Origin of the sequence: Kitasatospora sp. NPDC057500 (assembly GCF_042802195.1) — a bacterium.
GTDB lineage: Bacteria > Actinomycetota > Actinomycetes > Streptomycetales > Streptomycetaceae > Kitasatospora.
On the sequence record NZ_JBHVER010000054.1, the window covers coordinates 1 to 41,520 of the forward strand.

Here is a 41,520-nt window from a genome sequence, read left to right on the forward strand (position 1 = left end):
CGCTGACGCCGAGCGGCCCGGTGCCGACGCCGGACGACGAGGGCGAGGTGTTCGTGCTGCCGGGCGGCCGGCCGGACGCGGTGGCACTGGACCTCGACGGCCGGTTGGTGTGCGACTGGCGCGACGGCGACCTCTGGTAGTCCGGCCCGCCGTCAGATCCGGGCGAGGTAGCCGTTGTCGACGAGCCAGAGCACGTTCAGCCGGTCCGGGCCGTTCGGTACGAGCGCGGCGTCGAGCTGGTACTGCAGGCCGTAGCCGGGCTGGCCGAACCAGGGCGCGATCGGACCCGCGTGCACCTTGAACGGCTTGAGCACCTTGTAGTCGTGGTAGTTGCAGCCCGCGGCCGGGTTGCTGTCGAGGCTCTGCGGCGGGATGGAGCGGCTGGCGTAGGGCAGGCCCTCGGGGGCGAGGAACGCGCCGTACTCGCTGCCGTAGCGGTCGATCCGCTGGTTCGGGTAGAGGGTGATCTCGAACTCGACCGGGGTGCCGTCGGGCAGGGTGACGTAGCCGTTGGCAGGCGGGTAGATCCAGCCCGGGGAGCCGTTGTTGGCGGTCGGGCTGTAGTAGGTGGCGAGGAACTTCTCCTCGCTGAGGCCGCCGGTGCGCCGGTAGCCGATCAGCTCGCGGCCCACCGGGCCGTTGGTCGGCAGGTCGGCGGGGCCGAGGCGGGGGTCGGCGTGGTGGTCCGCCGTGGAGCACTGGTCGGACGGGGTGGCGCCCGCCTCGGCGGCGAGGGCCGGGGTGCTCGGGGCGAGCAGGGCGACTACCGCGGCGAGCGGCACGGCGAGCAGGCGAAGGCGCACGTTGTCTCCGTCATGAGGTGGTGAGATGGCGGGGCGGACGGGCCGGAGCGCACTCCGTCACCCTCCGTGTCCGATTCGGCACCAAGGAAAACGGATCATCTGACTCCTCGTCAACCACCTGCGCCCACAACCGGTCCGGAACCCCCGGTTTCGACCAAACCGCGCGCGCCAGGCGCCGGGGGCGCGCAGACTGGAGGGTCACGCCCCCAGCCTGGGCGCCGGGACAACCGCCGCAACCAGCGGCGGACCGCGATGGAGCCACCCAGGAACGCATCAGTTCCATTGACAGCTCGTCGGACCGGCCCGATCCTCGCCGGTACGGCCCGGCCACCGCCACGGCCGCTCGACGACCGGGGGTGGTCAGCGATGACGGACCAGTGCGCCGCGCGGCGGATGCCGACGACGGTCCGGCGGGCGGTCGTGTGCGTGTGGATCCACGCCGCGCTCAGCGGCTGCTCGGGCCTGCTGCTGCTCGGGGCCCTCGGCCGGGACCAGGGCGACGAGATGGCGCTGGTGCGCTTCGTCGCGATGGCCTCGGTGCTGGTCGGCCTGCTGCTCGGCACCTGCGCCGGCCTCGCCTCCCGCCGGGCGGGCTGGACCAGGACGACGGTGGCCGTCATCGAGGCGCTGTCCGTCGCCGCCGCCGTGCTCCTGGTGGCGACCGGCTCCTTCGCCGCCCTGACCGGCATCGCCCTCGGCGGCTTCGTCCTGTGGGCGTTCCTCTCCGCCGACGGGCGCGCCTGGTTCAGCGACTAGCCTCGGCTCAGGCGCCCTTGCGGAAGAGGCGGTTGAGTGCCCGGCCGACCTCGCGGTCCACAATGAAGCCGGGCGTGGAGCCAGGCTCGGGGTCCTGCTCGGGGCCCGGGCCGGCGAGGCCGAACTCGGCCGCCAGGGTCTTCAGGTGCAGGTCGGCGGCCGATTCGACGAGGTCCGCGTGCAGCACTGCGGCGCGGCGGCCCCGGCTCCACGCGAGCAGGCCGACCACGAGCCCGATGACCGCGGCGGGCCACCAGTACAGTCCGAGGACGACGTAGCAGCCCGCCCAGGTCGTCCCCTCGACGGCCGCGCCGAAGCCGGCCCGTGAGGCGCGCAGCTCCGCCTGCACGGTGTCCGGCAGGACCAGCCACAGGCGGGTCCAGGCAGCTGCGAGGTCGATGCCGTACTGGTTGCGCAGCCGGGTGCCGGTGCCGGCGAAGCGGTCGCCGGTCATGGTCGGCCGCTGCGGCTCCGCCGACGCGATGCGGTCGCGGAGCGCCGTGAGCCGGTCGATCTCCGCCTGGTTCGCCTCGTACGCGGGGTGGCCCGGTGCGGGGATCGGCATCTCCGACCGCAGCGCGGTGATCTCCGCATGGACTCCTTGCCAGCGCGTCTTCCGCCGGTCGGTCAGCCGGGCGGCCACCCGGCCGGCCGGGGCAGGCCAGTCGCCCGTCCAGATCCGTTCGGCCACCCCGGCGCAGGCCCGTACCAGGGCTCCCACGGCGACGGAGCCCAGCACGACGGCGCCGAGCGCGGTGAGCTGGGCGACGGTGGACCACTCCCCGGCCCGCGCCGCCTCCTGTCCGGCCCGAGCGCGCAGCGCGGCGAGGTCGAGGGCGTCGGCCTGGCCGAGCACCGCACCGGCGGCCGACGCCGCCATCAGCAGCAGGCCGGGGACGGCCAGGGCGGAGATCCACTTGTCGGCGAGCTTCTCGCCGAGGCCGCCGAGCAGCGATGACACCGGGTCACGCCCTGGTCAGCACGAGGGCGCGGTCGCGCAGCCAGCAGTGGCCTCCACCGGGGACCGGCCCACCGGGCTCGCGCACCTCGCGGCGTCCGCACCAGCCGTCGGGGCAGGAGTACCGCTCCCCTTCGGCGCGGGGCACCGCGCCGGGGAGGATGTCGCCCGGGCCCGGCTCCTCGCCGCGCGCCGTCACGCCGTCCTCCAGCACGTAGTGGGGAAGGCCGAGTCCGGCCACCGCCTCCCGGACGGGCGTGTCGGCCAGGACCGCCGTCACGGCGTCCTGCAGCTCCACCGCCCGCCCCTGGGCGGTCAGGTACTCGGTCAGGTACGGCAGGGCCGAGCAGAACGCCGCCCGCTGTCTCCGGTCGCCGTCCCCGTTCCCGTTCCCGTTCCCGTTCCCGTTCCCGTTCATCGTCCTCCGTTCCGGGCCCTCACGGCCCGCTGTGGATCATCGAGGCCCAGTAGAAGGGCTCGTCGAAATCGGGGTCCGTCCGCAGCGCGTCCACCGCCCGGTGCAGGACCGTCGCCGGGTCGGGGGCACCGGGCTCGGCGAGCAGCCGGTACACCTCGCGGGCGAGCAGCGGCGCCACCGCGTCGTCGACGATCCACAGGCTCCCGATCACCTGCCGGTAGCCGCACAGCTGGAAGGCCGAGGCCACCGAGACGGCCTCGTTGACGAGCTGCGCGCCGGGCGCGGCGCTGTGGCAGGCGGAGAGGTAGGCGAACTCCGCGCCGGCCAGCCGCTCCGCGGCGAGCTGGCGCAGCGCCAGGGCGCCCCCGTGCAGCAGGAGTCTGCTGTTCGACGGGTCCGCGCCGTCCCAGGCCCCGTGGCAGGCCAGGTGGACGTGGGTGTGCGTGCGCAGCGCCGCCAGCACGTTCCGGGGGGTGGCCGCGGCGTCCCGCAGTTCACGGCGGGGGCCCGGCAGCCGCCGGGTCGCGGCCAGTTCCTCGTCGAGGCCGACGAGCGGCCGGTCGCCGCTGCCCGCGTCGACGGCGACGGCGGCCAGCGATCCGTGCCCGGCGGCCGGCGCGGGCCGCTCGCGGGCGTGGAGCAGCGAGCCCAGCGTCGGCACGTAGGAGGAGACGACCAGGTCGTGCGCGTACACCGGGGGGCTCTGGGGCCCGTCCCCGGTGCGGGGCAGGACGGCCGCGTGCAGGGGCAGCCTGGCCAGGGATCCGGTCGGGCACCACCAGATTCGTGGCAGCGGCCCGCCGCCGTCCGGGCGGTCGATGCCGAGCTTCGCGAGGACCGGCCCGACCACCGAGGTGCCCAGCCAGTGGAGCGTCTGCTTCAGGTCGAGGTGCCACTGGAGCTTGTCGGCCAGGCCGGCGCCCCGCGTGCCGAGCCCGGTGACCGCCGCCTGGAAGACGTCCGCCCGGCGGTCGATCTCCTCGGCCGTGACGTCCCGCAACGGGAGCACCTCGATCACCGTGCGGCCCCGCTGGGAGCGCAGCAGGAGGACGTCGCAGCGCAGCACCGAGACGTTGACGACGGCGACGGGGCCCTGTGCGGCGGCCTCGCTCAGTCGGCTCCAGTTCGGCGGGCGGTGGAAGCCGCTCATGCCGGGCAGGCGGTGGATCAGTTCCACCAGGCGGTCGAAGGCCTCGGCCGCGGCCCTGCGCCGCTCGGGGTCGAGCCGGGGTTCGACCAGTTCCCGGCACAGCTCCTCGTACCGGTCGGCGAGTCCGGGCGCGACGGCGCGCAGCGCGTCCTCGCGGCCGCGCAGCTGGAGGGCCTGCGCGAGCAGCACGCCCCGGCCCTGTTCGAGCCGGACCAGCGCCTGCCGGGGGCGGCCGGCCCGGATCTCGGTGGCCGCGGCGGCATTGGCCATCGTGTAGGTGAGGCGCAGCCGCGCCTCCTGGGAGTCGCGGCCCAGCGCCCGGGTGGTGAGCTTGGGCAGCAGGTCGTCCAGCGCCACGCCGAAGGCGGTGCGGGACTGGTCCAGGTCGTCGAGGTGGACGCAGGCCATCGCCCAGCGGATCGCGCCGTACAGGCGGGAGCGGACGTCCTGGGTCGGCGCGAGAGCCAGCGCCCGCCAGTGCGCGACCGCCTCGGCGAGGTCGGCACCGGCCCGCAGGCGCTGCCCCCGTTCCGCGAGCAGTCCGCCCAGCTCCAGGCGAGCGGCCTGGGCGTGCGGCCCGGGGTCCGTGGCCTGATCCGCCACCTGCCGCAGAATCGTCTCCGCCGTCGCCAGGTCGCCTTCCCGTCCGGGACGGCCGGCGCGGTGGCGCAGGGCGACCGCGAGCTTGATCAGCATGACCGGTCGGTCCTGCTGGGACGACGGGGTGACGGCCACTGCCTGTCTGAGATGCTCGATGGCCTCGTCGAGCGCGTCCGGGTCGTCGTCCGCCTGTGACCGCGCGGTCAGCACTGCCGCCAGGTTGGTGAGCCGCTGCCCGTGGGCCGGCGAGGCGGCGGTGGCGGCGCTGCACGCCAAGCGGGCGAGGGCGGTGGCCTCGTCCAGGTCGGCCCGGTCCTCCTCCGTGACGTACCTGTCGAGGTGGGACAGGGCCAGGAAGGAGCGGACACTGGCGCGGATCTCCTGGCCGAGCGGGCCGGCCAGGGCCGTGCCGAGCTGGTCGATCGACTCGTTCAGGTCGTCGAGGTCGCCCTTGACCTCGAACCGCATCCGCAGGATCTGGCCGAGCTCGAAGCGGCGGTGGCTGCGGTCCGGTTCGGCCGCGCGCGCGACGACGCCGCGCAGCCGGTCGATGAGCCGGTCGAGTCGCGCCGGGTCGCCGTCGCGGTTGAAGCGGTCGAACTCGGCAGGGACGCTGTCGTCCGGCACGACCGCCGCCGGTACCTTCGCCTGGACCCGGATGATCTCGGCCATCATCGAGTCGCGCTCGGGAGCCTGGTCCGGAGGGATCGCGCCGAGGCCCCCGCGCATCAGGTGCAGCGCCTTGACCCGCCTCCGGCCCGCGGACTCCGGGTCCTCGTCCAGGTCGGCCACAGCGGCCAGGAACGTTCCCGCCTTGAAGCTCAGGACCGGCTCGGATTCGGTCCCGCGCGACCAGCTGTGGGCGGTGGTCATGAGCGCCGTGGCGCACAGGACCCCGTCCACGTCGCCGTTCTCCTCGCCGGGGAGGAACAGCGCGGTCCCGACCGCGTGCAGGACCTCGTACGCGGGGACCAGTTGCGGCGGTCGCTCCTCGAACGCCGGCCGCCAGTGGGCGGGCACCGCTTCGGGGCGCAGCGCGCGGACCACCGCCAGGAGGAACTCGAACGCGTAGGAGGCCCACCGCGCATCCTCCCCGGACACGAGCAGCATCCGGGCGCCGTAGTAGCAGCCGACCAGGAAGACCAGTTCCAGGTCGACTCCCCCGGGCCCGCCGGCCTGGTCGGGGGTCAGCCGGTCGCGTGCGTCGAGGATCAGCGTGGCCATGGTGCGGTGGAGGTCCGCGTCCAGCACCTGCTCCGCTGGGTGCACCTGGTAGGGCACTCCGGCGTCCGGTGCCGCCATGGTCCGTCGGACGGTGGCACGGATGGTCTCGTCCAACTCAGGCATCAGCGGTTCCCCCCACTGTTCCCGCCGTCAACCGGCTGGCGCAGACCCTACCGCGTGGAGTGCCGACCGTGACCACTGTTCGCGCGGACGGACGGCGGGCGGTGCCGTCCGTCGGCGGCGGGTGACGGTGGGTCAGCCCCGGCTGCTGGGGGCCAGCCGGCCGAGGAGGTGCAGCAGGCGGTCCAGCGCGTCGCGGGAGTTGGGTTCCGTCAGGTTGACCATCAGCCGGAACGTGGCCCGCAGCAGGGCCGGGCTGCCCAGCCCGGCCGCCCCGGCGGCGCCCACCAGGCGCGGGCGGCTCAGCGCCGCGGCGGCGAGGCGGCCGAGCGCGAAGTAGCCGTCGTACGCGGCGCGCAGCGCCTGCGGGTAGGCGCGCAGGGCCAGGTCGCGGCCGCGGTCGGTGCGCCGGGCGAGGGCCTGGACGATCGCCTCGGCGGCGTAGCGGCCGGACTCCATGGCGTAGGCGATGCCCTCGCCGGTGGCCGGGCTGACCGTGCCGCCGGCGTCTCCGATCAGCAACAGGCCGTCGGCGTAGTGGGGTTGGCGGTTGAGGCCCATCGGGAGGGCGGAGCCGCGGATGGGCTCGGTGACGGCGTCGGGGTGGTACCCGTACTCGGCGGGCAGGTCGTCGCACCAGCGGCGGAGCAGCTGGCGCCAGTCCACCTCGCGGGGCACCGCGCCGGTGTCGACGACGCCGAGGCCGACGTTGGCGGTGCCGTCGCCCATGCCGAACACCCAGGCGTAGCCGGGCAGCAGTCGGTGGGCCGGGTCGGTGGGGTCGCGCAGGTCGAGCCAGGCCTCCAGGTAGCGGTCCTCGTGGCGCGGGGTGGTGAAGTAGGTGCGGTAGGCGACGCCCATCGCGCGGTCGGTCCGGCGGTAGCGCCGCATCGCCAGGGAGAGCCGGGTGGAGTTGCCGTCGGCGGCGACCACCAGGGGGGCGCGGTAGGTGACGGGCCTGCGGTCCTCGCCGAGCCGGGCGGTGACCCCGGTGATCCGGCCGGTCCGCTCGTCGAGCACCGGGCCCGCGACGTTGGCGCGCTCCACCAGGCGGGCGCCGGCCGCGGCGGCGCGGCGGGCGAGCAGTTCGTCGAAATCGGCGCGGCGGCGGACCAGGCCGAAGCCGGGGAAGGCGGACAGTTCCGGCCAGTCGAGTTCCACCCGGCGCCCGCCCGCGACGATCCGCAGGCCCCGGTTGTGCAGCCAGCCGGCGGACTCCGAGACGTCGATGCCGAGGTCGATCAGCTGCCGGACGGCGCGGGGGGTCAGACCGTCGCCGCAGACCTTCTCGCGGGGGAAGGCGGACTTCTCCAGCAGCAGGACGTCCAGTCCGGTGCGGGCCAGGTGGTAGGCGGCGGTGGAGCCGGCCGGGCCCGCGCCGACCACGATCACATCGGCCGTCTCCGCGCCGTTCCCGGAGGCGTCGGCGGCGTCGGCGGCGGTGGACGGCGCCGGGCCGGCGCTGCCGGAGGCCCGGGCGGGGTCCGGCTGGGCGGGGCGGGTGGACGGCTGCTGTGCTGGGCCGGGCATGCGGCGCTCCCACGGGTGTCGGTCCTGCGGCGGACCGGGCGGATTCGGCGGACACAGACGATATGGACCGCGAACGCCCCGCCGAACCCGACACGCGGGTACCGGGCGCCACGCCCGGCTCCGTCGGCCCGATCCGGCACACGGGTCCCTCACATCGAAGTGACCGAATCGTTGCGGTGGATTTCTCGGACAATCGGATCCGCTCCGTCGTAATTCGGCCAAACCATCCTTGCGGGGCCGGACCCGCTGCGGGACCTTGATGCGTCTCATCCGCCGACCGCCGTCGGCCGAGGGCTCCCACCTCCCCGTGCGGTCCCACCAGGACCGTCGATCCCCGTTGGACACAGCCATGCGCATTCACCCCACCGCGGCGAGATCCCTCGTCGCCGTTCCCACCATCGCCGCCCTGCTGCTCGCCGCACCCGCCGCCGAGGCCGCGAAGGGCAACAACGGCACCGTCAAGATCCACGACTCCGCGACGGGCGAGGAGCCCAGGGAGAACCAGCCGAAGGTCTGCACCTTCTACCTGGACTCGTTCGGCTTCGACGCGGGCCAGGACATCGTCTGGACGATCGCCCGGATGCACGGCGACAAGGAGACCGCCGTCGCGTACGGCGACCTCCCGGTGGACGGCAAGGGCCACGTCCGGACCGAGGACATCAACCTCCCGGACGGCCAGTACAAGCTGTACTGGGACGCGATCGAGCTGAAGGACGGCAAGCTGCCGACCCCGCCGCCGAAGCCCAAGCACCCGAAGCAGAAGGTGTTCAAGGTGGACTGCGGGGGCACTCCCACGCCGACGCCGACGCCGACCGGCAAGCCCACCACCACGCCGTCCGCCACCCCGACGGCGACGCCGACGCCCACGCCCACGCCCACGCCCACCAGGACGACGCCGGCCCCGCCGCCCCCGACCCCCAGCGCGACGCCGACCACCACGCCGTCGACGACGCCCAGCACGACGCCCACGGTGACTCCGAGCGCGACCCCCAGCGCGACGCCGACGCCGACCCAGGCGCCGACCGTGACGCCGTCCACGACCCCGACCGTGACGCCGACCGTGACGCCGCCGAACCCGACGGTCCCGCCCACCGTCGTGCCGACCGTGGTGCCGACCGTCTCGCCGAGCGAGGTCCCCTCGGCCACGCCGAGCAGCACCCCGTCCACGGCCCCCTCGGGCACCCCGACCCCGGCCGCCACCGGTTCGGCGAGCCCGTCGCCCGCCGCCACGCCGAGCGGCCAGGCCCCGGCGCCGGCCCCGACCGGCCAGGCCCCCAAGCCGACCGCGACCGTCCCGGTGCACACCGCGCCGGCCGGAACCGTGATCGACCCGGCGAACCCGCTGATCATGCCGACCCAGGTCAGCGTGCCCACTCCGATCGCCGGCGCCGCCCCGGTCGGCAAGGACCTCGCGAACACCGGTAGCAGCGACGGCACCCTGCTGATGGCCGGCGCGGGCACCGTGCTGCTGCTCGGCGGCGCCGGCGCGGTCGTCTACACCCGCCGCACCCGCCGCTCCTCCTGATCCGGAGCCGGACACGCGGACGGGCCGGTGACCTCCGAGGTCACCGGCCCGTCCGCGCGGGGCGTTCAGGGCGTGATCGCCAGTTCCACGTAGGCGGCCAGGATGGCCAGGTGCACCGCGCCCTGGAGCGGGGTCGCCCGGCGCGGGATGACCGTGAGCGTGCCGACCACGATGGTCAGCGTCAGCAGCACCAGGTGGGAGGCGTCCAGGCCGAGCACCAGCGGCCCCGAGAGCCAGTACGAGGCGACGGCCACGGCCGGGATGGTCAGGCCGATGCTCGCCAGCGCCGAGCCGAGCGCCAGGTTGAGGCTGGTCTGCACCCGGTTGCGCTTGGCCGCGCGCAGGGCCGCGATGGTCTCCGGCAGCAGGACCAGCAGGGCGATCACCACACCGACCACCGAGTTCGGCAGCCCGGCCGACTGGACGGCCGACTCGATGGTCGGCGACACGCCCTTGGCCAGGCCGACCACCGACACCAGCGCCACGCCGAGCAGGACCAGGCTGACGACGGTGGCCCGGGAGGTCGGCGGCGCGGCGTGGTCCTCCTCCTCGACCACCTTGCCTTCCGCGGTGACCGGCAGGAAGTACTCCCGGTGGCGGACCGCCAGGGTGGCCACGAACAGCCCGTACAGCACGAGCGAGGCCGCCGCCGCGAAGGCCAGCTGGGCGGGCGAGAACTGCGGGCCGGGCGAGGACGTGGTGAAGGTCGGCAGGACCAGGCTCAGGGTGGCGAGAGTGCCGATGCAGGCCAGCGCCGCACCCGTGCCCTCGGCGTTGAAGACCGCGACCCGGTGCTTGCTGGCCGCCACCACGATGGACAGGCCGAGGATGCCGTTGCAGGTGATCATCACGGCGGCGAACACGGTGTCCCGGGCGAGCGTCGCCGCCTTGTCGCCGCCGTCCAGCATCAGGGTCACGATCAGTGCGACCTCGATCACCGTCACCGCGACCGCGAGCACCAGGGAACCGAACGGCTCCCCCACCTTGTGGGCGATCACCTCCGCGTGGTGCACGGCGGCGAGCACGGCTCCCGCCAGGAACAGTGACACCACGCCCACCACCCAGCCGGGGAGTTCGCGGTGCCAGGTCAGGGCCAGGACGGCGAAGGCCAGCAGGGGCACGACGATGGTCCACTGCGAGACGGCTGGTCTGAGCTTGGTGAACATGCCGCCGAGCATCCCATCCGGAAGCACAGGTTCCGCGGAGACGCCACCGGAGAGGCGGTGGATGTGGCGGACCTCATGGCCCGGCCACCGTACTCCCGCCGTACTCCGCGAGGTGGGCGAGGACCTCGGCGACGTGCGGTTTCACCCGATCGGGTACCCCGCCGGCGTCGGCGACGGTCTTGTCGCTCGTCCGGTAGCCGGCCGCCACCAGGCCGGGCAGCTCGCCGGCGGGGTAGCCGCGCTGCTTGAAGCGCTGGGTGAGCCAGCAGACGTAACCGCCCATCGCGGCGATCGCGTCGTCGGGGTCCATGTAGTCCTTGGTGCCGTCGTGGTCGGCGTCCTGCGCCCAGGCGTTGAAGACGGTGGGCGTCCACATCGCCACGCCGTACTCCCCCGTGGCGGGGCGGACGGCGGCCGGGTCGAAGCCGGACTCCGCCTTGATCATCGCGGCCAGCAGCGCCGGGGTGACCTCCGCCTCGGGGCAGCGGCGGGACGCGTCCTCGATCGGCCCGCGCAGCTCGACGGGGACGTCCGCCCCGGGCGGGAGCGCACCGGGCAGCACCGCTGCGGCCGGTCGCGGCCCGCCGAGGGCGACGCCCGGCGCGGAGGGCTCCGGTGCGCCGGTGAGCGCCAGCAGGGTCGCGACCCCGGTGAGCAGCGCCGTCGCGGCGAGGGCGCTGCGGCGACGGGTGCGCCGCCCCGGCCCCGAAGCACCCGCGCCCCGGGCCGTTCCCCCGGTCGCGCCCTCCTCGCCGAGCGCTCCGGCGAGCAGCGCCGCGAGGTCCACCTCCGCGCGCCGGCGCCGGTCGGCGGCCAGGCAGGCGGTGACCAGGGGGCGCCACCGCTCGGGCAGCGCGGCGTCCAGGCGCAGCGGCGCGCTGCCGCGCGCGTACGCCAGCGCGGCGAGCGAGCGGGCGCGGGCGGTGGCGCCGAGGAAGGGGTGCAGGCCGCCGGTCAGCAGCTGGTGGGCGAGCACGCCGAAGGCCCACAGGTCCGCGCTCGGGCGCAGGGCCACGCCGTGCGTGCCGGTCCGCTGGGACCACCACTCGGGCGGCACGTGATCGGGCGAGCCGAGCGGCGGGGCGTAGGCGTGGGTGCCGTCCAGTTCGGCGGTCAGGCCGAAGTCGGCGAGCTTGGCGGTGCCGTCGGCCATCAGCAGGACGTTGGCCGGTTTGAGGTCGCCGTGCACCCAGCCGGCGGTGTGCATGTGGCGGAGTCCGGCGGCGACCTCGGTGAGGATCCGGCCGGCCTCCGGGACGGGCTCCGGGGGCCGGGTGCCGGCCAGCACGTCCTGGAGGCTGCGCCGGGCACGTTCCATCACCAGGGCGAGCGCGCCGTCCAGCGCGGGGTGGTCCGGGTCGGCGAGGGTGACCACGGCGAGGGTGCGGATCAGGTGGGGGTGGTCGGCGCGGCGGCTGAAGCTCAGCTCGCGGCGGGCCAGTTGGAGCATGGTGTCGCGCTGGCCGGGGCTGAGCCGGCCGGGGTGGAGGAACTTGACGGCCGCCTCGCACGGGCCCGCGTCGGACACGTCGGCGCCGGCCGCACCCGCACCGGGGGGCGGCGGGTCGCGGCGGGCGGCGTGGACGCTGCCCCAGGCGCCCGCCCCGATCCGCTCGCCCACCCGGTACCCCGCGACCGGGTAGCCGGGCGGCACCTCGAACGCCGGCTCGCCGTCCGGCGGTCCGCCCCGGTGCGACCGCGCCGCGTTCGGTGCCACGGGCCGGGTCACCCCCCGGACCTGGGCGGGAGCAGCGCCAGGTGCTCCTCCCGCACGAGGTCGAACCGCAGGGCCAGTGCGACGAGTTCCTCGCGTTTGCCGCCCGGGTCGGCCGGTTCCACCGGGTCGCGCAGCCGCAGCTTGCTGCCGACCAGGTAGTCGATGTGGTAGTTGACCGCCGAGCGGCTGAGGTCCCGGCAGGAAGGCAGGCCGCGCAGCCTCGTCACCACGTCGGTGGCGCCGGGGACGACCGCCGCGGAGGGCGAGCGCAGTCGCGGCTCGCAGAGCGCGAGCAGGACCAGGAAGTACTTGGCGGTCGGGTCCAGGGCGAACGGGCTGACCGTGCGCTCGCCCTCCGCTTCGGCCGACTCGCCCGTCAGGTAGGCGTGTTGGGGGGCGAAGACCTTGAACGCCGCCGGTTCGCCGTGGGCGGGCAGCAGCACCCGGGAGATCTCGAACGGGACGGGCGCGCCGAGCCGGCCGGGGGCGACCTTGACGTGCTCGCCGGCGCCTTCGAGGTTCTCGACGACATAGGTGGCGGTGGCGCTGAAGTTGGAGAGCCGCCAGTAGTCCTCGGCGGCGGTGATCTCGCCGGCCCGGCGTGAGACGCCGGGGTCGGGGATCGGCACGGCGGGCGGGCGGCCGGGCTCGCCGCGCCCGAACGCGGCCGTGTCGCCCGGTCCGAGGTGCAGCAGGGACGGACGGGTGGGCGGGGCGCCGCGCGGCGGCCGGGGGAACCGGGCGAAGCGGCGTTCGGGCGGGCCCGGCGGGCGCGGATCGGGCAACTGCACGATGACCGTGGTCATCCGGGTCACCTCCGTGGGTCGGCCCGATCGTAGCCGCCCGAACCACCCGGCAACGCCAAGCCACCCGGACGAGTGAACGGCGCGTCCGGGTCGGCCAGTTGTGTCCTGATGTCGCGCCGGGCGCACCGCGACCCGTCCGCACCCGCACGCCGACCGGCCGACATCCGAGGGTAACCGTGATGTCACCGGCGGGATCGCAGTACGTAGCTGAACGGTCACCATGAGTGTGATGCAGCACACACATGACATGTTCGCGATATATGCAAGACTCGTCCCACAGAGTGAGATTCCCTTTCATTCCAAGGAGGTTGACATCATGCGCGCTCGCATCGCAGCCCTGATGGCGGCAGCGGCAGGGATCACGGCGGCCATGGTCCTTCCGGCCGCGGCGACGACGACCCCGGCCGGGAGCAATGCCGTCGCGTGCACGGCGGTGCTGAACCACCCGTGCGTCTGGCAGCAGCGGGACGGCGCGGGCATCGTCGGCATGGCCCAGGTCTCGGCCGAACCCGGCCAGTTGACGGTCGTCCAGGTCGAGGTGCGCACCCAGCGCGCCTGGGGCGGCCCGTGGGTGACGGCCGCCTCCGCGACCACCCTCACCTCGGGCTCCGCCCGGGCCGTGACGCCCCGCGTGGTCACCGCGGACCTCAGGATGGTCTGCGCCACCGCGGGCCCCGCCCTGGAGGCGGCACAGCAGGTGACCACCTGTACCAACCCGTTCTGACGGCCGGCCCGACAGCGGGAACCTGACGGGCCGGTGCCTCGCGCGCCCCGGCCCGGCCGGCCACCGGGTCCGCATCCGGTGGCCGGCTCCGCTCCCGCGCACCGCACCCGTGCCCGCCCTCACCAGCAATCACTCAGGATGCTCACAGGGGTCGCTCAGGTCACCGTCCCGTCGGCAAATGCGCCAACCTCCCGTCGAAACCCGTTCTCCGCGCCCAACCCGGTTCGGAGCATGGGATTTTGCACTATCTTGGGAATTCGTGGAGCGGGGCGGGCCGCCCACCCAGCAGGCGTGCGCCGAGCGGCCGGGCCTGCCGGTGAAGCGTGCTCCATCCCCGCCGGCGCACCATCGCACGGGGAAGAAGGGGGAGCGCGTCCATGCCCGAAGGAACCGCGCATTCGACCGGGGCCGCCACCGACGGCCCGAGCACCGGGACGGCCACCAGAGCCGCGACCACACCCACGGCCGACGGAACGACCGGTACCACCGCCGCTGCGCCGCGCGCGCGGCTCGCCGGACGGCGGGCCACCGTCGACGCCGTCCTGCGCAACTCGCCGCTCCAGCCGCTCTTCCGGCTCGCGGCCACCCGCCGGCTGGCCGTCCTCGCCTACCACGGGGTGGACGACCCCCGGGTGTTCGCGCTGCAGATGGAGCGCCTGGTCCGGCACGCCCGCCCGGTCCCGCTCGCCGCCGTCGAGCAGGCCGTGCAGACCGGCCGGCCGCTGCCGCGCCGCAGCGTGCTGGTCACCTTCGACGACGGCGACCGCACGGTGCTCACCGAGGGCCTGCCCGTGCTGACCCGGCTCGGCATCCCCGCCGCCGCCTTCGTGGTCACCGACCTCATCGGCGGCGACCAGCCGTTCTGGTGGAGCGAGGCGGCCTTCCTCGCCGCGCACGGCGGCACCGCCCGCACCCTGGCCGACTGCCCGCCGGTCGGCGTGGTCCGCCGGCTGAAGACCCTCGCCGACCGGGACCGCCGCACCGCGCTGGCCGAACTCCGGGAGAGCGCCCGGGTCCGCGCGCCGCGCCAGGAGCAGCTCACCCCGGACGACCTGCGGGCGCTCGCCGGTGCCGGCGTCGCGGTCGGCAACCACACCTCCGGCCACCCCTGCCTCGACCACTGCGAGGACGACACCGTCCGGGCCGAGATCACCGGCGCGCACCAGGCGCTCACCGGCTGGCTCGGCGAGGCGCCCACCGCCTTCGCCTACCCCAACGGCAACCTCGACCCGCGCGCCGAGGCCGAACTGCGCCGCCTCGGCTACCGGGTCGGCTTCCTCTTCGACCACCGCCACGACCGGCTGCTGCCGGCGCACCCGCTGCGGATCAGCCGGCTGCGGGTCAACTCGACCACCGGCCGGGACCGCTTCGACACCATCCTCTCCGGGCTCCACCCGGCCGTGCACCACCTGCGCGGCGGAGCCTGACGGCACGGAACGGAACGGCACGGGACGGCACGGGACCGGTTGCCCCGAACCCCGCCTCCCGCGGGCCGGAATCCGGGAGAATACGGACCGGCCCGCGACCGGCCGCCGACCGGCGGTGCACCGGGAGCGGGAGACGCCTGGGGGGCAGCAGAGGTGGCAACGGCGCATCCGAAGTCGGCGGGTCCGGGGGCCGCCGCCCCGGCACCGGCCGGTTCCCGCACGCTACCGGTCCGCTACCGGACGGCCGCGCTGCCGCCGGACGTGGTCGGCGGCTGGCGCGAGCTGGCAGCGGGCGAACCGGGCGGCTCGTGGTTCACCACGCCCGAGTGGGCGCTCGCCTGGTGGGAGACGCTGGGCGCCGCCCCTGCGTCCGGTGGCGGCGGGGGCGACGGCGAGATCGTGGTGTGGCGGGACGGCGACGGCCGGGTCGACGCCGTCGTCCCGCTGTTGCGCACCGTCCAGCGCCTCCACCCGCGCGCACCGCTGCCGGTCCCCTGCCTGACCGTGCTCGGCTCCGGCCCGGGCGCCGCCGACCACTGCGGCTTCGCCGTCGCCCCGCACCGCCGCGCCGAGGTCGCCGACTGGCTGGCCCGGCGCGGGCGGCGGGCCACCCTGCTGCTCGCCGACCTCGACCCGGACCAGGCCGGCCTGCTGCCGGCCGGCGCGGTGGAGATCGGCCGCACCCCGTGCCCGCGCGCCGACCTGACGGCCGGGCCCGACGCGCTGGGCTCCCGGCAGTTCCGGGCCGACCTGCGCCGCTACGGCCGCAAACTGGCCGCCGCGGGCATCACCTTCCGCTGGGTGCCGCCCGCCCTGGCGCTGTCCGAACTCCCGGAGCGCTTCGAACTGCTGCACACCGCCGTCCGGCTGCACCGGCTGCGCCGGGCGGCGCTCGGCCGGCCGACCAGCTTCGACGAGGCGCGTGCGGCGCTGCACCTGCGGGTGATCGAGCGGGCCGCCGACACCGGGCGCGGCGAGGGCCCGGCGTTCCTGGTCGCGGAGCGGGCCGGCGAGGTCGTCGGCGTGCTCTACGGCTTCCGGTGGCGGGACTCCTTCGCCTACTACCAGATCGGCTGGGACATGACCTGGGCCCCGCTGCGGCTCGGCACGGCGGTGATCGCCGAGGCGGTCCGGGCGGCCGCCGGGCAGGGGCTCGCCACCTTCGACTTCCTGCGCGGCACCGAGCCGTACAAGTACCGCTTCGACGCGGTCGACCGCGAGGACGTCTCCTGGCTGGTGCCGCACGGTGTGCCGGGGGCCCTGCTCGGGCTCAAGTACCGGGCGAAGGCGGCCCGCCGGGTAGCGCCGGCGGGAGACCGGGCGGCGGGAGGCTGACCGGCGGGAGCCTGGCCGGCGGACCGGGTCAGCGGCGGCCCGCCAGCCAGGAGTCGAAGGCCTCCAGGGCGGGTGCCGGGTCGCGGCGGCCGACTCCGATCCGGAACCGGTCGGCGGGCGTCGGGGTCAGCTCCGAGCGGAACACGGAGGCCGGCAGCAGCAGGACGCCGGCCTCCTCGACCAGCCCCGTGCAGAACGCCTCGACGCCGTCCGCACCGAGGTAGCGCGGGAAGGCGACGCAGCCGCCGTCCGGGGCCCGCCACTCGAAGAGGTCGGCGTGACGGGCGAAGAACTCCTCGAACAGCGGCAGGTTCTCCGCGATGAGCGCCCGGTTGCGGGCCAGGATCGGCTCGCGGGCCTTGATCGCGATCCGGGCCAGGATCTCGCTGGGCGCGGCGTTGCAGATCGTGGTGTAGTGCTTGGCGCGCTCCAGCCGTCCCCGCAACTCCCGGTCGCGGCAGACGATCCAGCCGATCCGCAGGCCGGGCAGGCCGAGCGACTTGGAGGTGACGTCCAGTGAGAGGGCGCGCCCGGAGAGGTCCGCGGCGCGCGGCAGTGCGCGCTCCGGGTCGCGCTCCAGTCCGCGGTAGACCTCGTCGCTGAACAGGTGGATGCCGCGCTCGTCGCAGAGTTCGGCCAGCCGGCGGAAGTCGGCAGCGTCGATCACCTTCCCGGTGGGGTTGTTGGGGAAGTTGACCGACACCACCCGGGTGTTCGGGCGCAGCGCGGCGGTGAGCCGGTCGAGGTCGAGCGCCCAGTCGCGGGCCGGGTCGAGGGCGACGCCGGTGACCTCGCAGAGCGAGAGCGGAAGGGTCTCGGCGGACTGGTAGCCGGGGGTGAGGACCACCGCGTGGTCGTCCGGGCCGAGCAGGACCTGCATGGCGAGGTTGAGCCCCTCCTGGGCGCCGCCGAAGCAGATCACGTCCTCGGGGCCGGCCAGGTCGTACATGCCGGCGACCGCCTCCCGCAGCCCCGGGTCGCCGAAGGTCTCGGTGTACCCGAGGGCGAGGGTCTCCCAGGCCTCCCGGTCCTCGGCGTCCGCCAGCGCGAGCAGCTCGGACATCGCCGTGGTCTGCGCGTCGGAGGCGGTGAGGTGGTGGCGGGCGGTGAACTCCCAGCGGGAGAAGTACGTTTCCAGCCGGAAGTCGGGGAGCCTGGTCATGGCGGTTCTCGTTTCTGCGGGTTCGGGTGCCACGGCTGCACGGGTCCGGTGCTACGGCTGGGCGGGTCCGGGCGGCTCGCGCAGTTCGGCGAGCAGGGTGTAGACGGTGGAGCGGGACACCTTGAGCGCCGTCGCGACGGCCGGGACGGCGCGGCGGACGGCGAGCACCCCGGCCCGGTCGAGTTCGCGGAGCACGGCGAGCCGGTCCTCGCGGCCGAGCCGCTCCAGGGGGCGTCCGTGGGCGCGGACGTAGCCGCCGATCACGTCGTTCATCCGCTCGGTCCAGTCCTGCTCGAAGAGCGGCTCCGGGCGCGGGGCGGTCGGCGCGGCGAAGGCGGCGAGCAGCGCGGAGGCGTGTTCCAACGGCCCTCGGTCGAGGTTGACGCAGAGTACGGCGGCGGCCCGGCCGTCCTCGTCGCGGAGCACGGCGCTGACCGCGGAGAGCCGGCGGCCGTCCGGCAGCAGCTTCGGGTACGGGCCGTAGACGTCGGGCGCGGCCTGGTCGAGCCCGTCGAGTTCGCCGAGCAGCGAGGGGTCGCCCGGCCCCCGGCCGCCCATCGGGTTCCAGATGGCGAGCACTTCGTCGCGGACGGCGTCGTGCAGCACCACCTCGGCGTAGGGGCCGAGCAGCAGGGCGACGGCCTGGCAGGTGGGTGCCCAGGCGCGCAGGCGCGGGTCGGGGGTCTCGGCGGTCATATCTGGACTGTACGTCCAGCCTGGACGTTTCGTCCAGCGCCCGGCGTGCGGCGGGCCCGCCCCCGGCTTCGCTCGTTCCGGGGGCGGGCCCTGGGGCCGGGCGGCTCAGTCGCAGGTGATCGCCAGCAGCGCGACCTTGCAGGTGCGGGACGCCGCGTCGTTGGCGGCCACCGGGTCGACCGGGGCGCCGGCCGTGCGGGCGGCGGTGACGGTGAAGGTCCGGCCGAGGTTGAGCAGCAGGCCCACCTGCACGGTGAGGTGGCGGGTGGCGCTCGCGCCGGCGGCCAGCGGGGCGGTGAGCGCGCAGGTCAGCCGGCCGGCGGCGACGGCGCAGTCGGTGCTGGTCGCGACCAGCCCGGTCGGCAGGGCGGCCGTGACGGTGGCGGCGGTCACCTCGCCGGGGCCCTGGTTGGTGACGGTGAGCGTGTAGTCGACCCGTCCGCCGAGCAGGCCGGACACCGGGGAGGCGGCGAGCGCCACGGCGAGGTCGGCGGAGGGCGCCTGGTAGTCGAAGCGGCCGGAGGTCGTGGCGGCGCTGGTGCCGCCGGGCGTGGTGACCCGCACGTCGACCGTCCCGGCGGTGGGCGAGGCCGGGGCGGTCGCGGTGCACGAGGTCGCCGTGCAGGAGAAGGACGTGGCGGCGCCGGCGGCGCCGAAGCTCACGGCGGTCGCGCCGGCCAGGTCGGTGCCGGTGACGGTGACGACCGTGCCGCCGGACTGCGGGCCGCTCGCCGGGCTGAGGCCGGTGACCGCCGGCACCGGCAGCGGGAAGGCCAGGGCGTTCACCGCGGCGCCGTCGAACGCGGCCAGGTAGCCGCGCCGGCCGTCGGGGGCGAGGGCCAGGGTGAACGGGCTCGCCCCGACCGGGACGGTGGCGGTGACGGTGCCGCTCGCGGCGTCGATGACGCTGAGGGTGTTGTCGGCGTAGTCGCTCGCGTAGACGGAGCGGCCGTCGGGGGCGGCGGTGACCGCGTACGGGTTGCCGCCGACCTGGACGGTGGCCGTCACGACGCGGGCCGCGGTGTCGACCACGCTGACGGTGGAGTCACCGCCGTTGCCGGTCCAGAGCCGGGAGCCGTCGGGGGCCAGGGCGAGGCCGAAGACGCCGTGGCCGACCGGTATCGAGGCGCTCACGGCGGCGGTGGCGGTGTCGATGACGTCGACCCGCTGCGCGCCGGAGGCCGCCACGTAGACGTGCCCGCCGTCCGGGGCGACGGCCACCCCGTGCGGCTCGGCACCGACCGGGACGGTGGCGGTGACCGTGTTGGCCGCGGTGTCGAGCACGCTGACCGTGCCGGCGCCCGGGTTGGTCACGTACGCGCGGGCGCCGTCGGGGGCGACGGCCACGCCGAAGGCGCCGGGGCCGGCCGGGACGGTGGCGGTGACGGTGTTGGTCGCGGTGTCCACCACGCTGACCGTGCCGGTGAGGTGGTGGGTGAGGTAGGCGTGCCCGCCGTCGGGCGCGAGGGCGACCGCGTACGAGCCGCTGCCGGCCGTGAAGCCGCCGGCGACCGCGCCGGTGGCGGTGGACAGCACGGTCACGGTGCCGCTGTTCTGGCTGGTCACATAGGCCAGGCCGCCGTCCGGCGTGATCGCGACGCCCGCCGGGAAGGGCGCGACGGCGACGGTGGCCGTCACGGTGGGCGGTGGCGTGGCGGCGGCGGCTCCGGCGGGTTGGGCGAGCAGGGCGGCGGTGGCCGCGCCGACGGCGGCCAGGGCCGTCCAGGATCGGCGCGGGGAGGGGCGTGTGGTCAACGGGGCCTCCAGACTCGTCGGTTCACCGGGCCCGGCGCACGGTGGCTTCGGGCGGCCCGGGGGGACCGCCCGGCGCGCCCGGATCGCCCGAAGCGTAGAAGCCGGACTGACTGAGCGTCAGGAGATGACCAGGATTGTCGCCAACCGTTCAAGTCCGGTCAATTGGTCACTATTCGAACAGTCGTCGGCCGCCACACCCGGAACTCTCGTCGCGCTCCCGATCGTTTCCGGCCATTACACTCCCGGTTCGGAGAGCTGAGGACGGCACGGCGGGAGGAACGACGGCGATGGCCGAGGAGACACGGGCCGAGGTGCCCACCCGGACCCTGGTCGAGGGCATGGTCCGGGCGGACGGCACCATCGACGCCGGCGAGCTGTACGGCGTCGCGGGCGAACTGGGCATGACCGACCAGCAGGTGCGGCTGTGCATCAAGCGAATGGCCGCCGACGGCCTCCTCGTCCAGGAGGGACGCGGCCGCCGCGCCGTGCTGCGCGAGACCGAGCACGCCCGGCGCGCCGCCGAACCCGAGGTCGGCTTCGTGCGCCACATGTACGCCCAGGACGCCGGACTCGCCCCGTGGGACGGCCGCTGGCACCTCGTCGCCTTCGCCGTCCCCGAATCCGCCCGCGCCGACCGGGACGCCCTGCGGGAGGCCCTGGTCCGGCTCGGCGGCGCGGCCGTCCAGGGCGGGGTCTACGTCAGCGCGAACGACTGGGAGCCCTACGTCGAGGCCGAGGTCGACCGGCTCGGCGTCCGGGACCGCGTCACCCTGCTCACCACCACCGACCTGCGCATCGCCGGTGACGACGACCCGCTCGCGCTGGCGCGGCGCCTCTGGCCGCTCGACGACCTCGCCGAGGGCCACCGCCGACTGGCCGCCCTGGCCGCCGACCGGCTCGCCCGGCTGACCGCCCTCGCCTCGAACGGCGCGCCCGGCCGGGTCGAGCACCTCGCGATCGCCCTCGAACTGGCCGACGGGTTCACCCGCGCCACCGCGCCCGACCCGCTGCTCCCGCCCGAACTCCTCCCCCGGCCCTGGCCCGGTGCCGAGGCCCGCGCGCTCACCGCCGACTGCTGGCGGCTGCTGCACCGCGCCGAGCGGGCCGCCCCGGAACCGGGCCCCCGGTTCTTCCAGCGCTACGACGAGGTGATGGCCGCGGTCACCGGCGAGGCGCCGACCGCCTGAACCCGGGCCCGGACGGCTTCCGGGCCCGCGGGCCCGGCGCTCGGCGGTTCAGCGCTCGCCAGTTCAGCGCTCGCCAGTTCAGCGCTCGGCGGTTCAGCGCTTGACGGCCACGCCGCCGTACATCGCGATGTCCTGGTCGCGGACCGGCGCGGCGCCCGGCTCCGGGTGCCAGCGGTGCACCAGGGTCACGCCCGGGTCCAGCAGCTCGTAGCCGTCGAAGAAGGCGAGCGTCTCGGCCCGGTCGCGGATCTGCAGCGGGATGCCCCGGGCGTTGTACTCGCGGCCCACCCCGCCGACGCCGACCGGGTCGGTGTCGCCGGTGAAGACGGTCAGCGCGAGGAAGCTGCCCGGCGCCAGCCGGTCCATCAGCCGGCGGACGACGCCCTGCGGGTCGTCCTCGTCGAGGACGAAGTGCACGATCGCGATCAGCGAGAGCGCCACCGGCCTGGAGAGGTCCAGCACCTCGCGCAGCTGCGGCGCGTCCAGGATCGCGTCGACGTCCCGCAGGTCGGCGTCCAGGTAGGCGGTGCGGCCCTCGGGCCGGCTGGACATCAGCGCCCTGGCGTGGGTCAGCACGATCGGGTCGTTGTCGACGTACACCACCCGGGACTCCGGCGCCACCTCCTGGGCGATCTCGTGCACGTTCGGCGAGGCGGGGATGCCCGCGCCGATGTCCAGGAACTGCCGTACGCCGTGCCGTTCGGCGAGGTGGCGGACCACCCGCTCCATGAACCCGCGGGTGGTCCGCATCGAGGTCGGCAGGGCCGGCCAGGCCTTGACGGCGGCGTGCGCGGCGGCGCGGTCCGGCTCGAAGTTGGTCTTGCCGCCGATCAGGTAGTCGTACACCCGTGCCGAGTGCGGGACGTCCATCCGCAGGTCCACCCCCGACCAGCCGTCCCCGCCCCGCCCGCCCGTCCGCTCTCCCGAAACCCAGTCAGCGCGCGCCATTGCCGCCCCTCCCGTACATCCCCGTTGATGATCGCTCCGTGCCCCGTCCGCATCCGCCCGCGTCAACTCCGCAGGCGCGACGCCTTGGTGCGCATGGTAACCGTAACCGGGTGGACGGCGGCCCGCCGGGGACTCAGATCTGCCCGAACAGCGCCGTGAAGGCTGCCTCCAGGCCGCTCACGGCCACCGCGAGCACCGCGACCGTGCGCAGCGCGTCGGAGACCGTACGGACCCGGCGGCGCACCGGTCCCTCGCGGGGCTGGTCGAGGGCGGCCTCGTCGAGGATCCCGGCGAGCGCGGCGTCGGCGTCGGCGGCGTCCTCCTCCGGTACGGCGTCCGGCTGTTCGGCGCGCAGCCTGGCGAGCGCGGCGCGCAGCGCCTCGGCCGCCGTCCGCAGACCGTCCGGGCCGGTGGGGCCGGCGGGCGGTGCGGCCCCGGCGCCGATCGACACGGTGGCACCCGCGCCGCCGGCGACGTGGCCGTGCACGGTGGAGCCGACCACCTGGACGCCGCCGGCGTTGTGGTTGCCGCCGGGCGGCGGGCCTGCGGTTGCGCACTCGCAGGGAGCCTGGTGTTCCATCGTGTCCCCTCTCACTTTCCGGTGTTGACGTTCGCTCCGGCGCCGCCCGCGACCGGGCCGTGCACGGTGGAGTTGACCACCTGGACACCGCCGTTGTTGACGTTGGTGATGCCCTGGGCCTGCTCCTCGAAGGCCGCGCTGTCGTAGCCGCGCGCCCGCAGTTCCTCGCCGACCGCGCTGAACACCCGCTGGGTGACGGTGTTGAGGAAGCGCTGCACGTCGTGCGCCTGGAAGATGTTCTGGTACTCGCCGCCGGCGCCGAGCTCGCGCACGCTGAGCCGGGGCGCGTAGTCGACGGCGTAGCCGGACCGGATGAGGTGCCGGTAGCGGCGCCGCAGCCGGGCGGCGCGGCCGCGCGAGGCCCGGACCGCCTGCAGTTGGCCGACGGCGATCCCGAGGTCGCCGCCGAACCTGCGGGCGGCCCAGCCGAGCGCGTTCGCCGCGTGGGCGGGGCCGGAGCGCTGTCCGAGCAGGTCGACCACGTGGTAGGCCTGCGCGACCGGCTCCAGCACGTAGGGCAGCCACTCCAGGTAGAGCAGTCCGCCGCGGGTGGTGGCGCGGACCAGCACGGTGATCACCACCTCCTCCTGCCAGGAGCCGACCCGGACCGCCAGGTAGTGGCGCAGCCGCTCGTGTCCGGTACGGCTCAGCAGGTCCGCCCAGGCGGGTTCGAGCAGGACCTGGCCGCCGACCCGTCCGGACATCGCGCCGAGCCAGCCCGCCGGGTCGTCGCCGCGCAGACTGGGCCGGAACACCCGGTCGGTGACGGAGAGTCCGCGCAGCGGGTCCTCGGGGTAGCGCGGGTCCTGGGCCAGCGCGCGGACCCGCTGGGCGATCGTGCGGTAGAGCACGGTGGCGTCGATCGGCTCGGGCGCGCGCCCCTGCGCGGCCCGTTCGACGGAGGGGCGCAGCTCGAAGGTCATCCGCCAGGTGCGCCCGGCCCGGCCGAGGCCGACCAGCGGCGCCTGCCGGCGGTAGAGCAGTTCGGGCCCGCTCTGCTGCTCGCGCAGCCGCTCGTACAGCCGGGCGGCCCGCGCGCCGCGCGGCTCCGGGGGCGGCACGGGGGTGGCGCCGGCGTCGCCGAAGGCGGTCAGCCGGCGCCGGATCCGGTACCGCAGGACGGCGGCGGCCAGCCAGAGCAGCAGCAGTTCGACGAGCGCGTACCAGGCACCGGTGAACAGCTCCGGGTCGAGGTCGTCCAGCTGCTCCTGCAGTCCGTAGCCGAGAACGACCACCAACAGGACGAGGACGGCGACGACTTGGCCGAGCGCGGCGACGAGGCCCGCGCCGCGGCCGGTGCGGCGCGGGGAGCGCGGGGCGATCACCAGCCGCTCGACCTCCAGGCCGAGCCGGTGGTCCATCCGGTCCACGCCCAGGCTGCCGGCCACGCTCAGCAGCAGGACCACCAGCAGGGTGGCCGTGCCGGCGGCGACGCCGAACACCGGGAAGCCGAGGGCGAGGACGAGCAGGCAGAAGGCTCCCGTCCAGGCCTCCCAGCGGCGGGCGGTGAGGGCCTCGTGCAGCACCCGGACCAGGTCGGTGCCGGGTGAGGGGGCGGGGATGCGGAAGGACTGCTCGACGAGTTCCTCGATCAGCTCCGCGCGGAAGCGGCGGTCCAGCCAGGCGGCGGCGCACAGGTAGCGGGTGGCGTCGCCGGGGACGGGGCCTGCCTGGTGGCGCAGGTTCCCGGGCGTCGCCGGCACGGCGGGCGGCGAACCGGCGGGCGGCGAACCGGGCGACGGCGCCGACGGCGGCGCGGCGGGCGGGGAGACGTCGGCGGGCGCGGCAGCGGACGGGCCGGGGTGGGTCGGTGTGTCGTGCACCACCGGCCGGACCGGGCCGAGCGGGATCGACGGCGGCGGGGCCGGCGGATACCCCGGTGGCGGGGTGGACGGTCGCGGCGGCGGATACGGCGGTGGTCCCTGTGGCGGCGGTGGCGGTGGGGTGCCACTGTCCATGATGCCCCCATTCCTGGGCGGATTTCCCCCGAACGAGCTTGGCCAGTAAAGCAGTTGACCTCTCCGCCGCCCAGCCTTCCGGCCGCGCCGGGCGGTAACGGTTCGGCTCCGACGCGTAGCGCGTGCAGGAAATTGGAGTTTTGGATTCGCATTCGCTAGCTTTTCGAACGTGAGGCTGACCAAGAGCACCGACATCGCCCTCCGCATCGCCATGCGGCTGGCCGTCCTCGACGAGGAGGCCAACCCGACCACCCGCGAGGTGGCCGAGGCGGTCGGCGTGCCGTACACCCACGCCGCCAAGGTGGTCAGCCGGCTGCAGCACCTCGGCGTGGTGTCGGCGCGGCGCGGTCGCGGCGGGGGCCTGTCCCTCACCGCGACCGGCCGGACCGGCTCGCTCGGGCTGCTGCTGCGCGAGCTGGAAGGAGTGGGCGATGTGGTCGGCTGCGAGGACGAACCACCCTGCCCGCTGCGGTCGGCCTGCCGGCTGCGCGGGATACTGCGCACCGCGCAGGAGGCGTTCTTCGCCACCCTCGACCCGTACTCGATCGGCGATCTGGTCACCGCGCCGACCGGGCCCGTCCTGCTCGACCTCACCCTGAGACCGGGTCTCGCCCCGAGACCCGGACCCGTCGCCGGCCCCACCGGCTGACGCGCTCCGGCACACCCCAACGCACCACCGCAGCAACGCAGTACCCCCACGCACGGCCCCACCGTCGCACCGCGTCACCCCCATTGCCGGTCCGCGCACCCGCACGGCCGAAAATACGAATCTCAGATTCCAGTTTGGAGCGCATCCGATGCTGTCCGCCAAGTCCGCCGAGGTCGTCGAAGCCACCCTGCCCGTCGTGGGTGGTGCGATCGGCGACATCACGCCGCTCTTCTACGACAAGATGTTCGCCGCCCATCCGGAGCTGCTGCGCGACCTGTTCAACCGGGGCAACCAGGCCAACGGCAGCCAGCGGCAGGCGCTCGCGGGCTCGATAGCCGCCTTCGCGACCGCGCTCATCGCCACCCCGGACAGCCGTCCGGACGCGCTGCTCGCCCGGATCGCCCACAAGCACGTCTCGGTCGGCATCACCGACGAGCAGTACAAGATCGTCCACGAGCACCTCTTCGCCGCCATCGTCGAGGTGCTGGGCGAGGCCGTCACCCCCGAGGTCGCGGCCGCCTGGGACGAGGTCTACTGGCTGATGGCCAACGCGCTGATCGCCATCGAGGACCGCCTGCGCGAGGAGGCCGCCGCCGCGCAGGGCGTCGACCCGGCCGACCTGTGGCGCCCCTACACCGTGGTGGCCCGCTACCAGGAGACCGACGACGTCACCACCTACCTGGTCCGCCCGGCCGACGGCAAGCCGCTGCCGCCCGCCAAGCCCGGCCAGTACGTCTCGGTGCGCGCCGAACTGGCGGACGGCGCCCACCAGATCCGCCAGTACAGCCTCTCCGGCGCCCCGGACGGCGCGCTCCAGTTCAGCGTGAAGCGCGCCACCGCCGAGGTCGCGGGCGGCCCCGAGGGCGAGGTCTCCAACCACCTCCAGGAGACCGTGCGCGCCGGCGACGTCCTGGACCTCGCCCCGCCGTTCGGCGACGTCGCGCTCGCCGAGGGCGACGGCCCGGTGCTGCTCGCCTCGGCCGGCATCGGCAACACGCCGATGACCGCGATGCTGGCCGCCCTCGCCGCCACCGGCTCGACCCGCCGGATCGTCACCGTGCACGGCGACCGCGACCAGCTCTCGCACGCCTTCCGCGCCGACCTCACCCAGCTGACCGCCAAGCTGCCGAACGCCACCGCGCACGTCTTCTACGAGCGGCCGCTCGGCGACTGGCCGGCCGAGCGCACCGGCCTTGTCGACCTGTCCGCGGTCGAGGTCCCGGCGGGCACCACCGCCTACCTCTGCGGCCCGCTGCCCTTCCTGCGCGCCGTCCGCGGCCAGCTGCTCGCCGCGGGCGTCCCGGCCGCCGACATCCACTACGAGGTCTTCGGCCCGGACCTCTGGCTCGGCCAGGACGCCTGATCCCGGTGGGCCCGCCGCCCCCGAGGCGGGCCCACCGACCCCGCCGCCCCGGACGGACCCCCGTCCGGGGCGGCACGCCCGGCGTGGTGCCCTGCCACCGGGAGCGGCGGCTCGGTACGATCACCGCGGGCGGGCCGGGACGGGCACACGGACCGTCACCGCCACCGGCTGCCGCACTGCCGCCGGGCCGAGGGATCGGGAGGAGCGTTGCGCGTCGCGTTGTTCGCCACCTGCGTCAACGACGCGCTGCTGCCGTCCACCGCCATCGCCACCGTCCGGCTGCTCGAACGCCTCGGAGTCGAGGTCGACTTCCCGCCCGCGCAGAGCTGCTGCGGGCAGCCGCAGTACAACAGCGGCTACGTGAAGGCCTGTGAACCGCTGGTCCGCCGCACCGTCCGGGCCTTCGCCGGCTACGACCACGTGGTGGCGCCGTCCGCCTCCTGCGTGGCCATGGTGCGCGACGCCCACCCCAGGATCGCCGCCCGCGCCGGCGGCGCACTCCCCTCCGCCGTCGCCGGGCTGACCCCCCGGGTGCTCGAACTGAGCGAGTTCCTCACCGATGTGCTGGGCGTCGAGGACGTCGGCGCGTGGTTCCCGCACACCGTCACCTACCACCCCTCCTGCCACGGCCTGCGGCTGCTCGGCCTCGGCGACCGCCCGCTGCGGCTGCTGCGCGCCGTGCGCGGGCTGGAGCTGGTCGAACTGCCCGGCGCCGAGGAGTGCTGCGGCTTCGGCGGCACCTTCGCCGTGAAGAACCCGGCGGTCTCCGCCGCGATGGCCGCCGACAAGACCGCCCACGCCCTGGCCACCGGCGCCGAGGTGCTGTGCGGCGGCGACAACTCCTGTCTGCTGCACCTCGGCGGCACCCTGCGCCGGCGGGGCGCGCCGCTGCGCCCGCTGCACCTCGCCGAGATCCTCGCCAGCACCGAGGCCGAGCCCTGGCGGGCGGCGCCGTGAGCGGAACCTTCCTCGGCATGCCCGCCTTCCCGCCGGGCGTCTCCCCGGACGTCCCCTTCCCCGAGGCCGCCGCCGGGGCCGTACGGGACGGGCGGCTGCGCGCCAACCTGCGGCACGCCACCCGCACCATCCGGGAGAAGCGGGCCCGCGCCGTCGCCGAACTCGCCGACTGGACCGAACTGCGCGCCGCCGCCAAGGCCGTCAAGGACCGCACCCTGGGCCGGCTCGACCAGCACCTCGTCCGGCTGGAGGAGCGGGTGACCGCCGCCGGCGGCACCGTGCACTGGGCCGCCGACGCCGCCGAGGCCAACCGGATCGTCACCGCCCTGGTCCGGGCCACCGGCGAACGGGAGGTGGTCAAGGTCAAGTCCATGGCGACACAGGAGATCGGCCTCAACGAGGCACTCGCCGAGGCCGGCATCCGCGCCTACGAGACCGATCTCGCCGAGCTGATCGTCCAGTTGGGCGACGACCGGCCCTCGCACCTGCTCGTCCCGGCGATCCACCGCAACCGCGGCGAGATCCGGGAGATCTTCGCCCGCCGGATGGCCGACTGGGGCCGCCCGGCCCCCGAGGGGCTCACCGACACGCCCGGCGAGCTCGCCGAGGCCGCCCGGCTGCACCTGCGGGAGAAGTTCCTGCGGGCCCGGGTCGCGGTCTCCGGCGCCAACTTCATGATCGCCGAGACCGGCACCCTGGTCGTCGTCGAGTCCGAGGGCAACGGGCGGATGTGCCTGACCCTCCCGCGCACCCTGATCTCGGTGGTCGGCATCGAGAAGGTCCTGCCCGCCTGGCAGGACCTGGAGATCTTCCTGCAACTGCTCCCCCGCTCCGCCACCGCCGAGCGGATGAACCCCTACACCTCGCTGTGGACCGGCACCCACGCCGACGGCCCCGACGGCGACGGGCCCGAGGAGTTCCACCTCGTGCTGCTCGACAACGGCCGCACCGACGCGCTCGCCGACCGGGTCGGCCGCCAGACGCTGCGCTGCATCCGCTGCTCGGCCTGCCTCAACGTCTGCCCGGTGTACGAGCGGGCCGGCGGACACGCCTACGGCTCGGTCTACCCCGGGCCGATCGGCGCCGTCCTCACTCCCCAACTGCGCGGCACCACCACCCCGCTGGACGCCTCGCTGCCGTTCGCCTCCTCGCTCTGCGGAGCCTGCTACGAGGTCTGCCCGGTCGCCATCGACATCCCCGAGGTGCTGGTCCACCTGCGCGAACGGGTCGCCGGGCAGCGCGGGCACCGGCTGGAGCGCGCCGCGATGGCCGCCGCGACCTACGTGCTGGACCGCCCCGCCCTGCTGCGGGCCGCCGAACGGGCCGCCGCCCGCACCCGCCGGCTCCACCCGCGCCGCCTCCCCGGCCCCGGCCGGGCCTGGACCGACACCCGCGAACTTCCGGCCGTCCCGCCCGAACCGTTCCGCGACTGGTGGCGGAGGAACCGCACATGAGCAGCCCCCGGCCCCCGGCCCCGCCGAGCGGCTCGCGCGAACTGGTGCTCGCCCGGATCCGCGCCGCACTGCGCGCGGGCGGCGGGCCGCCGGAGGAGCCCGCACCGCGCGACCACCTGCGCAGCCACGTCCCCGCCGACGACGCCGACGCGCTGCTCGACCTGCTGCAGCACAACCTCGCCGACTACCGCGCCCTGGTCCACCGCTGCACAACCGACCGGCTGCCGCTGCTGCTCGCCGCCCTGTTCGAGGCCCGCGGCACCCGCACCGTGGCCGTCCCGCCGGGCCTGCCGCCCGACTGGCTCGCCGTCACCCGGGCCCGGGCGCTCGCGGACGACGGCCCGGACGGACCGCTCACCGCCGCCCGGCTGGACACCGTCGACAGCGTGCTCACCGGCTGCGCCCTGGCGATCGCCGAGACCGGCACCCTGGTGCTGGACGCCGGCCCGGCGCAGGGCCGCCGGCTGCTCACCCTCGTCCCCGACCACCACGTCTGCGTGGTCCTGGCCCCCGGGCAGGTGGTCGCCTCGGTACCGCTGGCCCTCCCCCGGCTGGACCCCACCCGCCCGCAGACCTGGATCTCCGGCCCCTCGGCCACCAGCGACATCGAACTCGACCGGGTCGAGGGCGTGCACGGCCCGCGCACCCTGGAGGTCGTCCTGGTCACGGACGGCGGGTGACCGCGTCCGTCAGGCCGGACGGAGCTCCAGGGTGCAGCACTTGGGACCGCCGCCGCCCTTGAAGAGCTCGGAGAGGTCGACCGGCACCGGCTCGTAGCCGGCGTCGGACAGCCGGGCCGCCAGCGACTTCGCCGCCTCCGGGAGCAGCACCCGGCGCCCGTCGGAGACCGCGTTCAGGCCGAACACCTCGGCGTCCTCGCGCTCGGCGAGGATGGCGTCCGGGTAGAGGCTGCGCAGCAGTGCCTGGCTGTCGGGGGTGAACGCCTCCGGGTAGTACATGACCTGGTCGTCGGTGAGCACGGCCAGCGCGGTGTCCAGGTGGTAGAACCGCGGGTCCACCAACTCCAGGCCGAGCACCGGCAGGCCGAACACGGCCCGGGCCTCGGCGTGCGCGGCCGGGTCGGTGCGGAAGCCCGAGCCGGCCAGCACCCGGCGGCCGACCAGCAGGTGGTCGCCCTCGCCCTCGTTGACGTGCTCGGCGCGCCGCACCTCGCGGAAGCCGCCGGCCCGGAACCAGTCCTGGTGGGCCTCGGACTCCCCGGCCCGCTCGGCGTGCCGGAAGGTCGCGACCAGCACCCGGCCGTCGAGCACGGTCGCCCCGTTGGCCGTGTAGACCATGTCGGGCAGGCCGGGCAGCGGCTCGATGAACTCCACGGTGTGGCCCAGCTCCCGGTACAGCGCGCACAGCCGCTCCCACTGCCGGACGGCGAGCGTGGTGTCGGTCGGCTTCGACGGGTCCATCCAGGGGTTGATCGCGTACTCGACGGTGAAGTACGTCGGACGGCACATGAGGTAGCGCCGCGGCCTCGCGGTGCGCTCCGGGAAACGGTGGGGCATGCGGCGACCTCCGCCATCGGGAAGGGGACTGCGCTACGGGCGTCTCACGGCCCAGAGGGCGGCTGCCCCGGCCGGGCCGTTCGCACACCCGGACCGGCCGATCCGGCGGCGCAGGCGCCCCGCGCACCCGGCGCGCCGCGCCGCGCGTCCCCGGCGCACGGGGGCGCGCACCGGGACACGTGGCCGATCTCACGTACCGCAACCGGCCACCTACGGTGGCGTAGGTCACTTCAGACAGTGAACTATTTATGTCATGCCGAACCTCCAGGAGACTCTTGACCTCGATTCGTACGTCGCCCTCGGGGACAGCTTCACCGAAGGCCTGAACGACCCCGCGGCCGACGGCGCCTTCGCCGGCTGGGCCGACCGGCTGGCCGTGCTGCTCGCCGAGGGCCGGCCGCCGGGCGGGTTCCGGTACGCCAACCTCGCGGTGCGCGGCCGGCTGCTGGACCAGATCATCGCCGAGCAGGTGCCGCAGGTCCGCCGCATCCAGCCGGACCTGGTCACCTTCTGCGCCGGCGGCAACGACATCCTGCGGCCCGGCAGCGACCCCGACGAGGTCGCCGAGCGCTTCGAGTCCGCCGTCGCCCAACTCGCCGACTCGGCGGGCACGGTGCTGATCTGCACCGGCTTCGACACCCGCGGCGTGCCGCTGCTGAAGCACCTGCGCGGCAAGATCGCCACCTACAACGGCCACATGCGGGCCGTCGCCGACCGGCACGGCTGCCAGGTGGCCGACCTGTGGTCGCTGCGTGCCGTCCAGGACCGCCGCGCCTGGAGCGAGGACCGGCTGCACCTCTCCCCCGAGGGCCACCAGCGGGTCGCCCTGCTGGCCGCCCGCTCACTGGGCCTGCGCACCGAGCAGGACCCGGAGGCGCCGTGGCCCGCGGCCCCGGTGCTCTCCTCCGCCGAGCAGCGCCGGGAGAACCTCCAGTGGGCGCGCGAGTTCCTGCTGCCGTGGGTCGGCCGCCGGCTGCGCGGCGAGTCGTCCGGCGACCACGTCGAGGCCAAGCGGCCCGAGCTGATGCCGCTCTGACGACTCGTCAGGCCATCCACCGGCCGGCCGTCCGGGCGCCCCGGTGCGCCAGGGCGGCCAGGCCCGCGCCGGCCAGGTACCAGAACAGGTCGGGCGGGTTGAAGGTGGAGCCGAGCACCAGCCGGGCGAACACGCTGTGCCGGGCCAGGCCGTCGGGCACGCCGGTGAGCTGGAACAGTTCGACGGCCCAGCTCAGCCCGGCGGCCCAGGCGGCGGCCGCCCAGGGCCGCATGCGCGGCGCGACCAGCACCGCGAGCGCGTACAGCAGCACGGTGTAGAGCGCGTCTCCCGCGTACTTGGCGGCCTCCCCGCCGGCCACCGCCCGCACCCCGAGCCCCGCCGCCACCGTCACCCCGGCCGCCACCGCCGCCGGCCCACGCCCCGCCCACCGCCCCCGAAGATCGTCCATCCCGGCACCCTAACCCCGCCGGGCGTTTCCGGAACCGTGCGCGACCCACCCGGCGTCCCTCCCTCCCGAAAGGATGTGCGGGCGGACCGGTAGCCTGCTGACCGGCCCGTTCGGGGCCGGGTCCGCGCAGGTCGCGGGCGGGAACGACTCAGAACGGGGCGGGGCGCAGTGACGCAGCTGACCGAGATGGTGACCGGGTCCGGGGTGCCGGCGGACGCGACGGAGGCCGGGCACGGGCCCGGACGGCGGTTCACGGTCGAGGGCTTCGCGCCGGGCCACGACGGCGGCGCCCGGGCGCGCGGCAAGGCGCTGCGGGCGCGGAGCCCGCGCGAGGGGCACGCCTGGTTCGCCCCGGCCGCCGACCGGCCGACCGCCGTCGAGGCGATCGAGGCCTCCAACGCGGGCCGCCTCTCCGAGCTGGTGCCGATCCGGCTGGGCCGGATGGCCGCCACGCCGTTCGCCTTCCTGCGCGGCTCGGCCGGTCTGATGGCCGCCGACCTCGCCGCCACCCCGGCCAGCGGCATCGTGGCCCAGCTGTGCGGCGACGCCCACGCCGCCAACTTCGGCCTGTACGGCGACGCCCGGGGCCGGCTGGTGATGGACATCAACGACTTCGACGAGACCGTGCCCGGCCCGTGGGAGTGGGACCTCAAGCGGCTGGCCGCGAGCCTGGTGCTGGCCGGCCGGGAGGTCGGCGCGGACGAGGCCACCACCCGCCAGGCCGCCTTCGACGCGGTCGGCGCGTACCGCCGCACCATGCGCACGCTGGCGAAGCTGCCGGCGCTCGACGCCTGGAACGCCGTCGCGGACGAGCAGTTGGTCTCCTTCGCCCAGGCCCACGACCTGGCCGAGGTGCTGGGGAAGGTGGCCGCCAAGGCGCTCGGCAACACCAGCGCGCGCTTCGCCGCCAAGTCCACCGTCCGCGCGGAGGACGGCGGTTGGCGGTTCACCGCCGCGCCTCCGGTGCTCAGCGAGGTGGCGGACGCCGAAGCCGCGGCGGTCGCCACCGCGCTCGGCCCGTACGTGCGCACGGTGCCGGCCGAGCTGCACCCGCTGCTGTCCCGCTACCGGGTGCAGGACGTGGCGTTCCGCGTGGTGGGCACCGGCAGTGTCGGCACCCGCTCGTACGTGGTGCTGCTGACCGACCACCGGGAGCAGCCGCTGGTGCTCCAGGTGAAGGAGGCCCGCCCGTCGGTGCTGCTGCCCCACCTGGCGCGGGCCGGGTACCCGGTGACCGCGCCGGACAGCCACGAGGGCCGCCGGGTGGTGCTCGGCCAGAAGCGGATGCAGGTGGTCAGCGACACCCTGCTCGGCTGGACGACGGTGGACGGACTCCCCTACCAGGTGCGGCAGTTCCGCAACCGCAAGGGCAGTGTGGACCCGGCGGCGCTGCTGCCCGCCCAGCTCGACGACTACGCCCGGATCACCGGCGCCCTGCTCGCCCGCGCCCACGCGCACACCGCCGACCCGGGGGTGATCTCCGGCTACTGCGGCAAGAACGAGGCGCTGGACGAGGCGCTGGCCGCGTTCGCGGTGGCGTACGCGGACCGCACCGAGGCCGACCACGCCGACCTGGTGGCGGCGATCCGGGCGGGCCGGCTCGCGGCCGAGCACGGCGTCTGATCCGCGGCCGGTCGACGTCCGGTCGGTTCATCGGATCGTCACCGCCCGCCGGTCGGGTCCAGGAACGGCGCCACCGCCGCGATGAACTCGGCCGGCCGGGCCCGGTGCACCAGGTGCCCGGCCTCGACGGTCACCAGCCGGCAGTCCGCGATCAGCCCGGCCAGCTCGGCCAATCCGGCCTGCGGGACGTGGCTGGCCGCGCCGCCGGCCACCAGCAGGGTGGGCGCGGTGATCGCGGCCATTGCCTCCAGCCAGCGCGGGTCGGGCCGGTCGATCTGGCCCTTGACGGCCCGGACCACCGCCCAGTCGAAGTCCACCGGCCCGTCGGGGGCGTCGGCCACCGGGCTCGCCGGGCGGGGACGCGGGGCGGGGACGTCCTCCAGCACCAGCCGGCCGACGCGCTCGGGCCGCTGCTGGGCGACCAGGTAGCCGACCGCACCGCCCATCGAGTGGCCGACCAGGTCCACCCGGGCCAGCCCGAGCGCGTCCAGGAAGGCGAGCACGTCGTCGCGCATCGCCTCCAGCGCGTAGTGGCCCGGGCGCCCGCTGTCGCCGTGGCCGCGCTGGTCGAGGGCCAGCACCCGGTGATGCGGAGCGAGGCCGGGGAGCACCGGCTCCCAGTCGGCGGCCCGCTCGCCGAGCGCGTGCAGCAGGACCAGCGGCGGGCCGTCGGCCGGGCCGCTCTCCCGGTAGGCGAGGGAGAGGCCCGGCAGTTCCACCATCCGATGATCGGTCATGCCGACCACGGTAGGCCGGGTCCGGTGTTCACGGACCCGGCGTTCGCCCACCGCTCAACCGGACGCCCGGGCCGGCTCCTGGGCCGGCTCCGCCGGGGTGACCGCCGGCGCCGCCTCCTCGCGCGCCGTCGCCCGGCCCGCTAGCACCGAGGCCAGCACCGCCAGCGCGGCCACCGCCGCGCAGACGCCGCTCGCCCAGGCGAACGCCGCCCGGTGCCCGCCGCCCCCGCCGGTCGCCCGCAGGTAGACGCCGGAGAGCGCCGAGATGCTGACCGCCGCCGCGATCCGCTGCGCCATCTGCAGGATCGCCCCGCTCACCCCGGCCGCCTCGGCGGGCGCGTGCCGCAGGACGAAGGCCTGGTTGGAGGCCCCCATCAGCCCGATCGAGGCGCCGCCCAGCAGTTGCAGCAGCGCCAGCAGCCAGGGCAGCGAGCCGGTCGGCGCCCACATCGCGACCAGGCCGCCGGTGAGCATCGTCAGCGCCGAGCCGGTCATGCCCGCGGTGACGGTCCGCCGGCCGAAGCGCCGTACCACCCGCCAGGCCATCGCGGAGGCGAAGCCCATCGCCACCGCCGAGGGCAGCGCCACCAGCGCGGCGCCGATCGGCGACAGGCCGAGACCGTCCTGGAGGAACATGGTCAGCACCAGCCCGGCGGCCAGCGAGGAGCCGAACTGGGCCATCGCCACCGCCGTGCCCAGCGCGTACGGCGCCGAGCGGGTCAGCGCCGGGTGGATCAGCGGGTGGCCGCCGGCCCGGGCGAAGCGGCGCTGCCACCAGGCGAGGGCGCCCAGCAGCAGGACCGCGGCGGCCGCGAAGCCGAGCCAGCCCGCCCAGCCGGGCGGCTGGACGAAGGGCAGCATCAGCGCCAGCGTCAGCGCGCCGACCAGCAGCAGCCCGACCAGATCGAGGTCGGCGTTGCGGGCGCTGGGGCGCGGGCGCGGCAGGTGGCGGGCCGCCAGCCACACGGTGGCGAGCCCGAAGGGGACGTTCAGCAGGAAGGTCAGCCGCCAGCCGTGCTCCGGCCCGACGGCGGCGAGCACCGCCCCGCCGACCGGCGGGCCGAGGGTGAAGGCGAGGCCGCCGGTGACCGCGTACATCCCGAGCGCGCGGGCCCGCAACTGGCCCTGGAAGACGTCCTGGAGGGTGCCGATCATCTGCGAGTTGACCAGTCCGGCGCCCGCGCCCTGGAGCAGCCGGGAGGCGACCAGCACCCACGGCTCGGTGGCGGTCGCGGAGAGCAGGCTGACCACGGTGAACAGGGCGAGGCCGCCGACGAAGAACCACTTGCGGCCGCGCACGTCGCCGAGCCGCCCGCCGGGGATCAGGGCCAGGCCGAAGGCGAGCGAGTAGCCGGCCACGATCCACTGCAGGTGCGCGGGCTGGGCGTGCAGCGACTCGCGCAGCGCGGGGATCGAGGTGTTGAGCACCGACTGGTCGATCAGGGTGGTGAAGCCGCCCGCGACGCAGACCAGCAGCACCCGCCGCCCGGCCGCGTCGAACCGCTCCTTGGGCTCCTTGCCGGGCGGCGCGGGTATCGCTCCGCTCGCGCTCACGGTTCGACCACCACCAGTGCGTACCGGGCCGCGTCCGGGCCGGGACAGCGGAAGCGGGTGGTCTCGGGGACGAAGCGCAGGCAGTCGCCTGCCTCCAGCAGTTCCTCGGCGCCGTCGACGGTGAGCGCCAGCCGGCCCTCCAGCAGCCAGAGGTGGTGCTCGCGGCCGGTGTCGCAGGGTTTGTCGTAGGCGATGTCACCGCCGGCCGGCAGCCGTCCCTCGATCACCTCGGCCCGCAGCGAGCCGTGCGGCGGCGAGACGGAGCGCCGGACGAACCCGGTCGCCTCGTCCCGCCAGACCCGCTGGTCCGCCGCCCGCACCAGCCGCGCCGGCGCCGCCTCCACCTCCGCGAGCAGCCGCGACATGCTCCGCCCGTAGACGGCGCAGAGCCGCCCGAGCAGCGCCGCCGTCGGGCTCACCTCCGCCCGCTCGACCCGCGACAGCGTCGAGCGGCTGACCTCCGCCCGCCGAGCCAGCTCCTCCAGCGTCCACCCGCGCTCCACCCGCAACTCCGCGAGCCGGTCCGCCAACCGCTCGTCCGCGGCCGTGTCGATTCCCATATCCGTGATGCTATCCCGGATACGGGACGACCCGGCCCGCGGACGGACCTCAGAGCAGCTCGCCCAGGCGTCCGCGCAGCTTCACGAGTTCCGCCTGCTGCCGCCCGTCGGCCTTCACCAGGTACGGCGCCACACCGTCCAGGAGGCCGGTCAGGCTGGTGACGAACGGACGCGGCACCGGCACCCGGGCGTTGAGGGCGTGCACCAGGTCGACATCCTCCGTGAACGACGGGGCGAGGTCGCCCAGCACCTTGCGGTCCACCTCGTCCGGCATCGCGGCCACCTCGGGGATGGAAGCGTGCAGGCCCTCCCACCGGGTCCGCACGTCCTCCAGGACGGCCGCCTGCAACTCGATGGCCAGCGTGGCCCACTTGTCGGCGGTCGGCTGGACGGCCTGGACCGCCGCGAAGGCGGTCCGGAGGCCGGCGACGGCCTCCCGCTCCTCCGGCCGGTCCTCGTCCACCAGCGTGTGGACGAGCTCCCGCGCCGTCGCGGCGAACCGCCGCGCCGCCGGCGTGGTGGCGGTGGCCGCGACCAGGGCGTCCAGCACCAGGTCGGCCAGCTCCAGCGGTCCGCGGTTGACCACGGCGCGCGGGATCCGCAGCGCCCCGGTGGCCGGGTCGTAGTCGATCCGGTCACCGCTCTCGACCGGGAGCGGGTCGATCCGGTCCACGGCGTTCTTCAACTCGCCCAGGTAGGTGAACAGTTCGTCCAGCACCGCCCGGTCCTCGGCGCGCAGCCCGACGACGCCGCCGCGCAGGCTCCGCTCGACGATGAACCCCCTGGCCGCCAGCCACTGCTCCATCCCGAGCAGCCGGGCGTGGTGCTTCCAGACGGACCATTCGGGGGTGTTCCACTTGGCCTCGCTGAAGTTCAGCCGGGCGAACCCCGAGCAGTCGTTGGCGCGCAGCCAGGCCCGGTTGACCATGATGTCCAGCCAGGCCAGCGCAGCGCCGAGGGTGGTCGTCCGCGCCCGCTTCGCCAGCCGGCCGCGCTGCGCCGCCAGCCGGCCGAGCACCTGGTAGCGGCCCCACGTCTTCTCGTCGCGCTCGACGAGCAGCGCGGCGGCCTCCGCGAAGGTGTCGGCATTGGCCTGGGCGAGCGCGGCGGGCAGGTGGCCCCACCCCCAGCCGGTCCGGTACGCGTAGTCCTTGACCGGGTGCGTCAGGCCCTCCGGCAGACTGTGGGACAGCTCGTGCACCAGGGTGAGCGCCCGGGTGGTGAGCGACCGGGCGCCCGGGCCGACCATGGCCGGGCGCAGCTGGATCTCCAGCACCGAGGGCGCCGGCCCGTTGCTGATGACCGTGCTCGCCCCCATCGTCACGGGCAGGTCCTCCCGCACCACGAACCGCACTTCGCGCATCCGGCGGCCCAGCAGCACGAACCGCCGGTGGAAGACCGTGTAGTCCGGAGCCGGGCCGGGACCGTTCAGCACGGTGGTTCCGGCCAGTTCCGCGGCGGTGCCGAGGGTGGCGATCCGCTCGACCCGAACGGTCAGCGCCTCCAGCACCTTCTGCTCGGCGGCGGTCAGGGCTCTGCTCACGCGTTCCTCCGTGTCCCGTTGCGCGAACCGGCCCTTCCGAGGGGGCGGTTCGCCCGGCGTTCTCCGAACGGCATGCTCCCGGGCGGCGATGGACAACGAATAAACACCGACCTCCGGAGGCCTCCCGCGGGCCGCCGGGACCGGGCCGGGTGGAGCGCGCCGCGCCGCCGGGGGTTCCGGACCGGAGGGCCGACGATCATATGATGTGCGCGATCACGGGCCCGGCCGGCCCACGCGAAACACGGGGGAACCTCATGTTCGGCATCATCAGACCCTGCCGCCACCGCCTCTCCGAGCGGTTGCAGGCGAGCTGGATGGCCCACCTCTGCGGGCTCTGCCTCGCCCTGCGGGACGACCACGGGCAGTTGGCGCGGACCGCCACCAACTACGACGGGCTGATCATCTCGGTGCTGGTCGAGGCCCAGGCCACCGCCGGGGCCGGGGCCGGGCGGCGGACCGCCGGGCCGTGCCCGCTGCGCGGCATGCGGACCGCCTCCGTCGCCCAGGGCGAGGGCGCCCGGCTGGCCGCCGCCGTCTCGCTGGCGCTCGCCTCGGTGAAGATCCGCGACCATGTCGAGGACCGCGACGGCGTCTTCGCCCGGCGGCCGGTGGCGGCGGGCGCCCGGGCGGTCACCCGGCGCTGGGACCGCCGCAGCGCGGGCAGCGCCTCGGTGGTCGGCTTCGACACCGCCGTCCTGCTGGACGCCGCCGCCCGGCAGGGCGAGTTGGAGCGCTCGCTGCCGACCGGCGGCTCGGTGCTGCTGGTCACCGAGCCCACCGAGACCGCCACCGCCGCCGCGTTCGCGCACACCGCCGCACTGGCCGGCCGCCCCGGCAACGCGGCACCGCTGGCCGAGGCCGGGCGGCTGTTCGGACGGCTCGCGCACCTGTTGGACGCCGCCGAGGACCAGGAGGCCGACGCCGCGAGCGGCGCCTGGAACCCGCTGAGCGCGACCGGCACCGACCGCGCCGAGGCCGAACGGCTCTGCCGGGACGCCGTGCACGGCATCCGGCTGGCCCTGCGGGACGTCGAACTGGCCGACCGCACCCTGGTGCACGTCCTGCTCGCGCACGAGACCGAGCGCGCCGTCGAGCGGGTCTTCGGCCGGGCCGGCCACACCGCCTGCCGGGTCGGGGCCGAAAACGGCGGCGGCACCCCGCTCGCCGCCAACCCGTACCAGGCGCCGCCGCAGCACGATCCGAACCAGGCCCCGCCGCAGGACCCCGGCGCGCCCGTCCCGCCGTGGGTGCCGCAGGGACCCGGCTTCACCCCGCCCGGCGGACCGCCGCCCAACCGCCGCAACCTGGTGGCCGGCTGCGCGGCCTGGGCGCTGATGGGCTGCACCTGCCAGCTGCTCTGCTGCGAGCACGACCACCCCTTCACCGGCGAGCGCCGCGAGGGCTTCTGCACCCGGCACGACTGCGGCAACTGCGGCGACTGCTGTGAGGCCTGCCAGTGCTGCGGGGACGGCTGCAGCTGCTGCAACGGCTGTTGCGACGGCTGTGACGGCTGCGGCTGCGACTGCTGAGCACCGCCCCCAGGTGGAGCCGGACCCGGCCGGACGGCGCCCCGGCCGCCGGGCCGGCTCCCCCTCGCGGCGTAGCGGAGGTCCACCGGCGGAGCGACGTGCCGGGGGGCACCACGAACCTAACGTGGCGTCATGTCGAAGAACCGATGGTGGCGTTCCGCCGCCCTGACGATCGTTTCCACCACCCTGGTCCTCTCCCTGGCCGGCCCTGCCACCGCCGCGACCGGCGCCGCTTCCGGCGCCGGCACCGTCGCCGCCGCCACGGCCGGGCCGCACGTCCCCGCACCGACCGCGCACCGGCCGATCGGGACGGCCTCCGCGCACCTGGTCGACACCGGCCGCCCCGACCCGTGGCGCGCCGACGCGCCGAACCGCGAGCTGATGGTCACCTTCTGGTACCCCGCGACCTCGCCGCGCGGCGCCCACGCGCCTTACATGTCGGCGGAGCTGTCCCGGGCGCTGTACGGCTTCGAGCAGCCCGCCGCGCTGCGCACCGGCGCGGTGGCCGACGCCCGGCCGGCCGCCGGACGGCACCCACTGGTCCTGCTCTCCCCCGGCTTCGGCCTGAGCCGCACCTCGCTCACCGCCCTCGGCGAGGAGCTGGCCGCACGCGGCTACGCGGTGGCCGCCGTCGACGCCACCTACGAGACCTCGGTGGAGTTCCCCGGCGGCCGGATGGAGTCCTGCCTGGCCTGCGGACAGGAGGGCACGGACCCGGAGTTCGGCGCCAAGTCCTCCCGCGCCCGGGCCGCCGACCTGCGCTTCGTGCTCGACCGGCTGACCGCGCCCGGGCGCGGCGGCCCGGTCCGCGGCCTGACCGTCGACGCCTCGCGGATCGGCGCCGCCGGACACTCCCTCGGCGGCGCCGCCGCCCTGGAGGCGATGCGCCAGGACCCGCGGATCAAGGCCGCCGCCAACCTGGACGGCAGCATCTGGATCCCGGCCGGCGACGACACCGGGCGGCCGGCCCTGCTGTTCAGCGCCGCCCTCGGTGGCTCACCGCAGGCCACCGAGAACTGGGAGGAGAACTGGAAGCGGTTCACCGGCCCCCGCTACTGGGTGGACCTGCCCGCCGCCGGGCACCTGTCGTTCTCCGACCAGCACTGGCTGGTCGACACCCTCCGCCTGCGTGACCAGCTACCGCCGGGGGCCTACCAGGAGAACTTCGGCACCCTCGCCGGCGGCCGCACCCTGGCCGCCACCCGCGCCTACCTGGGGGCGTTCTTCGACCGGCACCTGCTCGGCCGCCCCGCCCCGCTGCTGGACCGGCCCTCCCCCCGGTTCCCCGAGGTCCGCTTCGCCAAGTAGCCCGCCGGACACTGCACTTCGCCCGTAGTCGCCCGTCCGCGCGCCGCGCTGCCACAGCGGCAGCACCGCGACGCGCGCGGCCGGGCGGCACTCATCCCTCACGTCCCACCGCCCCCGGCACCCGGCGGTCGGCCGCCAGCGAGTCCTCCAGCCGGGCCAGCAGCACCCGGAACCGGTCCGCGTCCTCGGCCGTCATCCGGCCGCCCTCCACCGGGACCCGCACGCCCCGGTCCCCCGTCGTTCCCTCGTTCATGCCCCGACCCTAGGCCGTGACGATCAACACCGGATAAACGGAACGCCTCCTACGCGCGGCCCAGCACCCGGTCCACCGTGATCTCGATGACCACCCGGTCCGGGTTCACCCGCGGCTCGCGGTAGCGCTCGGCGTACCGCCGCTCCGCCTCCGCCACCGCCTCCGGCGCGTCCCGGACCACCGCGACGCCCTCCAGCGTCGACCAGCGCGCCCGGTCCACCTGGCAGACCGCCACCCGCTGCCCGCCCTCCCCGGCCTCCAGCACGTTGCGGACCTTCCGGCTGGTCCGGCTGCTGATCACCCGGGCGACCCCGCGTTCCGGCTCGAACGTCACCCCCACCGGCACCACGTGCGGCGACCCGTCCGGCCGCCGGGTGGTCAGGGTGGAGATGTGCCGCTCCCGCCAGAAGGCGAGGAAGGCGTCGTCGAGCGCGTGCGGATCATGGGCCATGCCCGCGATCGTACGTCCCCGGGCCCGGCGGC

37 protein-coding genes are annotated in these 41,520 nt (G+C 75.5%); 15 read left to right on the top strand and 22 right to left on the bottom strand.

What is annotated here, in order from left to right:
* Positions 1-152: 152 nt before the first annotated feature.
* Positions 153-803, bottom strand: a complete 651-nt coding sequence (locus ACFU74_RS14515) for a TNT domain-containing protein (RefSeq protein WP_380756283.1) — start codon at positions 801-803, stop codon at positions 153-155.
* A gap of 366 nt (positions 804-1,169) precedes the next feature.
* Between ACFU74_RS14515 and ACFU74_RS14520 the strand changes: the two genes are divergently transcribed.
* Positions 1,170-1,559, top strand: coding sequence for a hypothetical protein (locus ACFU74_RS14520; protein ID WP_380756285.1), 390 nt, complete (start codon positions 1,170-1,172; stop codon positions 1,557-1,559).
* A 7-nt stretch (positions 1,560-1,566) separates the two neighbouring features.
* On the opposite strand, the gene ACFU74_RS14525 is transcribed toward ACFU74_RS14520, so the two are convergent.
* The 4 genes from ACFU74_RS14525 to ACFU74_RS14540 all read right to left on the bottom strand — a co-directional run bounded on the left by ACFU74_RS14525 (position 1,567) and on the right by ACFU74_RS14540 (position 7,559).
* Complete coding sequence (locus ACFU74_RS14525; protein WP_380756287.1) at positions 1,567-2,520, bottom strand: hypothetical protein; 954 nt, start codon at positions 2,518-2,520, stop codon at positions 1,567-1,569.
* A gap of 4 nt (positions 2,521-2,524) precedes the next feature.
* Positions 2,525-2,935, bottom strand: a complete 411-nt coding sequence (locus ACFU74_RS14530; RefSeq protein WP_380756290.1) for a hypothetical protein — start codon at positions 2,933-2,935, stop codon at positions 2,525-2,527.
* Positions 2,936-2,954: 19 nt separating this feature from the next.
* On the bottom strand, positions 2,955-6,032 hold the full coding sequence (locus tag ACFU74_RS14535; RefSeq protein WP_380756292.1) for a CHAT domain-containing protein: 3,078 nt from the start codon (positions 6,030-6,032) through the stop codon (positions 2,955-2,957).
* 132 nt (positions 6,033-6,164) lie between these two features.
* Positions 6,165-7,559: a geranylgeranyl reductase family protein gene (locus tag ACFU74_RS14540; protein ID WP_380756294.1), complete on the bottom strand. Its 1,395-nt coding sequence runs from the start codon at positions 7,557-7,559 to the stop codon at positions 6,165-6,167.
* A 349-nt stretch (positions 7,560-7,908) separates the two neighbouring features.
* Between ACFU74_RS14540 and ACFU74_RS14545 the strand changes: the two genes are divergently transcribed.
* Complete coding sequence (locus tag ACFU74_RS14545; protein ID WP_380756296.1) at positions 7,909-9,084, top strand: LAETG motif-containing sortase-dependent surface protein; 1,176 nt, start codon at positions 7,909-7,911, stop codon at positions 9,082-9,084.
* A 65-nt stretch (positions 9,085-9,149) separates the two neighbouring features.
* Here ACFU74_RS14545 and ACFU74_RS14550 read toward each other — a convergent pair whose 3' ends face one another.
* The 3 genes from ACFU74_RS14550 to ACFU74_RS14560 all read right to left on the bottom strand — a co-directional run bounded on the left by ACFU74_RS14550 (position 9,150) and on the right by ACFU74_RS14560 (position 12,773).
* Positions 9,150-10,250, bottom strand: a complete 1,101-nt coding sequence (locus tag ACFU74_RS14550; protein ID WP_380756298.1) for a calcium:proton antiporter — start codon at positions 10,248-10,250, stop codon at positions 9,150-9,152.
* Between the two features lie 73 nt (positions 10,251-10,323).
* Positions 10,324-11,967, bottom strand: a complete 1,644-nt coding sequence (locus ACFU74_RS14555; RefSeq protein WP_380756300.1) for a protein kinase — start codon at positions 11,965-11,967, stop codon at positions 10,324-10,326.
* An 8-nt stretch (positions 11,968-11,975) separates the two neighbouring features.
* Positions 11,976-12,773 carry a serine/threonine protein kinase gene (locus ACFU74_RS14560; RefSeq protein ID WP_380756302.1) on the bottom strand — a complete coding sequence of 266 codons (798 nt, stop codon included), beginning with the start codon at positions 12,771-12,773 and terminating at the stop codon, positions 11,976-11,978.
* A 316-nt stretch (positions 12,774-13,089) separates the two neighbouring features.
* On the opposite strand from ACFU74_RS14560, the gene ACFU74_RS14565 reads away from it, so the two are divergent.
* The 3 genes from ACFU74_RS14565 to ACFU74_RS14575 all read left to right on the top strand — a co-directional run bounded on the left by ACFU74_RS14565 (position 13,090) and on the right by ACFU74_RS14575 (position 16,259).
* Positions 13,090-13,497 (top strand): hypothetical protein, encoded by a 408-nt coding sequence (locus ACFU74_RS14565; protein ID WP_380756304.1) that lies wholly within the window; start codon positions 13,090-13,092, stop codon positions 13,495-13,497.
* A gap of 377 nt (positions 13,498-13,874) precedes the next feature.
* A complete protein-coding gene (locus ACFU74_RS14570; RefSeq protein WP_380756306.1) occupies positions 13,875-14,924 on the top strand; it encodes a polysaccharide deacetylase family protein in 1,050 nt (349 codons plus the stop codon).
* A 153-nt stretch (positions 14,925-15,077) separates the two neighbouring features.
* Complete coding sequence (locus tag ACFU74_RS14575) at positions 15,078-16,259, top strand: GNAT family N-acetyltransferase (RefSeq protein WP_380756308.1); 1,182 nt, start codon at positions 15,078-15,080, stop codon at positions 16,257-16,259.
* 28 nt (positions 16,260-16,287) lie between these two features.
* On the opposite strand, the gene ACFU74_RS14580 is transcribed toward ACFU74_RS14575, so the two are convergent.
* From ACFU74_RS14580 to ACFU74_RS14590, 3 genes are all read right to left on the bottom strand, one after another.
* Positions 16,288-17,421, bottom strand: coding sequence for an aminotransferase class I/II-fold pyridoxal phosphate-dependent enzyme (locus ACFU74_RS14580; protein WP_380756310.1), 1,134 nt, complete (start codon positions 17,419-17,421; stop codon positions 16,288-16,290).
* A gap of 51 nt (positions 17,422-17,472) precedes the next feature.
* Positions 17,473-18,117 (bottom strand): transcriptional regulator, encoded by a 645-nt coding sequence (locus tag ACFU74_RS14585; RefSeq protein ID WP_380756312.1) that lies wholly within the window; start codon positions 18,115-18,117, stop codon positions 17,473-17,475.
* Between the two features lie 105 nt (positions 18,118-18,222).
* Positions 18,223-19,872: a beta-propeller fold lactonase family protein gene (locus tag ACFU74_RS14590; RefSeq protein ID WP_380756314.1), complete on the bottom strand. Its 1,650-nt coding sequence runs from the start codon at positions 19,870-19,872 to the stop codon at positions 18,223-18,225.
* Between the two features lie 287 nt (positions 19,873-20,159).
* Here ACFU74_RS14590 and ACFU74_RS14595 point away from each other — a divergent pair, with 287 nt between their 5' ends.
* Positions 20,160-21,059: a PaaX family transcriptional regulator C-terminal domain-containing protein gene (locus ACFU74_RS14595; RefSeq protein WP_380756316.1), complete on the top strand. Its 900-nt coding sequence runs from the start codon at positions 20,160-20,162 to the stop codon at positions 21,057-21,059.
* Between the two features lie 93 nt (positions 21,060-21,152).
* Here the strand turns inward: ACFU74_RS14595 and ACFU74_RS14600 are convergent, their stop codons facing one another.
* From ACFU74_RS14600 to ACFU74_RS14610, 3 genes are all read right to left on the bottom strand, one after another.
* Positions 21,153-21,929, bottom strand: coding sequence for an SAM-dependent methyltransferase (locus ACFU74_RS14600; RefSeq protein WP_380756353.1), 777 nt, complete (start codon positions 21,927-21,929; stop codon positions 21,153-21,155).
* 211 nt (positions 21,930-22,140) lie between these two features.
* Positions 22,141-22,587: a hypothetical protein gene (locus ACFU74_RS14605; RefSeq protein ID WP_380756318.1), complete on the bottom strand. Its 447-nt coding sequence runs from the start codon at positions 22,585-22,587 to the stop codon at positions 22,141-22,143.
* Between the two features lie 11 nt (positions 22,588-22,598).
* Positions 22,599-24,413: a hypothetical protein gene (locus tag ACFU74_RS14610; RefSeq protein ID WP_380756320.1), complete on the bottom strand. Its 1,815-nt coding sequence runs from the start codon at positions 24,411-24,413 to the stop codon at positions 22,599-22,601.
* A gap of 301 nt (positions 24,414-24,714) precedes the next feature.
* Here ACFU74_RS14610 and ACFU74_RS14615 point away from each other — a divergent pair, with 301 nt between their 5' ends.
* The 5 genes from ACFU74_RS14615 to ACFU74_RS14635 all read left to right on the top strand — a co-directional run bounded on the left by ACFU74_RS14615 (position 24,715) and on the right by ACFU74_RS14635 (position 29,648).
* Positions 24,715-25,194, top strand: coding sequence for an RrF2 family transcriptional regulator (locus ACFU74_RS14615; RefSeq protein ID WP_380756322.1), 480 nt, complete (start codon positions 24,715-24,717; stop codon positions 25,192-25,194).
* A gap of 148 nt (positions 25,195-25,342) precedes the next feature.
* On the top strand, positions 25,343-26,557 hold the full coding sequence (locus ACFU74_RS14620; RefSeq protein WP_380756324.1) for a globin domain-containing protein: 1,215 nt from the start codon (positions 25,343-25,345) through the stop codon (positions 26,555-26,557).
* Between the two features lie 207 nt (positions 26,558-26,764).
* Positions 26,765-27,514 (top strand): (Fe-S)-binding protein, encoded by a 750-nt coding sequence (locus tag ACFU74_RS14625; protein ID WP_380756326.1) that lies wholly within the window; start codon positions 26,765-26,767, stop codon positions 27,512-27,514.
* On the top strand, positions 27,511-28,968 hold the full coding sequence (locus ACFU74_RS14630; RefSeq protein WP_380756328.1) for a lactate utilization protein B: 1,458 nt from the start codon (positions 27,511-27,513) through the stop codon (positions 28,966-28,968). Before ACFU74_RS14625 ends, ACFU74_RS14630 begins: the two co-directional genes overlap by 4 nt.
* On the top strand, positions 28,965-29,648 hold the full coding sequence (locus ACFU74_RS14635; RefSeq protein WP_380756330.1) for a lactate utilization protein C: 684 nt from the start codon (positions 28,965-28,967) through the stop codon (positions 29,646-29,648). The genes ACFU74_RS14630 and ACFU74_RS14635 overlap by 4 nt, the downstream gene beginning before the upstream one ends.
* A gap of 9 nt (positions 29,649-29,657) precedes the next feature.
* Here the strand turns inward: ACFU74_RS14635 and ddaH are convergent, their stop codons facing one another.
* A complete protein-coding gene (gene ddaH / locus ACFU74_RS14640) occupies positions 29,658-30,485 on the bottom strand; it encodes a dimethylargininase (RefSeq protein ID WP_380756332.1) in 828 nt (275 codons plus the stop codon).
* Positions 30,486-30,738: 253 nt separating this feature from the next.
* Here ddaH and ACFU74_RS14645 point away from each other — a divergent pair, with 253 nt between their 5' ends.
* A complete protein-coding gene (locus ACFU74_RS14645) occupies positions 30,739-31,521 on the top strand; it encodes an SGNH/GDSL hydrolase family protein (RefSeq protein WP_380756334.1) in 783 nt (260 codons plus the stop codon).
* A gap of 7 nt (positions 31,522-31,528) precedes the next feature.
* Here ACFU74_RS14645 and ACFU74_RS14650 read toward each other — a convergent pair whose 3' ends face one another.
* Positions 31,529-31,930, bottom strand: a complete 402-nt coding sequence (locus tag ACFU74_RS14650) for a DUF2809 domain-containing protein (RefSeq protein ID WP_380756336.1) — start codon at positions 31,928-31,930, stop codon at positions 31,529-31,531.
* A gap of 186 nt (positions 31,931-32,116) precedes the next feature.
* On the opposite strand from ACFU74_RS14650, the gene ACFU74_RS14655 reads away from it, so the two are divergent.
* Positions 32,117-33,553, top strand: coding sequence for a DUF2252 domain-containing protein (locus tag ACFU74_RS14655; RefSeq protein ID WP_380756355.1), 1,437 nt, complete (start codon positions 32,117-32,119; stop codon positions 33,551-33,553).
* Between the two features lie 38 nt (positions 33,554-33,591).
* Here ACFU74_RS14655 and ACFU74_RS14660 read toward each other — a convergent pair whose 3' ends face one another.
* From ACFU74_RS14660 to ACFU74_RS14675, 4 genes are read right to left on the bottom strand one after another with little or no spacing between them, the layout of a single operon-like run.
* On the bottom strand, positions 33,592-34,290 hold the full coding sequence (locus ACFU74_RS14660) for an alpha/beta fold hydrolase (protein WP_380756338.1): 699 nt from the start codon (positions 34,288-34,290) through the stop codon (positions 33,592-33,594).
* A gap of 54 nt (positions 34,291-34,344) precedes the next feature.
* Positions 34,345-35,844: an MFS transporter gene (locus tag ACFU74_RS14665; RefSeq protein WP_380756340.1), complete on the bottom strand. Its 1,500-nt coding sequence runs from the start codon at positions 35,842-35,844 to the stop codon at positions 34,345-34,347.
* Positions 35,841-36,404, bottom strand: coding sequence for a helix-turn-helix domain-containing protein (locus ACFU74_RS14670; protein WP_380756342.1), 564 nt, complete (start codon positions 36,402-36,404; stop codon positions 35,841-35,843). The genes ACFU74_RS14665 and ACFU74_RS14670 overlap by 4 nt, the downstream gene beginning before the upstream one ends.
* Before the next feature lie 49 nt (positions 36,405-36,453).
* Positions 36,454-37,947 carry a hypothetical protein gene (locus ACFU74_RS14675; protein WP_380756345.1) on the bottom strand — a complete coding sequence of 498 codons (1,494 nt, stop codon included), beginning with the start codon at positions 37,945-37,947 and terminating at the stop codon, positions 36,454-36,456.
* A gap of 254 nt (positions 37,948-38,201) precedes the next feature.
* Between ACFU74_RS14675 and ACFU74_RS14680 the strand changes: the two genes are divergently transcribed.
* On the top strand, positions 38,202-39,476 hold the full coding sequence (locus tag ACFU74_RS14680; RefSeq protein WP_380756347.1) for a DUF5685 family protein: 1,275 nt from the start codon (positions 38,202-38,204) through the stop codon (positions 39,474-39,476).
* Between the two features lie 132 nt (positions 39,477-39,608).
* Positions 39,609-40,784, top strand: a complete 1,176-nt coding sequence (locus ACFU74_RS14685) for an alpha/beta hydrolase family protein (protein WP_380756349.1) — start codon at positions 39,609-39,611, stop codon at positions 40,782-40,784.
* Between the two features lie 91 nt (positions 40,785-40,875).
* Here ACFU74_RS14685 and ACFU74_RS14690 read toward each other — a convergent pair whose 3' ends face one another.
* Both ACFU74_RS14690 and ACFU74_RS14695 read right to left on the bottom strand, forming a co-directional pair.
* Positions 40,876-41,037, bottom strand: coding sequence for a hypothetical protein (locus ACFU74_RS14690; protein ID WP_380756351.1), 162 nt, complete (start codon positions 41,035-41,037; stop codon positions 40,876-40,878).
* Between the two features lie 49 nt (positions 41,038-41,086).
* Positions 41,087-41,488, bottom strand: a complete 402-nt coding sequence (locus ACFU74_RS14695) for a pyridoxamine 5'-phosphate oxidase family protein (protein ID WP_380756357.1) — start codon at positions 41,486-41,488, stop codon at positions 41,087-41,089.
* Between the last annotated feature and the right edge of the window lie 32 nt (positions 41,489-41,520).

Excerpts from the sequence above, each read along its gene's own strand:
- ACFU74_RS14520 (WP_380756285.1), top strand. The coding sequence starts at position 1,170 with ATGACGGACCAGTGCGCCGCGCGGCGGATGCCGACGACGGTCCGGCGG.
- ACFU74_RS14530 (WP_380756290.1), bottom strand. The coding sequence starts at position 2,935 with ATGAACGGGAACGGGAACGGGAACGGGAACGGGAACGGGGACGGCGAC.
- ACFU74_RS14535 (WP_380756292.1), bottom strand. The coding sequence starts at position 6,032 with ATGCCTGAGTTGGACGAGACCATCCGTGCCACCGTCCGACGGACCATG.
- ACFU74_RS14540 (WP_380756294.1), bottom strand. The coding sequence starts at position 7,559 with ATGCCCGGCCCAGCACAGCAGCCGTCCACCCGCCCCGCCCAGCCGGAC.
- ACFU74_RS14545 (WP_380756296.1), top strand. The coding sequence starts at position 7,909 with ATGCGCATTCACCCCACCGCGGCGAGATCCCTCGTCGCCGTTCCCACC.
- ACFU74_RS14550 (WP_380756298.1), bottom strand. The coding sequence starts at position 10,250 with ATGTTCACCAAGCTCAGACCAGCCGTCTCGCAGTGGACCATCGTCGTG.
- ACFU74_RS14560 (WP_380756302.1), bottom strand. The coding sequence starts at position 12,773 with ATGACCACGGTCATCGTGCAGTTGCCCGATCCGCGCCCGCCGGGCCCG.
- ACFU74_RS14565 (WP_380756304.1), top strand. The coding sequence starts at position 13,090 with ATGCGCGCTCGCATCGCAGCCCTGATGGCGGCAGCGGCAGGGATCACG.
- ACFU74_RS14570 (WP_380756306.1), top strand. The coding sequence starts at position 13,875 with ATGCCCGAAGGAACCGCGCATTCGACCGGGGCCGCCACCGACGGCCCG.
- ACFU74_RS14580 (WP_380756310.1), bottom strand. The coding sequence starts at position 17,421 with ATGACCAGGCTCCCCGACTTCCGGCTGGAAACGTACTTCTCCCGCTGG.
- ACFU74_RS14585 (WP_380756312.1), bottom strand. The coding sequence starts at position 18,117 with ATGACCGCCGAGACCCCCGACCCGCGCCTGCGCGCCTGGGCACCCACC.
- ACFU74_RS14595 (WP_380756316.1), top strand. The coding sequence starts at position 20,160 with ATGGCCGAGGAGACACGGGCCGAGGTGCCCACCCGGACCCTGGTCGAG.
- ACFU74_RS14600 (WP_380756353.1), bottom strand. The coding sequence starts at position 21,929 with ATGGACGTCCCGCACTCGGCACGGGTGTACGACTACCTGATCGGCGGC.
- ACFU74_RS14605 (WP_380756318.1), bottom strand. The coding sequence starts at position 22,587 with ATGGAACACCAGGCTCCCTGCGAGTGCGCAACCGCAGGCCCGCCGCCC.
- ACFU74_RS14620 (WP_380756324.1), top strand. The coding sequence starts at position 25,343 with ATGCTGTCCGCCAAGTCCGCCGAGGTCGTCGAAGCCACCCTGCCCGTC.
- ACFU74_RS14635 (WP_380756330.1), top strand. The coding sequence starts at position 28,965 with ATGAGCAGCCCCCGGCCCCCGGCCCCGCCGAGCGGCTCGCGCGAACTG.
- ddaH (WP_380756332.1), bottom strand. The coding sequence starts at position 30,485 with ATGCCCCACCGTTTCCCGGAGCGCACCGCGAGGCCGCGGCGCTACCTC.
- ACFU74_RS14645 (WP_380756334.1), top strand. The coding sequence starts at position 30,739 with ATGCCGAACCTCCAGGAGACTCTTGACCTCGATTCGTACGTCGCCCTC.
- ACFU74_RS14650 (WP_380756336.1), bottom strand. The coding sequence starts at position 31,930 with ATGGACGATCTTCGGGGGCGGTGGGCGGGGCGTGGGCCGGCGGCGGTG.
- ACFU74_RS14655 (WP_380756355.1), top strand. The coding sequence starts at position 32,117 with ATGGTGACCGGGTCCGGGGTGCCGGCGGACGCGACGGAGGCCGGGCAC.
- ACFU74_RS14660 (WP_380756338.1), bottom strand. The coding sequence starts at position 34,290 with ATGACCGATCATCGGATGGTGGAACTGCCGGGCCTCTCCCTCGCCTAC.
- ACFU74_RS14670 (WP_380756342.1), bottom strand. The coding sequence starts at position 36,404 with ATGGGAATCGACACGGCCGCGGACGAGCGGTTGGCGGACCGGCTCGCG.
- ACFU74_RS14680 (WP_380756347.1), top strand. The coding sequence starts at position 38,202 with ATGTTCGGCATCATCAGACCCTGCCGCCACCGCCTCTCCGAGCGGTTG.
- ACFU74_RS14685 (WP_380756349.1), top strand. The coding sequence starts at position 39,609 with ATGTCGAAGAACCGATGGTGGCGTTCCGCCGCCCTGACGATCGTTTCC.
- ACFU74_RS14690 (WP_380756351.1), bottom strand. The coding sequence starts at position 41,037 with ATGAACGAGGGAACGACGGGGGACCGGGGCGTGCGGGTCCCGGTGGAG.
- ACFU74_RS14695 (WP_380756357.1), bottom strand. The coding sequence starts at position 41,488 with ATGGCCCATGATCCGCACGCGCTCGACGACGCCTTCCTCGCCTTCTGG.